Source organism: Streptomyces sp. NPDC039430 (assembly GCF_055639435.1).
Window position 1 is genome coordinate 1 of record NZ_JBVKAK010000029.1, and the last position, 44,149, is coordinate 44,149.

Sequence of the window (44,149 nt, forward strand, 5' to 3'; positions counted from 1 at the left end):
CCACCCCACCAACTGGCACCACCTCTTCCCCAGCCAGACCACCGCCCCCATACCCGGCCTCCCCACCTACCCCTTCCAACACCAGCACTACTGGCCGGACCCAGCCGACAACGCCGGCGACGTCACCACCGCGGGACTCACCGCCGCCGGGCATCCCCTGCTCAAGGCGGAGATCGAACTGCCCGAGTCGGGCGGGACGTTGCTCACCGGCCGGCTGTCGTACAGGAGTCAGCGCTGGCTCGGCGAGCACCGGGTGATGGGGGCCGTTCTGCTGCCCGGCACCGCGTTCGTCGAGCTGGCGGTCCAGGCGGGGGACCACGTGGGCTGCGGTCACCTGGCGGAACTCACGCTGCAGGCGCCGCTGCGCTTCCCCGAGCACGGCGGTGTCCAGCTCCAGGTCGTCGTGGGCGAGCCGGAGGCGCACGGGCAGCGCGGTGTGAAGATCTACTCCCGCTGGGAGGACGCCGGTCCGGCGGACGGCTGGTCGCTGCACGCCACCGGTACGCTCGGCACCGCCTCGCCCGCGCCCTCCTTCACCCTCGGCCAGTGGCCGCCGGCCGGCGCCGAGCCCGTATCGCTGGACGGTTTCTACGAGGGGGCCGCGGCGTCCGGTGTCGACTACGGGGCCTCCTTCCAGGGGCTGTCCGCCGTGTGGCGGGAGGGGAGCGATGTCTACGCCGAGGCCGCGCTGCCCGAGGCGCAGCACGGTGAGGCCGCGCGTTTCGGTCTCCATCCGGCGCTGCTCGACGCGGTCATGCAGGCCGCCGGTTTCGGTACGCTGCCGGCCGAGCCGGGCAGGACGTGGATGCCGTTCGCCTGGTCGGACGTCACGCTGCACGCGGTGGGGGCCACCGCGCTGCGGGCCCGGCTGTCCGCCGCGGACTCCGGTGCGGTGCGGGTCGAGCTGGCCGGTCCTGACGGGCAGCCGGTGGCCACGGTCGGTTCCCTGGTGTCGCGTCAGATCGACGCCCAGCAGCTGGGCAGCGTCCCGGCGGCCGGGGCGGGTGCTCTGTACGGTCTGAAGTGGTCTCCGGTGACCGGCGCGGACGCCGGTACCGCCGCGCCGTGCGCCGTGGTGGGCCGTGGCACCGACGCTTTCACCGCGGCGCTGCGTGCGGCGGGGTGGGCGGCCGAGCAGTACGAGGACCTCGCCGCTCTGGAGGCGCACGCGGGCGAGACGGGTACGGTGCCGCTGACGGTGTTCGCGCCCTTCGTGCCCGGGGCGTCCGCGTATGTGCCGGAGGTGTCCGAAGAGGCCGCCGGGCAGAGTGGGTCGGTGGCCGGTGAGGGGCATGACGCGGCGCTGGCCGCGCTCGGGCTGCTGCACGCCTGGGTGGGCTCCGGCCGGTTCGCCGCGTCGCGTCTGGTGCTCGTGACGCGCGGGGCGGTCGGCGCCGGTGGCGGGCCGGCCGATCTGGCGCGTTCGACGGTGTGGGGTCTGGTGCGGTCCGCGCAGTCCGAACACCCGGGCCGCTTCGGCCTGGTGGATCTGGAGGACACCGAGCGGTGGCCCGCGCTGCTGACCGGTGCGCCGATCGCCTCGGAGCCGCAGCTCGCGCTGCGCGGGGGCGCCTGGCTCGCCCCTGCCCTCGCGGTGCCCGGTGAGGGTGTCGAGGGCGGGGAGGCGCGTGCGTGGAACCCTGAGGGGACGGTCCTGGTCACCGGTGCGACCGGTGGGCTCGGGGCGATCGTCGCGCGGCATCTCGTCGAGGCGCGCGGTGTCACCCGGCTGCTGCTGGCCGGCCGGCGCGGTATGGCGGCGCCGGGTGCGCCGGAGCTGCGTGAGGAGCTGGCCGCGCTGGGCGCGGAGGTACGGATCGAGGCGTGTGATGTCTCCGACCGGGAGGCGCTCGCCGCGCTGCTGGACGGTGTGGATCCCGCGCATCCGCTGACCGCGGTCGTCCACTCCGCCGGTGTGATCGACGACTGTGTGCTGGACGCGCTGACGCCGCGGCGGCTGGCCGATGTGCTGCGTCCCAAGGTGGACGCCGGCTGGAATCTGCACGAGCTGACGAAGGATCTGGACCTGTCGGCGTTCGTGCTGTTCTCGTCGCTGGCGGGCACGCTGGGTGCCGCGGGGCAGGCGAACTATGCCGCCGCGAACGTCTTCCTGGACGCTCTCGCCCAGTACCGCAGGGCCCAGGGGCTGCCAGGTCATTCCCTGGCCTGGGGGCCGTGGGACCAGCGCAACGCGATGCTGGAGCGGGTCGGGGAGAACGACCTCGTCCGGATCGCGCAGACGGGCATCGTGCCGCTGGCGCCCGAGGACGGGCTCGCGCTGTTCGACGCGGCGCTGGCGGCGCCGGCGGCGGCGCTCGTTCCGGTCGCGTGGGACTTCCGCAGGCTGCGGGAGCGTGCCGCTTCCGGGGCTGTGCCGCCGGTGCTGCGTGCCCTGTCGGGCGGGGCGCCCCGGCGTGCCGCGGCGGCCGCCGTGGCCGGGGACTCGGGGCTGCGTACGCGGCTGGCCGGTCTTTCCGACGACGACGCCCGCCAGGCGCTGCTGGATCTGGTGCGGACGCAGGTCGCGTCCGTTCTGGGGTACGCGGGGGCGCAGGCGGTGGAGGCGGACGCCGCGTTCAAGGAGCTGGGCTTCGACTCGCTGACCTCGGTCGACCTGCGCAACCGGCTGAGCGCCGCCACCGGGCTGACGCTGCCGGCGACGCTCGTCTTCGATTTCCCGACCCCGCGGGGGCTCGCCGGGCGGCTGGCGGACGAGCTGCTGGATGTCACCCGGGAGGCGCGGGCCGTGGTGGCGAACACCGTCACGGGTGACGACCCGATCGTGGTGGTCGGCATGGCCTGCCGGTTCCCCGGTGATGTCACGGGTCCTGACGAGCTGTGGGACCTGGTCGCGCGGGGCCGTGACGGCATCTCCGGTTTCCCCACGGACCGTGGCTGGGACCCGGACGGGGCCGGGTACACCCGCGAGGGCGGGTTCGTGTACGAGTCGGGGGACTTCGACCCGGCGTTCTTCGGGATCAGTCCGCGTGAGGCGCTGGCCATGGACCCGCAGCAGCGGCTTCTCCTGGAGACCTCGTGGGAGGCTCTGGAGCGGGCCGGTGTCGAGCCGGCGTCGCTGCGCGGCGAGTCGGTCGGTGTCTTCGTCGGTGGCGCCTCCTCCGGCTACGGCCTGGACGCGGACACCGCGCGGGCCGGTGTCGAGGGCCACATGATGACCGGGGTCTCCGGCAGTGTCATGTCGGGCCGTGTGGCGTACACCTTCGGTTTCGAGGGGCCGGCGCTCACCGTCGACACGGCGTGCTCGTCGTCGCTGGTGACCTTGCATCTGGCGGTTCAGGCGCTGCGTTCGGGCGAGTGCTCGCTGGCGCTGGCCGGCGGTGTCACGGTGATGACCAACACCGCGGTCTTCGACGAGTTCAGCAAGCAGGACGGGCTGTCGCCGGACGCGCGGTGCAAGCCGTTCGCGGAGGCCGCGGACGGTACGGGTTTCTCCGAGGGCGTCGGCATGCTGGCCGTGGAGCGGCTGTCGGACGCGCGGCGCAACGGGCATGAGGTCCTGGCGGTGGTGCGCGGTACGGCCGTCAACTCCGACGGCGCGTCCAATGGTCTGACGGCGCCCAACGGTCCTTCCCAGCAGCGGGTCATCCGCCAGGCGCTGGCCAACGCGGGGCTGCGTCCCGGTGATGTGGACGTCGTCGAGGCGCACGGTACCGGGACCCGGCTGGGCGACCCGATCGAGGCGCAGGCGCTGCTCGCCACGTACGGGCAGGACCGGCCGGAGGACCGGCCGCTCTATCTGGGCTCCGTCAAGTCGAACATCGGGCACACGCAGACCGCCGCGGGCGTCGCGGGTGTGATCAAGATGATCCAGGCGATGCGGTACGGGGTCATGCCCCCGACGCTGCATGTGGATGAGCCGACCGGCCATGTCGACTGGTCGTCCGGTGCGATCCGGCTGCTGACCGAGTCCCGCCCCTGGGAGCCGGTGCCGGGGCCGCGCCGGGCGGCGGTGTCGTCGTTCGGTGTGAGCGGCACCAACGCCCATGTCGTCCTGGAGGAGGCGCCCGCGGTGCCGGCCCCGGTGGACGGCGCGGCCCCGGCGGAACGGGACGCGCAGGGGGTGGAGGCGGTGGGTGCGCTGCCCTGGGTCCTGTCGGGCCGTTCGTCCGGCGCTCTGCGGGCGCAGGCCGAACGGCTGCTGGCCCATGTGGACGCCCATGAGGAGCTGTCCGCGAGCGCGGTGGGGCGTTCCCTGGCTACGCGGCGCACGGTCTTCGAGCACCGCGCGGTGGTGGTCGGCGGTGACCGGGCGGAGTTGCGTGCCGGGCTGGCCGCGCTGGTGGCGGGCGAGGCCTCGGCCCAGGTGCTGACCGGTACGGCGGGTGTCAGTGGCCGTACCGTGTTCGTCTTTCCCGGCCAGGGCAGCCAGTGGCCGGGCATGGGGCGCGCGCTGCTGGAGCAGAGCGGGGCGTTCGCGCGCACGGCCGCCGCGTGCGACGCGGCGTTCGCGCCGCTGATCGGCTGGTCGGTTCTTGAGCTGCTGCGCGGCGGACTGCCGGAGTGTGACTATCCGCTGGAGCGTATCGACATCGCCCAGCCCGCCCTGTTCACCATGTATGTGTCGCTGGCGGCGGCCTGGCGGGAGCTGGGTGTGGTGCCGGACGCGGTCATCGGCCACAGCCAGGGCGAGGTGTCCGCGGCCGTGGTCGCGGGCGCCCTCACCCTGGAGGAGGGGGTGCGGGTCATCGCGCTGCGCTCCCGGGCGCTGCGCCGTGACGGCGGCGGGGGCGAGATGGCCTTCGTGGAGCTGGGCCGGGCGGAGGCCGAGGAGCGCATCGCCCCGTACGGGGACCGGATCGCGATCGCCGCGGTGAACACCTCGCGGTCGGTGTCGGTGTCCGGGGACACGGACGCGGTCCTGGATCTGCTGATGGACCTGGACGACGAGGACATCCCGTGCGGCCGGCTGCACGCGGCGTGCGCGTCGCACAGCAAGCACATGGACGCGCTGCTGCCGGAGCTCACCGCGCAGCTGGCGGATCTGCGGCCGCGGGATGTTCCGGTCGCCTTCTACTCGACGGTGACCGGTGCCCCGCTCGCGGGGCATGAGCTGGACGCCGGCTACTGGAGCCGTAACCTGCGCCGTACGGTGCGGTTCGAGGAGGCCACCCGGGCGCTGCTGGCCGATGGGCACGCGCTGTTCGTGGAGGTGTCCGCGCACCCTGTGCTGATGATGGGTGTCCAGGACACCGTGCAGGAGTCGGGCCTGGAGGCGGTCGCGGTGGGGACGCTGCGCCGGGGCGAGGGCGGTCTCGACCGCTGTGTCAAGGCGCTGGCGGAGGCTCAGGTGCGGGGCGCCGAGGTGGACTGGGCGCCGTTGTTCGGCGCGGGTCCGCGGGTGGAGCTGCCCACGTACGCCTTCCAGCGGCAGCATTACTGGCTGCCGGCGCGGGTGGTGGCGGGCGATGCCGGGTCTGTGGGCCAGGTCGCCCTGGATCATCCTCTGCTGGCCGCCGAGGTGCCGTCGCCGGACTCGGGGTCGCTGGTGCTCACCGGCCGGCTGTCGCCCCGGACCCAGCCGTGGCTGGGTGAGCACCGGGTGCACGGCGGTGCCGTGCTGCCGGGTGCCGCGTTCGTCGAGCTGGTGGCGCGGGCGGGCGACCAGGTCGGTCTCGGCCGCGTCGAGGAACTGGCCCTGCGGGCGCCGCTGGTGCTGCCCGAGGGCGCCGGGGCCGGGCGGCGCGACGGGGTCCAGGTGCAGCTGGTCGTCTCGGCTCCGGCCGAGGACGCTACCCGCGAGGTCGAGGTGTTCTCCCGCCCCGAGGGTGCCGCGCCGGAGGAGGGCTGGACGCGTCACGCGGCGGCGACGCTCGGCGCGGCCCGCGCCGAGCGGTCGTTCGACGCGGTGAGCTGGCCGCCCGCGCGCGCCGAGGCGCTGGACGTGGACGCGCTGTATGAGCGTCTGGCCGCCTCCGGTGTGGAGCACGGGGAGGCGTTCCGTGCCGTGCGGGCTGTGTGGCGGCGGGACGAGGAGGTCTTCGCGGAGGTGGCGCTGGGCCAGGAACTGCACGCGGAGGCCGAGCGGTTCACGCTGCATCCGGCGCTGCTCGACGCAGCGCTGCACACCGAGTGGCTCACCGGTGCGGGAACGGAACCGCTGGTGCACAGCATGGTGCGCGGGGCTCAGCTGTACGCCCGGGGTGCCACCGCTTTGCGTGTGCGGCTGACCCGTGGCGGGGGCGGCCCGGCGGCGGTGGAGCTGGCGGACGGCGCGGGCCGTCCGGTCGCCTCGTTCGACGCGGTGAGCGCGCGTGCGGTCGGCGTCGAGGAGGTGGTGCGCGCCCGGGCGCACGGGGAGGGTTCCCTGCACCGGGTCGCGTGGGTGCCGGTGGCCGCGGCCCCGGCCGGCGGCGGCTGGGCGGTCGTGGGCGGCGGGCTCGCCGGACCGGGCGGGCAGTCGTACGCCGATCTGGACGCGCTCGCCGGGGCCGCCGCGAGCGGCACGGTGCCGGGCACGGTGTTCCTGGAGGTGTCCCGCCGGGAGCAGGCGGACGCGCCGCGGGAGCTGCGCCGGGTCGGTGCGGCGGTGCTGGAGGCCGTGCGGGCCTGGCTCGCGCAGCCCCGGTTCGCGTCCGCGCGCCTGGTGTTCGTCACGCGGGGCGCGGTCGATGCCGGTGCGGTCGATGCCGGTGCGGGCGCGCCGGATGTCGTCGCCGCGGCGGTGTGGGGTCTGGTCCGCTCGGCGCAGTCGGAGCACCCGGGCCGGTTCGCTCTCGTGGACCTGGACGACGGCGCGGACACTCTGGCTCCGGTGGCGGCCGCGCCGCTGGACACCGAGCCTCAGATCGCCCTGCGGGGCGGCGAGTTGTTCGCGCCGCGGCTGGCCGTGATCGGCGCGGACGACGAGGCGGCCGGCGCGCCGCGGCCGCTGGATCCCGCGGGCACGGTGCTGGTCACGGGCGGTACGGGAACGCTGGGCGCTCTGGTGGCCCGGCATCTGGTCGCCGCGCACGGGGTGCGCCGTCTGGTCCTGACCAGCCGTCGCGGGCCGGACGCGCCGGAGGCGGCCGCGCTGCGCGAGGAGCTGGCGGCGGCGGGTGCCGAGGCGCGGATCGTCGCCTGCGACGTGTCGGACCGTGCGGCCTTGGCCGGGGTGCTGGCCGGGATCGGCGCGGACCGGCCGCTGACCGGGGTGGTGCATCTCGCGGGTGTTCTGGACGACGCGGTCGTGGAGTCCCTGACGCCGGAGCGGCTCGATACGGTGCTGCGGCCGAAGGCGGACGGTGCCTGGCATCTGCATGAGCTGACGCGTGAGCTGGATCTGTCGGTGTTCGTGCTGTTCTCGTCCATGGCGGGGCTGCTCGGCGCGGCCGGGCAGGGCAACTACGCGACCGCGAACGCGTTCCTGGACGCGCTGGCCCGGCACCGCCGTGGCCAGGGGCTGCCCGCGCACTCCCTGGCGTGGGGTTTCTGGGAGCAGACCAGTGAGCTGACCGCCGAGCTGGGGGTCACGGATCTGGCGCGGATGGCGCGGGCCGGTGTGGTCCCGCTGTCCTCCCGGCAGGGGCTCGCGCTGTTCGACGCGGCGCTGGCCCGGCCGGAGTCCGTGCTGCTGCCCGCCCGCTGGGAGAGCCACCAGCTGCGTGCGCACGCCGCCGCGGGGGTGTTGCCGCCGCTGCTGCGCGGCGTGGTCGGGACCGTGGCGCGGCGCGCCGCGGCGGGGGCCGCGCCGGGTGCGGCCGGCTCCGGGCTGTGGGAGCGGCTGGCCGGTCTGACGGAGGCCGGCGCGCTGGATGTCCTGGTCGAGCTGGTGCGGTCGCACGCCGTGGCCGTGCTCGGCGCGGCCGCCGCGGAGACGGTCGAGGAGAACCGGGCTTTCAAGGAGGTCGGCTTCGACTCGCTGACCGCGGTGGAGCTGCGCAACCGGCTGGGTACGGCGACCGGGCTGGCGCTGCCGTCCTCCCTGGTCTTCGACCATCCGACGCCGGTGGCGCTCGCGGAGCACCTGTACGCGGAGGTGTCGGGGGCCCGGCGGGAGGCCGCGCCGCAGACGGTCGCCGCGGCGGCCGACGACGACCCGGTCGTGATCGTCGGCATGGCCTGCCGCTACCCGGGCGGGATCACCGACCCCGAGGGCATGTGGGAGCTGCTGTCGGCGGGCACGGACGCGATCGGCGGGCTGCCCACGGACCGCGGCTGGGACGTGGAGGGGCTCTACGACCCGGATCCGGACCACCGGGGGACGTCGTACACGCGGGAGGGCGGATTCCTCTACGGCGCGGGCGCCTTCGATCCGGCGTTCTTCGGGATCAGTCCGCGTGAGGCGCTGGCCATGGACCCGCAGCAGCGGCTCCTGCTGGAGACCTCGTGGGAGCTTCTGGAGCGTTCGGGGATCGCGCCGGACTCGCTGCGCGGCTCGCGCACCGGGGTGTTCGTCGGCAGCATCAGCCAGGACTACGCGTCCGGGGGCGCCGGTGCGGGTGACGAGGTGCAGGGTCATCTGATGACCGGCAACACGAGCAGTGTGGTCTCGGGCCGGGTGTCCTACGCCCTGGGGCTGGAGGGTCCGGCGGTCACCGTCGACACGGCCTGTTCGTCGTCGCTGGTGGCGCTGCACTGGGCGGTTCAGGCGCTGCGTTCGGGTGAGTGCTCGCTGGCGCTGGCCGGTGGTGTCACGGTGATGGCGACGCCGGCCACGTTCGTCGGTTTCTCCCGGCAGCGCGGTCTGTCGCCCGATGCCCGGTGCAAGGCGTTCGCGGAGGCCGCGGACGGTACGGGCTTCGCCGAGGGTGTCGGCATGCTCCTGGTGGAGCGGTTGTCGGACGCGCGGCGCAACGGGCATGAGGTCCTGGCGGTGGTGCGGGGCTCGGCGGTCAACCAGGACGGCGCGTCGAACGGTCTGACGGCGCCCAACGGCCCCTCGCAGCAGCGGGTCATCCGCCAGGCGCTGGCCAGCGCGGGGCTGCGTCCCGGTGATGTGGACGCCGTCGAGGCGCACGGTACCGGGACCCGGCTGGGCGACCCGATCGAGGCCCAGGCGCTGCTCGCCACCTACGGGCAGGACCGGCCGGAGGACCAGCCGCTGCACCTGGGGTCCATCAAGTCGAACATCGGCCACACGCAGGCCGCCGCCGGTGTCGCCGGCGTCATCAAGATGGTGCAGGCGATGCGGCACGGCGTCCTGCCGCGCACCCTGCACGTGGACGAGCCGACCAGCCAGGTCGACTGGAGCGCGGGAGCGGTACGGCTGCTGACCGAAGCGCGGGAGTGGACGGACACCGGCCGGGCCCGGCGGGCCGCGGTGTCGTCGTTCGGTATCAGTGGCACCAACGCGCATGTGGTGCTGGAGCAGGCCCCGGCGCCCGAGCCGGTCCGGGAGGAGCCGGTACGGACGCTGCCGGTGGTGCCGTGGGTGCTGTCCGCGAAGACCGCCGACGCCCTCCACGACCAGGCCACCCGACTCGCCCACCACCTCGACACCCACCCCGACCTCGACCCCCACACCATCGCCCACACCCTCGCCACCACCCGCACCCACTTCGACCACCGCGCCGCCCTCACCGGCACCACCACCCCACAACTACGCACCACCCTCAACGCCCTCATCAACAACACCCCCCACCCCCACCTCACCACCGCACACACCACCAAAAACCGCCTCGCCATCGTCTTCTCCGGCCAAGGCTCCCAACGCCCCGGCATGGGACACGAACTCCACACCACCTACCCCGCCTTCGCCCACGCCTTCGACGAAATCTGCACCCACCTCGACCCCCACCTCGACCAACCCCTCACCACCACCCTCTTCACCAACGACAACACCACCCTCCACCACACCGCACACACCCAACCCGCCCTCTTCGCCTACCAAGTCGCCCTCTACCGCCTCATCGAATCCCTCGGCATCACCCCCGACCACCTCATCGGCCACTCCATCGGCGAAATCACCGCCGCCCACATCGCCGGCATCCTCACCCTCGAAGACGCCGCCACCCTCGTCACCACCCGCGCCCGCCTCATGCAAGCCCAACCCCCCGGCGGCCCCATGGTCGCCATCCAAGCCACCGAAGAAGAAATCACCCCCCACCTCACCCCCCACACCTCCATCGCCGCCATCAACGGCCCCACCAGCCTCGTCATCGCCGGCGACGACCACGACATCGAAACCATCACCACCCACTTCGAAGACCAGGGCCGCAAAACCAAATGGCTCAACGTCTCCCACGCCTTCCACTCACCCCACATGGACGGCATGCTCCACGAATTCCACCAAACCCTCCAAACCCTCACCTACCACCCACCCAAACTCAGCATCATCTCCAACCTCACCGGCCAAGAAGCCACCCCCGACATCCAAACCCCCCACTACTGGACCCGCCACGTCCGCGAAACCGTCCGCTTCCACCACGGCATCACCACCCTCCACACCCTCGGCACCACCCACTACCTCGACCTCGGCCCCGACGGCACCGCCGCCACCATGATCACCAACGCACTCCCCCACCACACCCCCACCACCATCACCACCACCCGCACCAACCACCCCGAACCCCACACCCTCACCCAAGCCCTCACCACCCTCCACACCCACGGCACCCCCATCAACTGGCACCACCTCCTCCCCCACACCCCCACCACACCCCTCCCCACCTACCCCTTCCAACACCAGCACTACTGGCTCCCCTCCACCCAGCACACCACCACCGACCTCACCACCACCGGACTCACCCCGGCCGGGCATCCGCTGCTCAGCGCGGCGGCCGAACTGCCGGACTCGGGCGGCTTCCTGCTCTCCGGCCGGCTCTCGCTGCGCACCCACCCCTGGCTCGCCGACCACGCGGTCATGGGCTCGGTCCTCTTCCCGGGCACGGCGTTCGTCGAACTCGCCATCCGCGCGGGTGACCTGACCGGCTGCGCGGGCGTCGAGGAACTCACCCTGCAGGCCCCGCTGGTGCTGCCCGAGGACGGCGGCGTGGACCTGCGGCTCACCGTCGGCGCGGCCGACGGTGACGGCAGGCGGAGCCTGACGGTGCACTCGCGGGGCGAGGACGACAGCTGGCTGCGGCATGCCACGGCCACCCTCACGGCCCGGGAGCCCGAGCGGCGCGCGGTGCCCGACTGGAGCGTCTGGCCGCCCGCGGGGGCGGAGCCGGTGGACATCGACGGGTTCTACGAGCACTCGGCCGAGGCCGGGTTCGACTACGGCCCCGTCTTCCGCGGACTGCGTGCGGTGTGGCGGGACGGCGACGACGTCCTGGCCGAGGTGGCGCTTCCCGAGGAACAGCGGGGCGAGGCCGAGCGGTTCGGGATCCACCCGGCGCTGCTGGACGCGGGCCTGCACTCGGTGGGGCTCACCGGGGCCATGGGCGAGCGGGCCGTGCTTCCGTTCGCGTGGAACGGGATCACCCTGCACGCCGTCGGCGCCTCGGCGCTGCGCCTGCGGCTCACGCCGACCGGCGCGCAGGGCACCGTCGCCGTGTACATCGCCGACCCCGCGGGCCGGCCCGTCGCCCACATCGACGAGCTGGTGCTGCGCCCGGTCAGCCAGGAGCAGATCGGCGAGCGCCGGGCGAAGAAGCGTACGGACTCGTTGTTCCGGGTGGAGTGGACACCCGCGCCGGAGGCGGCCGTTTCGACGCACGGCACCTCCTACGTCTTCCTCGGCGGCCTGGTGCCGGACACCGAGTCGCACGCGGATCTGGCCGCGCTGCGCGCGGCGGTCGACGCGGGTGCCGCGGTCCCGGACCTGGTGTTCGCGCCATGCCCGCCGGTGGCGGGCGATGTGCCGCCGGCCGTGCGCGAGAGCACCGGGCGGGCGCTGGCGCTGGCTCAGGAGTGGCTCGCGGACGAGCGGTTCGAGACGTCCCGGCTGGTGTTCGTCACCATGGGCGCCGTGGAGACGCGGCGCGGCACCGGTGCCGCCGATCTCGCCGGTGCGGCGCTCTGGGGGCTGATGCGTTCGGGGCAGTCGGAGAACCCCGAGCGGATCGCGCTGCTGGACCTGGACGGGCACAACCCTCCGCTGGACGCGGTCACCGCGGTGCTGCTGGACGGCGAGCCCCAGGTGGCGGTGCGGGGCGACGCGCTGCTCGTGCCGCGGGTGGTGTCCGCCGGCGCGGGCGGTGCGCCGCGGGAGTCCGCGGCCGCCGGGCCGCTGCCGGCCGGCGGGACGGTCCTGCTCACCGGCGGCACCGGAACGCTCGGCGGGGAGCTGGCCAAGCACCTGTTCCTGGAGCGGGGGGCGCGCCGGCTGGTGCTGGCCTCGCGTCGCGGTCCCGACGCCCCGGGGGCGCAGCGGCTCCTGGCGGAGCTGGTCGAACTCGGCGCGGACGCGCGGATCGTGGCCTGTGACGCGGCGGACCGCGAGGCGCTCGCGCGGCTCGTGGCCGGACTCGCGGAGGGGGAGCATCCGCTGTCGGCCGTCGTGCACGTCGCCGGGGTCATCGACGACGGCGTCCTCGCGTCGCTGACCCCGCAGCGGCTGGACACCGTGCTGTCCCCGAAGGTCGACGGGGCGTGGAACCTGCATGAACTCACCCGGGACCTGGACCTGGAGGAGTTCGTGATGTTCTCGTCCGCGGCCGGGGTGGTCGGCTCGCCCGGCCAGGGCAACTACGCGGCGGCGAACGCCTTCCTGGACGCGCTGGCGCAGCTGCGGCAGGCGGCCGGGCTGCCGGGCCAGTCGCTGGCGTGGGGTGCCTGGGCCCAGGCCAGCGGCATGACCGCCGCGCTGAGCGAGGCCGACCGCTCCCGCATGGCGCGCGGCGGCGTCCTGGCCCTGGAGACCGCCGAGGGCATGGCGCTGTTCGACACGGCGGGGCGGACCGGGGACGCGGTGCTGCTGCCGATGCGGCTCGACCTCGCGGCGGGCGGCGGGGGGCCGGTTCCGCCCCTGTTCCGTTCCCTGGTGCCCGCCGCACGGCGTACCGCGTCGTCGTCGTCGGTGGCGGCGGACGCGGGCGGCGGCTTCGGGCCGGCGCTGCTGGGGCGGCTGCTCAGCATGGAGCCGGACGAGCAGCGGCAGGCGCTGGTGGACATGGTGGGCGGTGAGGTCGCCGCCGTGCTCGGCCACGCCACGACGAGCGCGCTGGACCCGGACAAGGCGTTCTCCGAGCTGGGCTTCGACTCGCTGATCGCGGTGGAGCTGCGCAACCGGCTGGGCGGGCTGACCGGCCTGAAGCTGCCCACCACGCTCGTCTTCGACTATCCGAACACCGTGGTGCTCGCGCAGTACCTGGGTGAGCAGATCCTTCCCGAACCGGAGTCGACGGCGGACCGGCTGCTGAAGCAGATCGACGGCCTGGAGGCGCTGCTGCTGGAACTGGCCCCCGGCCAGGAGGACCTCGACCGGATGCGTACCAAGCTGCGGGCGGTGCTCACCGCGCACACCGGCGGCGCGGACGCGGCCGGCGCCGCGGGCATCGAGGACGCGCTGCTGTCCTCGTCCGACGACGAGATCTTCGACTACTTCGACAAGGACCTCGGCATCTGACGTCCGAGCCGCACCACCGGCCCCCCGAAGCACCGGCTTCGGGGGGCCGTTCCGTGTCCGGCGCCCGCCGGCCCCCTCATCCGTACCTCTTCTCCGAACGCACAGGAACCAGCGAGGACCAGATGTCTAACGAAGACAAGTTTCGTCAATACCTGGCGCGCGCCGCGGCCGAGTTGAAGCAGGTCCGCGCGAAGCTCCAGCAGACCGAGGACGCGTCGCACGAGCCCATCGCGATCGTCGGCATGTCCTGCCGCTACCCCGGCGGGGTGACCGACCCCGACGGCCTGTGGGAGCTGGTGGCGTCCGACGGCGACGGCATCGGGGAGTTCCCCGACGACCGCGGCTGGGACCTGGAGAGGCTCTACGACCCGGATCCGGACAAGCCGGGGACGGCGTACACGCGGGAGGGCGGATTCCTCTACGACGCGGGCGCCTTCGACCCGGCGTTCTTCGGGATCAGCCCGCGTGAGGCGCTGGCCATGGACCCGCAGCAGCGGCTGCTGCTCGAAGCGTCCTGGGAGGCGGTGGAGGCGGCGGGGATCGCGCCGGACTCGCTGCGCGGCTCGCGCACCGGGGTGTTCGCCGGGCTCATGTACCACGATCACATCGCCCGGCTGCGGGATGTCCCGGAGGACCTGGAGGGGTTCCTCGCGAACGGCAACTCGGGGGCGGTCACCTCCGGCCGGGTGGCGTACACGATGGGGCTGGAGGGTCCGGCGATCACCGTCGACACGGCCTGCTCGTCGTCGCTGGTGGCGCTGCACTGGGCGGTTCAGGCGCTGCGCCTGGGCGAGTGCGACTACGCGCTGGCCGGCGGTGTCACGGTGATGGCGACACCGGCCACGTTCATCGAGTTCTCCCGGCAGCGGGGCCTGTCGTCCAACGGCCGGTGCAAGGCGTTCGCGGAGGCCGCGGACGGCACCGGCTGGTCGGAGGGCGTCGGCATGCTCCTGGTGGAGCGGTTGTCGGACGCGCGGCGCAACGGGCACCGGGTCCTGGCGGTGGTGCGGGGCTCGGCCATCAACCAGGACGGCGCGTCCAACGGCATGACCGCGCCCAACGGACCCTCCCAGCAGCGGGTCATCCAGCAGGCCCTGGCCAACGCCCGGCTGAAGACACGGGACGTGGACGTCGTCGAGGCGCACGGCACCGGGACCCGGCTGGGCGACCCGATCGAGGCCCAGGCGCTGCTCGCCACCTACGGGCAGGACCGGCCCGAGGACCAGCCGCTGCATCTGGGGTCCATCAAGTCGAACATCGGCCACACGCAGGCCGCCGCCGGTGTCGCCGGCGTCATCAAGATGGTGCAGGCCATGCGGCACGGCGTCCTGCCGCGCACCCTGCACGTGGACGAGCCGACCAGTCACGTCGACTGGAGCGCGGGAGCGGTACGGCTGCTGACCGAACCGCGGGAGTGGGGCGGCCAGGGGCGGCCGCGCCGCGCCGGTGTCTCTTCCTACGGGGTGAGCGGCACCAACGCGCACGTGGTGCTGGAGGAGGCTCCCGCCGAGGCCCCGCACCACGACGGCGAGGAGCCCGGGGACACCGGGACCGGGACCGGAGCCGGGGCCGAGTCCGGAGCGGGGGCTGAGTCCGGGGCCGGGGCCGGGAGTTCGGCGGAGCGTCCGTGGAAGAAGCCGCCGGTGGTGCCGTGGGTGCTGTCCGCGAAGACCGCCGACGCCCTCCACGACCAGGCCACCCGACTCGCCCACCACCTCGACACCCACCCCGACCTCGACCCCCACACCATCGCCCACACCCTCGCCACCACCCGCACCCACTTCGACCACCGCGCCGCCCTCACCGGCACCACCACCCCACAACTACGCACCACCCTCAACGCCCTCATCAACAACACCCCCCACCCCCACCTCACCACCGCACACACCACCAAAAACCGCCTCGCCATCGTCTTCTCCGGCCAAGGCTCCCAACGCCCCGGCATGGGACACGAACTCCACACCACCTACCCCGCCTTCGCCCACGCCTTCGACGAAATCTGCACCCACCTCGACCCCCACCTCGACCAACCCCTCACCACCACCCTCTTCACCAACGACAACACCACCCTCCACCACACCGCACACACCCAACCCGCCCTCTTCGCCTACCAAGTCGCCCTCTACCGCCTCATCAAATCCCTCGGCATCACCCCCGACCACCTCATCGGCCACTCCATCGGCGAAATCACCACCGCCCACATCGCCGGCATCCTCACCCTCGAAGACGCCGCCACCCTCGTCACCACCCGCGCCCGCCTCATGCAAGCCCAACCCCCCGGCGGCCCCATGGTCGCCATCCAAGCCACCGAAGAAGAAATCACCCCCCACCTCACCCCCCACACCTCCATCGCCGCCATCAACGGCCCCACCAGCCTCGTCATCGCCGGCGACGACCACGACATCGAAACCATCACCACCCACTTCGAAGACCAGGGCCGCAAAACCAAATGGCTCAACGTCTCCCACGCCTTCCACTCACCCCACATGGACGGCATGCTCCACGAATTCCACCAAACCCTCCAAACCCTCACCCACCACCCACCCAAACTCAGCATCATCTCCAACCTCACCGGCCAAGAAGCCACCCCCGACATCCAAACCCCCCACTACTGGACCCGCCACGTCCGCGAAACCGTCCGCTTCCACCACGGCATCACCACCCTCCACACCCTCGGCACCACCCACTACCTCGACCTCGGCCCCGACGGCACCGCCGCCACCATGATCACCAACGCACTCCCCCACCACACCCCCACCACCATCACCACCACCCGCACCAACCACCCCGAACCCCACACCCTCACCCAAGCCCTCACCACCCTCCACACCCACGGCACCCCCATCAACTGGCACCACCTCCTCCCCCACACCCCCACCACACCCCTCCCCACCTACCCCTTCCAACACCAGCACTACTGGCTCCCCTCCACCCAGCACACCACCACCGACCTCACCACCACCGGACTCGCGACCACGGGGCACGGCTGGCTGCCGGCGGTGACCACGCTGCCCGACGGGGAAGGCCACCTGTTCTCCGGCCGCCTCTCGCCGCGCACCCACCCCTGGCTCGCCGACCACGCGGTGTTCGGGACGACACTGATCCCCGGCACCGGCTTCCTCGACCTGGCGCTGGCCGCCGCGCGCACCGTGGGTGCGGGCGGCGTCGGCCAGCTGGCCCTGGCCAGGCCCCTGGCGCTCGGCGCCGACACGGCCGTACGGCTGCAGCTGCGGGTGGAGGGGCCGGGAGAGGCCGGCCGGCGTCCGTTCGCCGTGTACAGCCAGCCGGAGGACACCACGGACCCCGGCGCGTGGACCCTGCACGCCACGGGCGAGCTGGTGGACACGGTGGAGGGGGAACCGTCCGTACCGGATCTGGCCCGCTGGCCCGTCCCGGACACCGAGCCGGTCGACCTGAGCGGCTTCTACGAGGCTCTCGACGCCCGGGGGTTCACCTACGGCCCCGGCTTCCGCGCCCTGCGGGAGCTGTCGACCCGGGGGCGTACCGGTTACGGCCGGATCGTCCTGCCCGAGCAGGGCGGCGCGGTGGACGGCTTCGGTGTGCACCCGGCGCTGCTCGACAGCGCGCTGCACGTGCTGGCGGGGGTGGTCACACCGGACGGTTCCGAGGACCCGGACACCCTCTTCCTGCCGTCGGCCTGGTCGGACGTGGAGCTGTACGCGACCGGCGGCACCGAACTGCGGGTGCGGGTCGAGCTGTCGGAGACCGCGGGCGAGGACGGGGCACCGGTGGCCCGTGTGCTGGTGACCGACGCACAGGGCTCGCCCGTGCTGCGCGCGGGCGGGCTGGAGATGCGGCGGGCCACGGCCGCGCAGCTGCGCGCCGCCCGGCAGCAGCCGGGCGCGGAGCACCTGTTCCGGCTGGACTTCCGGCAGGTCGCCGCAGGCCCGGCGGCGGAGCCGGACCGCGACGGCCTGGTGGTGCTCGGCCCTGACGGCCCGCTGGCGCGGGCCCTGGGCGTGGCCGCGGCCACGGCCCTGGAGGAACTGCCCGCCGGTGACGCGGTGCGCAGGATCGTGGTGGACCTCACGGAGCCCGCGGCGCAGGACAGGACCGGCGCCGCGGCCCGGGACGCACTGGAACTGCTGCGTCTGGTCGTGAGCGACGAGCGCTTCGCCGACGCCGAGGTCGTCTGGGTGACACGCGACGCGGTGCGGGCCCGTCCGTCGGACGCCGTCCCCGACCCCTGGGCCGGCGCGGTCTGGGGCCTGGTGCGGACGGCACGCGTGGAGCACGCGGAACGTTCCTTCCGCCTGGTCGACCTGGATACGGAGCCGATCGGAGCGCAGGCGCTGGGCGCCGTGCTCGGCACGGTGGCCGAACCGGAGCTGGCCCTGCGCGGCGGGGCCGCGCACGCGCCGCGGCTGGTCCGTGCCGGCGGCGAGGGCGGCGCGCTGACGCCGCCGGCCGACGACGCGCCCTGGCGGCTGACCGTGCGGGAGAAGGGCCGTCTGGACTCCCTCGGTTTCGAGGGCGCCGGGGAGGCGGAGACGGCGCGGCCGCTGGGTCCGCTGGAGGTGCGGGTACGGGTGCGGGCCAGTGGCCTGAACTTCCGTGACGTGCTCAACGCCCTGGACATGGTGCACGCGCCGAAGCTGGGCCTGGAGTGCGCCGGCGAGGTCGTCGAGACCGGCTCCGCTGTCACGCATCTGGCGGCGGGTGACCGGGTGATGGGGCTGGCCGTCGGCACGTTCGGCACCGAGGTCCGCGCCGATGCGCGGGTGATGACCCGCATCCCGCAAGCGCTGAGTTACGCCGAGGCCGCGACGGTGCCGCTGACCTTCCTCACCGCGTACTACGCCCTGGTGGACCTGGGCGGGCTGCGGGCCGGGGAGAAGGTGCTGGTGCACGCGGCCGCCGGCGGTGTCGGCATGGCCGCGGTCCAGCTCGCCCGGCACCTGGGCGCCGAGGTCTACGGCACCGCCAGCACCGGCAAGTGGGACACCCTGCGCCGGATGGGCCTCGACGACGACCACATCGCCTCATCCCGCGACACCGCTTTCGCCACCACCTGGGCCGGCCGGACCATCGATGTCGTCCTCAACTCGCTGGCCCACGAATACGTCGACGCCTCCCTGGGCCTCCTGGCCGGCGGCGGCCGCTTCCTCGAAATGGGCAAGACCGACATCCGTGACGCGGAGGAGGTCTCCGCCGCCCACGCGGGCGTGTCCTACCAGGCGTTCGACCTGATCGAGAGCGGCCCCGACCGGATCTTCGAGATGTTCGGTGAGCTGAAGCGCCTGCTGGAGACGGGCGTGCTCACGCCGTTGCCGTTCCACGCCTACGACGTGCGCCACGCTCCCGACGCCTTCCGCCACATGGCGCAGGGCCGTCACACCGGCAAGATCGTCCTCACCACCCCCCAGGCCCCCGATCCCGAGGGAACCGTCCTCATCACCGGCGGCACCGGAGGACTGGGCCGCCACCTCGCCCACCACCTCGTACGCCACCACGACGCACGCCACCTCGTCCTCACCTCACGCCAGGGACCCGACGCCCCCGGCGCGGACGACCTCGCCGACGAACTGCGGGAGTCGGGGGCCGTATCGGTCGACATCCGCGCCTGCGACATCGGCGACGAACAGCAGGCCACCGCCCTGATCGGCGGCCTGGACCGGCCGCTGACCGCCGTCTACCACCTCGCCGGCGTCCTCGACGACGGCCTCATCACCGGCCAGAACCCCGAACGCCTGGCCCGCGTCCTCGCCCCCAAAGCCGACGGCGCACTCCATCTCCACCGTCTCACCCAGGCCCATGACCTCGCCGCGTTCGTGCTGTTCTCCTCCGCCGCCGGCACCCTCGGCTCCCCCGGACAGAGCACCTACGCCGCCGCCAACGCCTGTCTCGACGCGCTCGCCGCGCACCGGCAGACCCAGGGCCTGCCCGCCACCAGCCTCGCCTGGGGCCTGTGGCAGCAGGACGGCACCGGCATGACCGCCCACCTCACCCGCACCGACCTCACCCGCATGCAGCGTCAGGGGGCCGGGGCGCTGACCATGGCGGAGGGCATGGATCTGCTCGACGCGGCCCTGAAGCGGCCCGAGAGCCAGCTGGTCCCGGTGCACTTCAACCTCGGGCTGATGCAGCGGGAGGCCGGGGCCGGGATCCCGCCGCTGTTCCAGGCCCTCATCCGGCCCAAGGTCCAGCTGCGGCAGGCGGCACGGTCGGCCACGGACGCGCTGTCGCTGCGCGACCGGCTGGCGGCCACCGCGGCCCAGGAACGCACAGCGGTGCTCACGCAGTTCGTCCGCCGGCAGGTGTCGGCCGTCGTGGGCCTCGCCGACGCCGACGGCGTCGGCGAGGAGCAGCAGCTCAAGGAGCTGGGCATCGACTCGCTGATGGCGGTGGAGCTGCGCAAGCGGCTGTCGGACGCCACCGGCCTGACCCTTCCCTCCGACCTGGCGTTCGCGTACCCGACAGCGGGTGACCTCGCCGGGTTCCTGCTGCCGCAGCTGCTCGACGGCACCGAGTCCGCGCCGTCCGCCCCGGCGGACGCCGCGGCGCCGGCGGTGGACGCCACCGGGCTCCCCCCGCTGGAGCGTGCCGCCGGCCGCACGGCGTACCCGGCGACGGAGGGCCAGCGGCGGCTGTGGTTCATGGAGCAGATGCGCCCCGGGTCGCCCCAGTACAACACCGTGTTCAAGCAGCGCACCGAGCGTGCGCTGGAGCCCGAGCCGCTGGCACGCGCCCTGGACTGGGTGGTGGAGCGGCACGAGTCGCTGCGCACCGTGCTGCGGGCCGAGGGCGCCGGTCTCGTCCAGGCCGTGCGGCCGCGGTTCGGCGTGCCGCTCGTGCACGAGGACCTGTCGGGGGCGGACCAGGCCGCGGTCGAGGAGCGTGTACGCCAGGAGGAGCTGCGGCCCTTCGACCTGACCGGCGGCCCGCTGGTGCGCGGTCTGACGCTGCTGCTGCCCGGCGGCGGCCAGCTGCTCTGCTTCGTGCTGCACCACTCGATCACCGACGGCTGGTCGTCGGGGCTCTTCCTGCACGACCTGTTCGAGGCGTACCACGCCCTGCGGGAGGGCCGGGAGCCGCAGCGGCCGCCCGTCGAGCACCAGCTCGGCGACTACGCGCTGTGGGAGGAGCGCTGCCTGCGCGAGGGCCGCTTCGCGCCCGCGCTCGACTTCTTCGCGCACGAGCTGGCGGGCGTGCCACGGCTGGAGTTCCCGCCCGGCCCCGCGGCGGACGCGGACGGCGGGGGCGACGCGGTGTACTTCACGCTGCCCGCGCGGCTGCGCGACCAGCTGGAGGAGCTGGCGGCGAGCACGTCCGTGACGCCGTACACCGTGCTGGTGACGGCCTTCTCCGTGCTGCTGGGGCGCTACTGCCGGCAGGAGGACTTCGCGGTCGGCACCGTGTGGGGCAACCGGCGCACGGAGGGCACCGCGACGCTCGCCGGCTTCCTCGCGAACACGCTGCCGCTGCGCTGCGACCTGTCCGGTGGGGTGACGTTCGGCGAGCTGCTGGCCCGGATGCGGCCGCGGGTGCTCGGCGTCCTGGACCATCAGAGCGTTCCGCTGACGGAGATCGTGCGGGTGGCGGCCGGGGCGCGCACCGGCGAGGAGAACCCGTTCTTCCGGGCGGTGTTCAACTACATCACCGCGTCCGCCGCCTCCCTCGGCGAGGGCGCGGACGCCTGGACCCGCCCGGAGTCCGGCAGCACGCTCGGCAACGTGCGGGGAGCGGCGAAGTTCGAGCTGGGACTGACCCTGGTCTCCGACGAGTCCGGGCTCCGCGGTGAGCTGGAGTTCCAGTCGCACGTGCTGGAACGCCCGGCGGCCCTGCGGATGGCCCGCAACCTTCAGACGCTGCTCGCGGCGGTCGTGCGCGCGCCGGAGACCAAGGTCGCCGAACTGCCGGTGATCTGCGAGCCGGAGCTGGCCTGGCTGGCGGAGCGCGGCGGGCTGCCCGACCCGGCCGGCCCGGTGTCCGCCACCGCCCTGGAGCTGGTCCTCGGCCAGGTGCGGCGCACTCCGGACGCGGTCGCCGTGGTCTGCGGCGGGCAGGAGCTGACGTACGGCGAACTGGCCGCGCGGGCGGGTGAGCTGGCGCGGACACTGACGCGCCTCGATGTCGGCGCGGATGTCCTGGTGGGCATTCATCTGCCGCGCTCGGCGGAGCTGATCGTGTCGGTCCTCGCCGTCTGGATGGCGGGCGGTGCCTATGTGCCCATCGACCCCGGATATCCCAAGGCGCGTATCGACCATGTGATCGAGGACAGTGGGCTGCGGGTGCTGATCACCTCGGAGCCGGGCCGTGCGGCCCTCGGCGGCACGGCGGCGTCCGTCGTCGTCTTCGACGAGGTGCCCGTGCCGGCGTCCGCCGCGATACCCGTGTCCGACGGTCCGGCCCCTGGCGATCTGTCGCATGTCATCTACACCTCGGGCTCGACCGGCAAGCCCAAGGGCGTGGCGATCGAGCACGCCCAGCTGGCGAACTTCTTCGCCGCGGTCGACGACCGGATCGGCGGCGGGCCGGGCCATACCTGGCTTGCCGTGACCAGCCCGTCGTTCGACATCTCCATGGTCGAGCTGCTGTGGACGCTGACCCGCGGCTACCGGGTCGTCGTGGCCCGGGGAAGTGTCGGAGAGTGGCCCGAGTACCGCTCGTGGCGGCCCACCCATCTGCAGTGCACGCCCTCGCTCGCCCGGATGCTCCTGGCGGACGGGGCGGGCCGGGAACTGCTCGCCGGCCTGGACCGCATGATCGTCGGCGGGGAGGCCCTCGACCGCGGTCTGGCCGCGCGGCTGCTCGCGCACTGCGGCGGCGGCGTCACCAACATCTACGGGCCGACCGAGACCACGGTGTGGTCGTCGACCTGGCACGTCGAGCCGGGCGAGGTGTCGCTGGGCGACGCCGTGCGCAGCACCCATCTGTATCTCCTCGACGAGGCCGGCCAGCGGGTGCCGCGGGGCTGCCGCGGTGAGCTGTGGATCGGCGGTCTCGGTGTCAGCCGCGGCTATCTGCACCGGCCGGAGCTGACGCGGTCGCGTTACCGGCCCGACCCGTTCTCCGCGGTGCCGGGCGCCCGCATGTACCGCACCGGCGATGTGGTGCGCTACCGCGAGGACGGCAGCCTGGAGTTCTGCGGGCGGGCCGACGCCCAGGTCAAGCTGCGCGGGCACCGGATCGAACTGGGGGAGATCGAGGCGCTGGGCGGCGAGCACCCGGGAGTCGCCGAGTGCGCGGCCGTGGTGCGCGAGGACGTGCCCGGCGACCCGGCGCTGTGCCTGTACTGGACGCCGTCCGCGCGGGGCACGGGGCAGGAGGCGCTCGCCGAGTACTTCGCGGGACGGGTGCCGCCGTTCATGGTGCCCTCGCGTTTCGTGCGGATGGCGGAGCTGCCGCACACCCCGAACGCCAAGGTGGACCGGGAGGCCGTCAAGCGGCTGCCCGCGCCCGCGCCGCAGCCCGCCGGCGCCGGCGCCGCGCAGGACGCGCCGGCGGCGGAGCCGGTCGAGGAACTCGTGGCCCGGGTCTGGGAGTCGGTGCTGTCGGTGAGCCGCGTCGACCGGGACAAGGGCTTCTTCGAACTCGGCGCCAGCTCCATGTCGGCGCTCAGCGCCCACCAGATGCTCTGTGAGGGGCTGGGCCGGGAGTTCCCGCTGTCGTCGGTGTTCCGGCACCCGACGGTGCGCCGGCTGGCCGCGTTCCTGAAGGGCGAGAGCCCCCGGGAGGTGCGGGCCGAAGGGGCCGGGCGCGGCGCCGGGGACGAGCCGCTCGCCATCGTCGGCATGGCCTGCCGGCTGCCGGGCGCCGGGGACATCGAGACGTTCTGGCACAACCTGAGCAGCGGCAAGGACACCATCCGCCGGTTCACCGAGGAGGAGCTGCGGCAGGCGGGCGTGCCCGAGCACCTGCTGTCCGACCCGGCCTACGTACGGGCCAAGGGGCATGTCGCGGAGGCGGACCGGTTCGACGCGGGCTTCTTCGGCTACTCGCGGGCCGAGGCCGAGGTGCTCGATCCGCAGCACCGGCTGTTCCTCGAATGCGCCTGGGAGGGTCTTGAGGACGCCGGGATCGTGCCGGGGACCTTCGAGGGCAGGATCGCGGTGTACGGCGGTTCCGGCTTCGGCGGCTATCCGCAGGAGGAGGCCACCGACCTGTCGGGCTTCTACCGCAACATGGTCGGTACCAAGGGCGACTTCCTCGCGCCGCGCGTCTCGCACAAGCTGAACCTGCGCGGTCCCGCGCTGAACGTGCAGACGGCCTGCTCGACCGGTCTGGTCGCCACCCACCTGGCGCGCGAGAGCCTGCTGCGCGGCGAGTCGGATGTCGCGCTGGTCGGCGCGGCCTCGCTGTCCTTCCCGCTGGAGCAGGGCTACCCCTACCAGGAAGGCATGATCGTCTCCCCGGACGGGGTGTGCCGCGCCTTCGACGAGAACGCGGGCGGCACGGTCTTCAGCGACGGTGTCGGCGTGGTCGTGCTGCGCCGGCTGTCCGACGCGGTCGCCGCCGGGGACACCGTCTACGCGCTGGTCCGCGGCAGCGCCGTCAACAACGACGGCTCGGACAAGGTCGGTTTCACCGCGCCCAGCGTCACCGGCCAGGCCCGGGTGATCGCCGCCGCCCAGGCGGCCGCCGGCACGGAACCGGGCTCCATCGGCTACATCGAGGCCCATGGCACCGGCACCGCCCTCGGCGACCCCATCGAGGTGCAGGCCCTGCAGGAGGTGTTCGCGTCCGGCGAGCGCGGCGCGCCGTGCGCCCTGGGCTCGGTGAAGACCAACATCGGGCACACCGACGCCACGGCCGGTGTCGCCGGTCTGATCAAGGCCGCCCTGTCCGTGTACCACGGCAAGCTGGTGCCCAGTCTCCACTTCGAGCGGGCCAACCCGGAACTGGGCCTGGACCCGGAGCTGTTCTACGTCAACACCGAGCTGCGGGACTGGCCGCGGGGCGGCCCGCGCCGGGCGGGCGTGTCCTCGTTCGGTATCGGCGGCACCAACGCGCATGTGGTGCTGGAGGAGGCGCCGCGGTCCGAGCGGACGGAGCGGGGCACGGCCGGGGCGCCGGTGCCGCTGGTGCTCTCCGGCCGGGACGAGGCGGCGCTGCGCGCCCAGGCGGACCGCTGGGCCGGCTGGCTTCAGGGCCGTGGCGATGCCGGTCCGGCGGAGCTGGCGCTGGTCTCGGCGGTGCGCCGCAGCCACTTCGAGGTGCGGGCGGCCGTTCTCGGCGGCTCCGTCGCGGAGCTGCGCGACGGGCTGCGGGCGCTGGCCGCGGGCCGGGAGGCCGACGGGCTGGTGCGGGGCAGTGTGACGGACGGCGGCCTGGCCGCGCTGTTCACCGGGCAGGGCAGCCAGCGTGCCGGGATGGGCCGCGAGCTGTACGCCGCGCATCCCGTGTTCGCGGCGGCGCTGGAGGAGGTGTGTGCCGCGCTCGGCGTCCATCTCGAACGCCCGCTCCTGGAGGCGATGTTCGACGACGGCGGGGCGCTGGAGCGCACGGATGTGGCGCAGCCCGCGCTGTTCGCCCTGGAGGTCGCGCTGTTCCGGCTCCTTGAGTCGTGGGGGGTGCGGCCGGACGTCCTGGCCGGGCATTCCGTCGGCGAGCTGTCCGCCGCGTATGTGGCGGGGCTGTGGTCCCTGCCGGACGCGGCCGCGCTCGTGTGCGCCCGCGGCCGGCTGATGCAGGCGCTGCCCGCGGGCGGCGCGATGGCCGCGGTGCGGGCCACGGAGAGCGAAGTGCGGGCCGTCCTGACCGGGGAGGTCGCTGTCGCCGCGCTCAACGGGCCGTCGTCGGCGGTCGTCTCGGGCACCGAGCGGGCCGTGGAGGAGGTGGTGGCGCACTTCGCGGCGGCGGGCCGCAAGACCCGGCGCCTGCCGGTCGGCCACGCCTTCCACTCGCCGCTGATGGAACCGGTCCTCGCCGAGTTCGGCCGCGTCGCGGCACACCTCACCTACCACGAGCCGTCCCTGCCGATCGTGTCGACACTGACCGGCGCCGCCGTGTCGTACGCGCAGCTGTCCGACCCCGGCTACTGGGTGCGGCATCTGCGCGAGACGGTGCGCTTCGCGGACGCCGTCACCGCCCTGCAGGCGCAGGGCGTGAGCCGGTTCCTGGAGATCGGCCCGGACGCCGTCCTGTCGGTGATGGCCGACGAGTCCCTGACCGGCTCCGCCACGGCCGTGGCGGCGCTGCGCCGGGACCGCCCGGAGACCCTGGCGCTCGCGCGGGCGGTGGCCCGGCTGCACACGCTGGGCACCCCGGTCGACTGGCAGGAGCTGGCGGGCCGCCCGGCGGCCGCGGTCCAGGGGCTGCCCACCTACGCCTTCCGGCGCCGGCGGTACTGGAAGGAGGCGCCCGCGGCACCTCCCGCCACCGCACCGGCGGACCAGGCGTTCTGGGACGTGGTGCGCGGCGGCGAGGCGGCGGGGCTGGCCGAGCTCCTCGGCCTGCCCGAGGAACTGCGCTCCGGCGTCGCGGCACTGTTGCCGCATCTGGCCGGATGGCGGGAGCGCCGGGACCTGCCCGGCACGGTCGCCGGCTGGCTGTACGAGGAGACGTGGCAGCCGGCCGCGCCGGCCGGGCCCGCGTCCCTCGACGGAGTGTGGGCACTGCTGGCCCCGCAGGGCGCGGCCGGCACGGCCGGGGAGGTCGCCGACGTCCTCGCGGGGCACGGCGCGCGGGTGCGCTCCCTCGTCCTGCCGCACGGCGACGAGGCTGTCGAGGCGGCGCTCGCCGCGCTGCCGCGGGAGCTGCGCGGCGTGCTCACACTGAGCCCGCTGGACGAGTCGGCGGGCACGAAGGGCCTTCCGGCCGGGTTCTTCCAGACCCTGGCCGTCGTGCGGGCACTCGGCAAGAGCCACCCGCAGGTGCCGGTGTGGGCCGTCACCAGGGGCGCGGTCGCCGTGGACGGCGGCGAGCCGCCGCAGCACCGCCAGAGCCTGGTGCGCGGCGCGGGCCGGGTGATCGCGCTGGAGGAGCCGCACCGCTGGGGCGGCCTGATCGATCTGCCCCAGGCGCTGCCCGACACATGGGCGGAGCAGTTCGTGCGCACCCTGACCGCGGGCGACCACGAGGACGAGGTGGCCCTGCGGCCGCAGGGCCGGCTGGTCCGGCGGCTGCGCCGGGCCCGGCCCGGACAGGGCGGCGCGGCCTGGTCGATGAGCGGCACCGCCCTGATCACCGGCGGCACCGGCGCGCTGGGGCTGCGGCTGGCCCGCTGGCTGGCCGCGCACGGCGCCGAACGGATCGTGCTGGCCGCCCGCCGCGCCGAACAGACCGAGGAGATCGGCGCGTTGAGCGCCGAGCTGGCGGCCGCCGGGGTGACGGTTCAGCTGCGCGCCTGTGACGTCACGGACGCCGCGCAGGTCGCCTCCCTGGTGGCGTACGCCGACACGGCACAGCGGCCGCTGACGGTGGTGGCCCACCTGGCGGGCGTCGCCCGCGTCACCCCGGTGGCCGCACTGCGTGCCGGGGACGCGGCCGAGGAGATGGCGGCGAAGGTGCTCGGCGCGTGGAACCTCCACGACGCCCTGTCCCGCAGCCCGCTGGCCGCGTTCGTGCTGTACGGCAGCGGCGCGAGCCTGTGGGGCGCGGGCGGGCAGGCCGCCTACGGCGCGGCCAACACCGCGCTGGACGGCCTGGCCCGCTACCGCCGTGCCAAGGGACTGCCCGCCACGGTGGTGCACTGGGGCGGCTGGTCGGGCGGCGGCATGCTGAGCGAGGCGGCCGACGAGCAGCTGCGGGCACGCGGTCTGCGGGCGATCTCCCCGCAGGGCGCGCTGCACGGCCTCGAACGCGCCCTGACCGCCGGTTCGGTGGCGCTGGGCGTCGCCGACATCGACTGGCCCCGGTTCGCCCCCGCGTTCTCGGTGGCCCGGCCGCGTCCGCTGCTGCTGGGCGTCGAGGAGGCACGGGCCGCGGGCGAGGACAGCACACCCGGCGCGCCCGGCACCGCGGACCGGGCGGCGGGCGAGGCACTGCGCGCCCGCCTGACGGCCTGCCCCGCCGCGGAACGCACCGGTCTCGCCGCGGCCCTGGTACGGGCCGAGGCGGCATCGGTACTGGGCCTGGAACCGGCGGAACTGCCCGACGGGCAGCCGCTGCACCAGCTCGGCCTGGACTCGCTCGCGGCCGTCGGCCTGCGCGAGCGGCTGGGCCGGGTTACCGGGCTGCCGCTGGCGAAGGACGTGGTGTTCCGGCACCCGACGGTCGAGGCGCTCGCCGGGCACGTCGTGGAACTCCTCGCGCCGGGCACCGGCCCCGCCACGGACCGCGCGCCGCGGTCCGGCAGCCCCTGGCTGCGGGTGCTCAAGCCGGCGGCGGAGCCCCGCGCGCGGATCGTGGCCGTCTCCGGCATGGGCGGCGCCGTCTCCGGGCACGTACCGCTGATCCCGCACGTCCCGGACGGCATCGAGCTGCTCGCCGTGGCCCCTCCCGGCCGTGAGGGACGCGGCGAGGAACCGCACGCCGACGACATGGGCGTGTTCGTGGACGAGGTCCTCTCGGCCCTGTCGGGCCGGCTCGACCTGCCGACGGTCCTGTACGGGCACAGCCAGGGCTCGTGGGTGGCCTGGGAGCTGGCGCACCGGCTGCGGGGCCGGGCCGGCGCCCCCGGCCTGGCCCTGGTGACCGCGTGCGGCCTGCCGCCGCTGGAGCCGAGTCCGCTCACCGAGAAGATGACGGCCGTCTCCTCCCTGTGGGACAGCGCGAGCACCACCGAACTGGCCGGGCTGTTCCGGGACCTGCTGCCCGGCCGGGTGGTCGACAACGAGGAGATCTTCGCCGAGTACGTCGCCGCGCTGCGCGCCGATGTGACGCTCGCGCAGAACTACCGCCGGACCCTGCCCGAGGTCGTCCGGGGCCCGCTGGACATCCCGCTCCTCGCCCTCTGGGCGACCGGCGACCCGCTGATGCCGGGCGAGTCGATGGAGGCGTGGCGGCCGCTGACCGAGGGCGCCTTCGAGCGCCGCGCCATCGAGGGCACCCACGCCGCGCCGATCGAGAACCCCGCGGCACTGGCCGCGGAACTGCTCAAGGCCGTACCGGGCCACGCCATGGAACTGGTCCAGAGGCGGTAGCGAACTGATGGAGGAGAACATGTCCACGATCGAACGCGCCGGTGCGCGTCTGTCCTGCACCGTCGACGGCGACGGCGAGGCGGTGCTGCTGCTCGCCGCGGGCCCGACGGGCCTGCCCGAGCCGGACCCGGCCGCGGCCGCCGCGCACCTGAGGGCCGCCTTCCGGGTGATCGCCCCGCGCCCCCGGCACACCGGGGGCGGCGGCGTGGCCCCGCTCGAACCGTTCTCGTACGCGCAGGCGGCGGCGGACCAGCTGGCGGTCCTGGACGCCCTGGGCGTGGGCCGGGTGCACGTGGTGGCGCTCGGTTCGGCCTGTGCCCAGGCGTGGCGGCTGGTACGGGAGGCGCCCGAGCGGGTGCGCCGCGTGGTCTGCGTGGAGCCGGCCGGTCTGGAGGGGCCCGCCATGCCGGGCGCCTTGCACGCGCCGTTCGACGAGGCGATGCGCACGGTGCGGGCCCGGGGGGCCGCCGGGGTGCTGGACCTCGCCGAGCGCGAGGGCGACTTCGCGCGGGCGGCGGGCGCGGGCCCGTTCGCGGGGACGCTGCGGGCGTCGGTCGAGTCCCGCGCAGAGCTGAGTCGACTCAGTGTCGAGCGTCACGTGGTGCTGTTGGGCCGGTACCGGGACGGGCTGTGGCCCGCCGGATCGCCGTACTTCAGCGTCACGGAGGAATGGATGAGGCGGATCCCCACCCCCCTGTCGGTGGTGCCCGGCAGCGGCCCGTCGCGGCCCGAGGGGTTCGCCGGGCGGCTGGTGCGCAACGCGCCCGACGCCCGGCTGTCCGGCGCGGAGCCCGGCGGGGCAGCCGCGTTCCTGACCGAGCACAGCGCACGCTGAAGAGAGGGATCCGATGCTCAGCCTCGACACGATCGACATCACCGACGAACAGAAGTACGCCGAGCAGGGCTACCCGTGGCGCGAGTGGGACCTGCTGCGCCGCGAGGCCCCGGTGTTCTGGTACCGGCGGCCCGGCTTCGAGCCGTTCTGGGCCCTGACCCGGCACAAGGACATGGCGTGGGTCTCCCGCCACCCCGAGCTGTTCTCCAGCTCCCAGCGTGTGTCCCTCAACTCCTTCGACGTCGCCGACATGTTCGCCCGGGACCGCGAGCAGCGCGCCGCGCTGCTGGGCCACGACCCGGCCGAGGCGCAGTCGCTGACGTGGATGGACCCGCCGGTGCACCACCAGGTCCGGCAGTTGATGAGCCCGGCGTTCATGCCCAAGGCGATGGCGGCCCTGGAGGAACGGTTCAACGCCGAGGCGGCCGTGCTCGTGACGGAGTTCCTGGGCCTCGTCGATGAACGCGGCTCGGCCGACGTCGCCAACCAGCTGGCGGCGAAGATGCCGGTCACCGCGATCTGCGAGCTGCTCGGCGTGCCCGTCGAGGACCGGGAGAAGCTCTACCTGTGGACCGTCGGCACGATGAGCCGCTCCGACGGGACCAGCGCGCAGGACACCTTCATGCGCAACGTCGGCGAGATCATGGGCTATCTCACCGCCCTGGTGCAGCAGCGCATGGCGGACGGCGGCAGCGGCGGCACCGACGTGGTGAGCCGGCTGGCGGCCGCCACGGTCCGGGACCGCAAGCTGCCGTTGTCCACACTCCTCAACCAGACGTCGGAACTGCTGTTCGCGGGCAACGGCTCCACACGCAACGTCATCGCGGGCGGGATCCGCGCCCTGCTCGAACACCCCGGTGAGCTGCGGAAGCTGGCCGAGGACCCGGGGCTGCTGGACGGCGCCGTCGAGGAGATCCTGCGCTGGACGTCGGTGGCGATCCACATGGCCCGCACCTGCGTGCAGGACACCGAGATCGGCGGCCGGCTCATCCGGGCCGGCGAGACCGTGGCCATGTTCTTCCCCTCCGCCAACCGCGACGAGGACGTGTTCGAGGACCCGTACCGCTTCGACATCACCCGGCCGCGCAGGACGCACTTCGCCTTCGGTGCCCACGGCGCGCACTTCTGCCTCGGGTCGAACCTGGCGAAGGTGCAGCTGCGCGCCCTGCTCCGGGCGGTGGTGCCCGTACTGCCGTCGCTCGAACTCGACGGCGAACCGACCGTGGTCGCGCCGTACTTCGCGCTGGCCGAATACCAGCGGCTGCGCGTCCGGCGCAGCGGCCGCTGACGGACCGCACCCGAATTCCGGCCGAGACGAGCGAGGGATCTCAGATGGGTATGAAGACAACGGGCGCGGCCCCCGCCCCGGGCACCGCGGATCTCGTGGAGTTCCTGCGCGACGCGGTCGGTGAACTCCTGGGGACCGGGCCCGAGTCGGTCCCCGCCACGGTGGCGCTGCGTGACCTCGGCGTCGACTCGCCCGGCACGACCCGGCTGGCGGCGGCCCTCGCACAGCGCCTGGGCCGCCCGGTGCCCGCGTGGCGGCTGTGGCAGCACCCCACCATCGCGGAACTCGCCGCACACCTCACCGGGGAGCGCCCGGCGGGTCCGGACGCGGCGTCGGGCGGGCGCCGCGCCGCGGGCGGCGACGAACCGGTCGCCGTGGTCGGCCTCGGCTGCCGGCTGCCGGGCGGCATCGCCACGCCCGAGGAGCTGTGGCGGGCCCTGCTGGCCGGGAAGGACGCCGTCGGCGAGGTCCCGGCCGACCGCTGGGACGCCGACCGGTGGGTGGACCAGGACCCGCGGGCGCCGGGCCGTACGACCACCCGCAAGGGCGGCTTCCTGGACGACGTGGCCGGTTTCGACGCCGCCTTCTTCCGTATCTCGCCCGCCGAGGCCACCCGCATGGACCCCCAGCAGCGGATCTCGCTGGAGGTCGCCTGGTCGGCGCTCGAAGACGCCCGGGTCGTGCCGGGCGAGCTGGCGGGCACCCGTACCGGCGTGTTCTTCGGCACGATGTGGCAGGAGTACCACCTGGCCACCGGGGCCGACCCGGACTCCATCGGCTCGCACTCCGCGGTCGGCTGGGACACCTCGATCGTGCCCGCCCGGATCGCGTACGCGCTGGGGCTCCAGGGTCCGGTCATGTCGGTGGGGACGGCGTGCAGTTCGTCGCTGGCCGCCGTGCACCTGGCGGCCCAGAGCCTGCGGCGCGGCGAGTCGGACCGGGCGCTCGCGGGCGGGGTCAGCCTGATGCTGCACCCGCACACCACCGTCGCCATGACGAAGTTCGGCGGGATGAACCCGGACGGGCAGTGCCGGGCCTTCGACGCCGGCGCGGCCGGCTACGTCCGGGGCGAGGGCTGCGGCGTGGTGGTGCTGCGCCGGCTCTCCGACGCGCTGCGCGACGGCGACCGGGTGTACGCGGTGCTGCGGGGCAGCGCCGTCAACAACGACGGTGCCTCGAACGGCCTGACGGCGCCCAGCCCGGCCGCGCAGGCCGACGTGCTGCGGGCGGCCTGGGCCGACGCGCGGATCGCCCCCCGCCAGGTGGCGTACGTGGAGGCGCACGGCACCGGAACGCCGCTGGGTGATCCGATCGAGGCGGCCGCGCTGGGCGAGGTGTTCGCGCCCGGCCGCGACGAGCCGCTGCTGCTCGGCTCCGCCAAGACGAACTTCGGGCACCTGGAGCCCGCCGCCGGGGTCCTGGGTCTCCTCAAGACGGTGCTGTCCCTGCACCACGGGGAGATCCCGGCGAGCCTCCACTTCGAACAGCCCAACCCGGGCATCGACTTCACCGGCCGGCGCCTGGACGTGGTGGCCGCCCGCCGCGGCTGGCCCCAGGGCCCGCGCCACGCGGGCGTCAGCGGCTTCGGGTTCGGCGGGACCAATGTGCACCTGGCGCTCTCCGAGGCCCCGCACCGGCCCCGGCGGCTGGTGGCGCTCGCCGGCGCCGACGCGCCCGGCCTCGCCGCGGCCGTGGCGGAGTTCACCTCCCAGGGCGCGGCGGGCCGGCCGGTGACGGTAGGGGGCACGGGCCCCTGGCGGGCGTTCGCCGCGGCGGACACCCCCCAGGAGCTGGCCGCGTCCCTGCGTGCCCGCCTCACGTCCGCCGCCGGCCCGCCCGCCGGCCCGCCCACCGTGGCGTTCTGCTTCTCCGGGCACGGCTCGCAGTGGCTGGGCATGGGCCGCGGCCTGCTCGCCGAGCCGGTGTTCCGCACCGCGCTGGAGGACGCCGACCGGGCGGTGGCCGCGGCGGCCGGCTGGTCGGTGGTGGACCGGCTCATCGGCGGGCAGGACCTGCTGGAGCGCACCGATGTGCTCCAGCCGGTGCTGTTCGCCCTGCAGGTCGCGCTGGCCCGCACACTGCGCGCCTGGGGCGTCGAACCGGACGTGGTGTTCGGCCAGAGCGTCGGCGAGGTCGCCGCGGCCGTCGTGTCCGGGGCACTGACCCTGGAACAGGGCGCCCGGGTGATCACCGTGTGGTCGCGTCTGGTGGCCGGGCGGGCGGCCGGCCTCGGCACGATGTTCGTCTGCGACCTGACGGCCGAGGAGGCCGCCGCACACGCCGGGGACCGGCTCACGGTGGCCGGACTCCTCGCCCCGGGGCAGGTCTGCCTGTCCGGGGCGACGGCCGCCGTCACCGACGTGGAGCGTGAACTGTCCGCGGCGGGCGTGCGCACCCACCGCGTCGCCATCGACTACCCCTCGCACAGCAGCGAACTCCAGCACCTGCAAGAAGAACTGACGGACCTGCTGGGCGATGTCCGGCCCACCGCCGGCACCGTCGCGTTCCTGTCGAGCGTGACCGGCGGCCCCCTGGAGGGCACCGGCCTGGACGCCCGCTACTGGGCGGCGAACATGGTGCGCCCCATGCGCGTGCACGAGGCCGCCTCCCGCCTCGATACCGGCCGGGCCCTGCGGATCGTCGAGATCGCCCCGCACCCCGTCCTCACCCGCTCCCTCGAACGGTCCTTCGCCCAGGCCGTGCCCGGCGACGTCCGCGTGTCGGCGGCCCTGCGCCGCGACCGGCCGGCCCGCGGGACACTGGAGGAACTCCTCGGCTCCCTGTGGGCCGACGGCGTCCCCGTCGACTGGGAAGCGGTCACCGGCACCGCCACGGCCCCCGCGTGGCCCCTGCCGCTGTCCGGCAGGACCGAGGCGGCACTACGGGCCCAGGCCGCCGCGCTGCACCGGCACCTCACCGCACACCCCGGACTGCACCCGGCCGATGTCGGGCACTCCCTGGCCACCACCCGTACGTCCTTCGAGCACCGCGCCGTCGTCGTGGCACGGGGCCGGGACGACCTGCTCACGGGCCTGTCCGCGCTCGCCGCCGGCACCGGGGCGCCCGGCGTGGCCGGCCCCCATGCCGGCCCGCCCGAACCGCCGGAGGCCGGGCCCGTCCTCGTCTTCCCCGGCCAGGGCTCCCAGTGGGCCGGCATGGCCCGCGAACTCCTCGGCACCTCACCGGTGTTCGCCCAGGCCTTCGACCAGTGCGCGCAGGCCCTCGCCGAGTTCGTCGACTGGTCACCGCACGAGGCGATCGACGATCCGGCCGCGCTGGAACGCGTCGACGTCGTCCAGCCCGTGCTGTGGGCGGTGATGGTGTCCCTGGCCGGACTGTGGCACGCCCACGGCGTACGGCCCGCCGTCGTGGTGGGCCACTCCCAGGGAGAGATCGCGGCGGCCTGCGTCAGCGGCGCGCTCACCCTGCGGGACGGCGCCCGCGTGGTCGCGCTGCGCAGCCAGGCCATCGCCCGCTCGCTCGCCGGGCACGGCGGCATGGTGTCGGTGGCGCTGCCCCGCGAGGAGGCGGAGCGGCTCACCGGACGCTGGCAGGGCCGGGTCTCGGTGGCCGTGGTCAACGGCCCCGGCCTCACCGTGGTCTCGGGCGCGCCCGGCGCACTGGACGAACTGGTGACGCACTGCCAGGAACGGGACGTACGCGTGCGGCGCGTCCCCGTCGACTACGCCTCCCACTCCGCGCAGGTCGACACGATCCGCGAGGAACTGCTCACCGCGCTCGCCCCCGTCCGTCCGCGCACCGGGCACACCGCGTTCTTCTCCACCGTCACCGGCGGGCTCCTGGACACCGCGGAACTGGACGCCGAGTACTGGTTCCGCAACCTGCGCTCCACCGTGGAGTTCCGCACCGCCGTGGACTGCCTGGTGGACCAGGGGCACCGGATGTTCATCGAGGCCAGCCCGCACCCCGTGCTCACCCTGGGCATCGAGGAGAGCGTGGGCGGCCGGGGCGTCGGCGCGATCGGCAGCCTGCGGCGCGGGGACGGCGGAACACAGCGGTTCCTGGCCTCGCTGGCCGAGGCCCATGTGCGCGGCGCCCGCGTCGACTGGAGCCCGGCGCTGCGCGGCGCCCGCACGGTCGACCTGCCGCCCTACGCGTTCCAGCACCGCCGCTACTGGCTGGAGCCGGCCGCCGGCGGCCCGGCCGGCACCGGGCCGGCCACGGACGACGGCGCGTTCTGGACCGCCGTCGAGAACGGCGACCTGGAAGCACTCACCGCCACACTCGCGGTCGGCGCGGCAACCCCCCTGGAGGAACTGCTGCCGGCGCTGGCCGGCTGGCACCGCGCCAGGCGCGGTGAAGCCGAGGTCCGCGACTGGCGCTATGAGATCACCTGGCGCACCGTGCCCGCCCCGGACGCGGCAGCGCCGGGCCGGCCGTGGCTGGTGCTGCTGCCCGCGGGCCGGCAGCCGTTCGCGGCCGCCGCCGTCACCGCCCTGGCCGACGCCGGAATGCGCACGGTCCCCGTCGAATGCGCACCGGACGACGACCGTGCCACGCTCGCCGCGAAGTTCGCACAGGCGGCCGCCGGCGGCGTCGGCGGCGTGCTGTCCCTGCTGGCACCGGACGGTACGGCCGCCCCCGACGGCCCGGCCGTACCCCTCGGCTACGCCGCGACACTGCGCGCCGTGCAGGCCCTGGGCGACGCCGGGTGCGCCGCTCCCCTGTGGTGCGTGACCAGGGCGGCCGTACGGGCCGCCGCCGCGGACCGCACGGTCGACCCGGCCCAGCGCATGGTGTGGGGGCTGGGCCGGGTCGTGGCCCTGGAGCACTCCGAGCGCTGGGGCGGACTGATCGACCTGCCCGCCGCGGACGACCCCCGGCTGTGGCGGCAGGTGGCCGGGCTGCTCGGCGCGGCCGGCGGCGAGGACCAGATCGCGCTGCGCGGCGACGGCATGCGGGTGCGGCGCCTGGTGCGTTCCGGTACGGCGCCCGCCGCGTCGTGGCGGCCGCACGGCACCGTCCTGGTGACCGGCGGCACCGGGGCGCTGGGGACACGGCTGGCCCGCTGGCTGGCCGCGCGCGGCGCCGAACACCTCGTCCTGGTCGGCCGGCGCGGCGCCGAGGCCCCCGGGGCCGCGCGACTCGCCGCCGATATCCGCGCGTCGGGCGCCACGGTCGTGTTCGAGGCGTGCGACGTCGCGGACCGCGAGCAGCTGCGCGGGGTCCTGGAGCGCGTCCCGGCGGCCGTACCGCTGTCGGCGGTGGTGCACACGGCGGCCGTCCTGGACGACGCGGTGGTGGACGCGCTCACCCCCGAGCAGGTGGAACACGTACTGCGGGTCAAGGCGCGGGGCGCGGTCAACCTGCACGAACTGACCCGCGACCAGGACCTGTCCGCGTTTGTGCTGTTCTCCTCGTTCGGGGCGACCGTGGGCATCCCGGGGCAGGGCAACTACGCCCCGGCCAACGCCTTCCTGGACGCGCTCGCCGAGCAGCGGCGGCTGGAGGGCCTGCCGGCGACGGCGGTGTCCTGGGGGGCGTGGGGCGGCGGCGGCATGGCCCGGACCGCCGTCAAGGGAGTCCTGAAACGGCACGGGGTACCGGAGATGGACCCGCGGTGCGCGCTCGTCGCGCTCCAGCAGGCCATCGACTCCGGGCGGCCCTGCCAGACCGTCGCCGACGTGCGCTGGCAGCGTTTCGCGACCGCGTTCGCCGCGGCACGCCCCGCCCCGCTGCTGGCCGACCTGCCGGACGTACGCGAGCTCGCCGGCCCGGCCGGGCCCGCCGCGTCCGCGCCGGGCGGCCCCGCGGCGCTGCTCGGACGGCTGGCGGCGCTGGCGCCCGCGCGGCGTGAGCAGGCCGTGCTGGAGGTGGTGTGCGCGCACACCGCGACGGTCCTCGGGTTCGGCCCGCAGGAGCCGCTGGAGCCGCAGCGGGCGTTCAAGGAGCTGGGGTTCGACTCGGTGACCGGGGTGGAGCTGCGCAACCGGCTCGACGCCGAGACCGGTCTCGGGCTGCCGGCCACCCTCGTCTTCGAGTATCCGACACCCGCCGCGCTCGCCCGTCATCTGCTCGGCGGACTCGCCCCCGGCGGCGGCGCCCCGGGCCTCGACAGTCTGGAGGGCGCCGTGGCCGCCCTCGGCACGGCCACGCTGAGCGGCGAGGACAGCGGCCGGCTCGCCCTGGTGGTGAAGGCGCTGGAGGAACTGCTGGCCGCCGCCCCGCACGAGGCCGCGGCACCCGCGGCGGACACCCTCGACGACGCGTCCGACGACGAGTTGTTCCAGTTCATCGACGAGAAGCTCGGACTCTCCCATGGCGAATGAAGAGAAGCTGCGCGAGTACCTCAAGCGCGTGACCGGCGAGCTGAAAGCGGCGCAGGAGCGCCTGCGGCAGGCGGCCGACAAGGAACGTGAGCCGATCGCCGTGGTGGCGATGAGCTGCCGGCTGCCGGGCGGCGTCGCCTCCCCGGAGGAGTTCTGGCAGCTGCTGGACGAGGGGCGCGAGACCCTGGGGCCCTTCCCTGGGAGCCGGGGCTGGGACGTGTCCGGGCTCTACGACCCGGACCCCGAGCACCCCGGGACGGTCTACGCCGACGCGGGCGGTTTCATCGAGGGCGCCGAGGACTTCGACGCGGGCTTCTTCGGGATCTCACCGCGCGAGGCGCTCGCCATGGACCCGCAGCAGCGGCTGCTGCTCGAAGGAGCCTGGGAGGTCTTCGAACGCGCCGGTTTCACCCCCGAGTCCGTGCGCGAGCGGACCACGGGCGTCTATGCCGGCACCAACGGCCAGGACTACACGACGCTGATCACCGGCCACGGCAGCGAGGGGCACGCCCTGACCGGCGGCGCGGCCAGTGTGCTGTCCGGCCGCATCGCCTACGCGCTCGGTCTGCGGGGGCCCGCCGTCACCGTCGACACGGCGTGTTCGTCGTCCCTGGTCACCCTGCACCTGGCCGTCCAGGCGCTGCGGCGCGGCGAGTGCGATCTCGCCCTGGCGGGCGGGGCGACCGTGATGGCCACCCCGCAGCTGCTGATCGAGTTCAGCCGGCAGCGCGGACTGTCACCGGACGGCCGCTGCCGGGCCTTCTCCGACGACGCGGACGGCACCGGCTTCGCCGAGGGGTGCGGCGTCCTGCTCCTTGAGCGTCTCTCGGACGCCCGCCGCAACCAGCACCCCGTACTCGCCGTGGTCCGTGGCAGCGCGGTCAACCAGGACGGCGCCAGCAACGGGCTGACCGCCCCCAGCGGACTCGCCCAGCAACGGGTGATCCGGGCCGCGCTGGCCGATGCCGCGCTCGGCGCCGCGGACATCGACGCCGTCGAGGCGCACGGCACCGGCACCCGGCTCGGCGACCCCATCGAGGCCCGCGCGCTGCTGGCCGCCTACGGCACGGCGCACCACCCCGGACAGCCCCTGTGGGTCGGCGGCGTCAAGTCGAACATCGGGCACACCCAGGCCGCGGCCGGGGTCGCGGGCGTCATCAAGATGGTGCTGGCGCTGCGTCACCAGCGGCTGCCGCGCACCCTGCACGCGGCCACACCCACCACCCACGTCGACTGGTCCCCGGGTGCGGTCCGGCTGCTGTCCGAGCCGGTCCGGTGGCCCGCGGGCGAGCGGGTACGCCGCGCGGGCGTCTCCTCGTTCGGGATCAGCGGCACCAACGCCCACGTGATCCTGGAGGAGGCCGCCGAACCCGCACCCGCCGAAACGGCGCCCGCCGAGGCGCCCGGGGCTTCCGCGGCTTCCGCGGCCGTGCTGCCCTGGCTGCTGTCCGCGCGGGACGAGAACGCGCTGCGGGCACAGGCGGCACGGCTGCACGACGCACTGGCCGGCCGCCCGGCGGACGCCGCGGCCGGCATCGCCCGGTCGCTGGCCACCACCCGTACGCTCTTCGAGCACCGCGCGGCCGTGTGCGGCACCGGCCGGGACGAACTCCTGGCCGGGCTGCGGGCACTGGCCGACGGCACGCCCCGCGCGGGCACCGTCTCGGGCACCGCGCTCACGGGCCGTACCGCACTGGTCTTCCCCGGCCAGGGCGCCCAGCGGCCCGGCATGGGCCACGCGCTCCACCAACACCACCCGGTGTTCGCGGCGGCCTTCGACGAGGTGTGCGCCCTGCTCGACCCGCACCTGCGGCGCCCGCTGCGCGACGTGGTGTTCGCCGAGGCCGGCACACCCGAGGCGGCCCTGCTCGACCGGACCGAGTTCACCCAGCCCGCCCTGTTCGCGGTGGGCGTCGCCCTGTTCCGCCTCGTCACGTCCTGGGGCGTACGGCCCGACTACGTGATGGGGCACTCGGTGGGCGAGCTGACCGCCGCGCACGCCGCCGGCGTGCTGTCGCTGCCGGACGCCTGTGCCCTGGTCGCCGCGCGGGGACGGCTGATGGGGGCACTGCCGGGGGGCGGGGCGATGCTCGCGGTGAAGGCACCGGAGTCCCAGCTGCGCCCGCTGCTGGCGGGCCGGGACCACGAAGTGGGCATCGCCGCGGTCAACGGCCCCGAAGCGGTGGTGCTCTCGGGCACCGCCCCGGCCCTGGACGCGCTCGGCGCGCACCTGGCCGGACAGGGCGTCAAGACCCGCCGCCTGACCGTCTCGCACGCCTTCCACTCGCCGCTGATGGACCCGATGCTCGACGCGTTCGCGACGGTGGCCGCCCAGGCGTCCTACAGCGCGCCGCAGCTCGGCCTGATCGGCAACGTCACCGGAGCCGCCGTCACCGACGAGGTAAGCGAACCCGGCTACTGGGTACGGCACGTGCGCGAACCCGTGCGCTTCGCGGACGGGGTACGCGCGCTGCGCGAAGCGGGAGTCAGCCGCTTCCTCGACCTGGGCCCCGACGGTGTGGCCGCGGCGATGGTCGAGGACTGCCTGGAAGAACCGGGCGAGGCGGGCGCCACCGGTGTCGTGGCGGCCCTGCGCAAGGGCAGGCCCGAGCCGCTGTCCCTGGCCGACGCGCTCGGCCGGGCCCACTGCCTGGGCGTCGCCGTCGACTGGGCCGCGTACTTCGCCCACACCGAGGCCCGCCACGTCGAACTGCCGACGTACGCCTTCCAGCGGCGCCGCTACTGGCCCGAGCCCCGGCGGGCGGGCCACGACACCGACGCCCTGGGCATCCGCGACGCCGCGCACCCGTGGCTGGCCGCGCACACCGTCCTCGCGGACGGCGGCGACGTGTTCACCGGACGCCTCTCGCTCGGCGAACAGCCCTGGCTGGCCGACCACACCGTCTTCGGCGAGACCGTGCTGCCCGGCACCGGCCTCCTCGAACTGGCGTCGGCGGCCGCCCACCGCACCGGCGCCCCCGGCGTCGAGGACCTCACCCTGGTCGCCCCGCTGATCCTGCCCCCGGACGGGGCCGTGCACCTCCAGGTGCATGTCGCCGCCGGCGGCGGACGGCGCCCGGTGACCGTGCACAGCCGGCCCGCCGGCCAGCAGGGCGAATGGACCCTGCACGCCACGGGCGAACTGGCCGACCTGCCCGGCCCCGCCCCCCGCCACGACGGCCCGGCCCCGTGGCCGCCGGCGCAGGCCCGCCCGGCCGGCCCGGACGGCCTGGACGGCCTGGACGGCCTGGACGGCCTCTACGAACGTTTCGCCGACCGCGGCATCACCTACGGACCGGTGTTCCGCGGCACCACACACCTGTGGCGGCACGGCGACACCGCCTACGGCCTGGTCCGGCTGCCCGAGGGCGGCACCGCCGACGGATTCGGCATCCACCCCGCCCTCCTGGACGCCGCGCTCAACGTGATGGAGGCCGTCACCGCCGACGAACCCGCGGCCGGCGGCACACTCCTGCCGTTCTCCTGGTCCGGGGTCGAGCTGTACGCCACGGGCAGCACCGAACTCAGAGTGCGCGTCGAGGTGACACCCACCGGCGAGGGCAGACGCCTGACGGTGGCCCTCACCGACCCCGCGGGCGCCCCCGTGGCACGGGTGCACGCGCTGGAGATGCGCCGCACCACCGCCGAGAGCATCAGGACGGCGGCCGGCACCGGCATGCGCGACCTGTACCGCCTGCGGCCCCAGCCCGTACCGGCACCCGGCGGACGCGGACCCGCACCCGACACCGTCGTCCTGTCCCCCACCGCCGCCCTCGCCCGGATACTGGACGCCCGCACCGCCACCGGCCCCGACGCCCTCCTGGACGCCCTCGCCGGCGGTGCGCCCGTACCGCGGCGGATCGTCGTCGACCGCACCGGCCCGGCACCGGGTACCGGGTGCGGCCCGCAGCACGTCCTGCGGCAGGCCCTCGCGGTGCTGCACCCCCTGCTGGCCGAACCACGGCTGCGGGAGACCGAGTTGGTGTGGGTCACCGCCACCACACCCGACACCCTCGACACCGCACCCCTGCGCGGGCTGCTGCGCACCGCACGCGGCGAACACCCCGACCGTATGCTGCGCCTGGTCGAACTCGACGGCCCCGCCGACACCCGGCTCACCGACGCCCTCGCCGCCGTGGAGGAACCCGAACTGACGGTGCGCGGCACCGAACTGCTCGCGCCGCGCCTGGTACGCGCGGAAGCCGGCACCGGGGAACAGGGCACACCGCTCGACCCGCGGGGCACCGCCCTGATCACCGGCGGCACCGGCGGGCTGGGCCGCGCGGTCGCCCGCCACCTGATCGGCCGGCACGGTGTGCGCCGCCTGGTACTCGCCTCCCGGCGCGGCCCCGGCACCCCCGGCGCCGACGACCTGGTCGCCGAACTGACCGCCGCGGGCGCCGTCGACGTACGGCTCGTCGCCTGCGACCTCGCGGCGGACGAGCAGACCTCCGCCCTCCTCGCCTCGGTGGACCCGGCCCATCCGCTGACGGCGGTACTGCACCTGGCCGGTGTGCTGGACGACGGCCTGCTGGAAACACAGACCGCGGAGCGTGCCGCCCGCGTCCTCGCCCCGAAGGCCCTGGGCGCGCTGCGCCTGGACGCGCTGACCCGGGACCTGGACCTGGCCGCGTTCGTCCTGTTCTCCTCGGCGGCCGGGATCCTCGGCACCGCGGGCCAGAGCACCTACGCCGCCGCCAACACGGTGCTGGACGCCGTCGCGGAACGCCGCCGGGCCGCGGGCCTGCCCGCCACCAGCCTGTCCTGGGGCCTGTGGGAGCCGACCGGCACGGGCATGACGGCCCATCTCGGCCGGGCCGACCTCTCCCGCATGCGCCGCCAGGGCATCGCGGCCATGCCGCTCGAACAGGGCCTCACCCTCCTCGACGCCGCACTGCGCCGCCCCGAAGCCCACCTGGTGCCGCTGCGCCTGGACCTCGCGGCGCTCGGCAGGAGTGCGGCCGAGACCGGTCACATCCCGGCCGTGCTGCGCTCCCTGGTCCGGCCCGGCCCCCGCAAGGCCGCCGCCGGCGGCGGCGAGAGCCCGGACACGCTCCGGGACCGCCTCGCGACACTGCCGCCCGAGCAGCGCACCGAGACGGTCACCGCGCTGGTCCTGCGGGAGACCGCCGTGGTCCTCGGCCTGGACGAGACCGCACGCGTCACACGGGACCAGGTCCTCAAGGAACTGGGCCTGGACTCGCTGATGGCCGTGGAACTGCGCCGCCGGATCGCCGCGGCCACCGGCGTCCCGCTGCCCTCCACGCTGGCCTTCGACTATCCGACACCGGGCGCCGTCGCCGGCCTCGTGCTCTCCCGCATGGAACTGACCACGGCGGCCGACGACACCGCGGCGCCGGACGACACCGCGTCCGCGCTCGCATGGGCCCTGGACCGGCTCTCCCCTGACGCACTGCACCGCAGCGGTCTCCTCGACCGCATGATCACGCTGGCCCGGCAGGCCGGTGACACCCCGCGCGCGGACGCCGCCGCACCCGCCCCGGAGCCGCCCGGCCTGGGAGGGCGGTCCGTCGACGACATCAACGCGGAACTCGACGCGTTCCTCGCGACGGTCGGCGACGACCTGCCCTGACCACCCTTCCGACGGGCCCGCCCACCCGTCGCGCCACCGGCCCCGCACACCGCCCCTGCCCGGCATCCCGCCCAGAAAGGCTTGACCATGAGCACTACGCCCCCTGACCGGATGGAAGCCGCTCTGCCCGCGATCCGCCAGCTGCAGAGGCGGGCGGCCGATCTGGAGGCCCAGCGCACCGAACCGATCGCGGTCGTGTCGATGGCGTGCCGGCTGCCGGGCGGGATCGACACGCCGGAGGCCTTCTGGGACCTGCTGGCCGCGGGGGGCGACGCCATCGGGGGCCTGCCCAAGCGCTGGGACGGCCTGGACCTGTACGACCCGGACCCCGAGGCGGCCGGCAAGACCTACGCGCGTGAGGGCGGTTTCCTCGCGGACGTGGAGGGCTTCGACTCCGAGTTCTTCGGTATCTCGCCGCGCGAGGCGCAGTCGATGGACCCGCAGCAGCGCCTGGTCCTGGAAACCTCGTGGGAGGCACTGGAACGCGCCGGGATCCGCCCCGCCACCCTCACCGAGAGCCGCACCGGCGTCTACCTCGGCAGCATGGGCTCCGACTACGACGGACTGCACCACAACGACCTGGACGCCCTCGACGGCTACGTGAGCTCGGGCAACGCGAACAGCGTGGTCTCGGGCCGCGTCTCGTACGCGCTCGGCCTGCAGGGCCCCGCCGTCACGGTGGACACCGCCTGCTCCTCGTCACTGGTCGCCATGCACCTGGCCGTCACCTCGCTGCGGACCCGGGAGTGCGACCTGGCACTGGCCGGCGGCATCACGGTCATGTCCACCCCCACCACGTTCGTGGAGTTCTCGCGGCTCAAGGGCCTCTCCCCCGACGGGCGTTGCAAGAGCTTCTCCGACGAGGCCAACGGCGTCGGGTGGGCGGAGGGCGCGGGCATCCTCGTCCTCAAACGCCTGTCGGCAGCCCAGCGCGACGGGGACGAGGTCCTCGCCGTCATCAAGGGATCCGCCGTCAACCAGGACGGCCGCAGCCAGGGCCTGACCGCCCCCAACGGGCCTTCCCAGCAGCGGGTTGTCCAGGACGCGCTGGCCGCCGCGCGGCTGGCATCCACCGACATCGACGCCATCGAGGCGCACGGCACCGGCACGACGCTGGGCGACCCGATCGAGGCGGGCGCGCTGGCGGAGGTCTTCGGCCCCGGCCGCGAAAGCGCACGGCCGTTGTATCTGGGCTCGTCGAAGTCGAACATCGGCCACGCGCAGGCCGCCGCGGGCGCGATCGGCGTCATGAAGATGGTCCTCGCGCTGCAGCACGGGACTCTTCCGAAGACGCTGCACGCCGACAATCCGAGCAGTCATATCGAATGGGATGGCAGCGGTCTGGAGTTGCTGCGGGACGCGCGCTCGTGGGAGCGGGGTGAGCGGGTGCGCCGGGCCGGGATCTCGTCGTTCGGGCTGAGCGGCACCAACGCCCACCTCATCCTCGAAGAAGCACCCCTGGCCGCCGCGGATACCTCCACCGTCGAGCCGGACGGGGCACCCGCCCCTCTCCGGGGTGTGCTTCCGCTGGTGGTGTCGGGGCGTGACGAGAGTGCGTTGCGGGAGCAGGCCGGGCGGTGGGCGGACTGGCTGCAGGCCCAGGACAACCCCGATCTGGCAGCCGTCGCGGCCACCTCCGCACT

6 protein-coding genes and 1 pseudogene are annotated in these 44,149 nt (G+C 74.7%); all 7 read left to right on the top strand.

Features of this window, described 5'->3' with window-relative positions; genetic code table 11:
- Nucleotides 1–13,453 (top strand): SDR family NAD(P)-dependent oxidoreductase (locus tag ACZ7LS_RS36325; RefSeq protein WP_471066434.1); only part of this gene is annotated, 13,453 nt, incomplete at its 5' end.
- Between the two features lie 221 nt (nt 13,454–13,674).
- Nucleotides 13,675–28,434 (top strand): annotated as a pseudogene (locus tag ACZ7LS_RS36330) (amino acid adenylation domain-containing protein); the annotation flags it as partial.
- Between the two features lie 85 nt (nt 28,435–28,519).
- Entirely contained in the window at nt 28,520–29,335 is an 816-nt protein-coding gene (locus ACZ7LS_RS36335) for an alpha/beta fold hydrolase (protein WP_382871759.1), read from the top strand.
- A 13-nt stretch (nt 29,336–29,348) separates the two neighbouring features.
- Nucleotides 29,349–30,623, top strand: a complete 1,275-nt coding sequence (locus ACZ7LS_RS36340) for a cytochrome P450 (protein ID WP_382528696.1) — start codon at nt 29,349–29,351, stop codon at nt 30,621–30,623.
- Nucleotides 30,624–30,667: 44 nt separating this feature from the next.
- Nucleotides 30,668–36,913: a type I polyketide synthase gene (locus ACZ7LS_RS36345; RefSeq protein WP_385136765.1), complete on the top strand. Its 6,246-nt coding sequence runs from the start codon at nt 30,668–30,670 to the stop codon at nt 36,911–36,913.
- Nucleotides 36,903–42,506: a type I polyketide synthase gene (locus tag ACZ7LS_RS36350; protein ID WP_385136767.1), complete on the top strand. Its 5,604-nt coding sequence runs from the start codon at nt 36,903–36,905 to the stop codon at nt 42,504–42,506. The genes ACZ7LS_RS36345 and ACZ7LS_RS36350 overlap by 11 nt, the downstream gene beginning before the upstream one ends.
- A gap of 81 nt (nt 42,507–42,587) precedes the next feature.
- A partial coding sequence (locus tag ACZ7LS_RS36355; RefSeq protein ID WP_471066438.1) for a type I polyketide synthase occupies nt 42,588–44,149 on the top strand: 1,562 nt, incomplete at its 3' end.

Coding starts and splice junctions, on each gene's coding strand:
- ACZ7LS_RS36345 (WP_385136765.1), top strand. CDS start 30,668: ATGGGTATGAAGACAACGGGCGCGGCCCCCGCCCCGGGCACCGCGGAT.
- ACZ7LS_RS36335 (WP_382871759.1), top strand. CDS start 28,520: ATGTCCACGATCGAACGCGCCGGTGCGCGTCTGTCCTGCACCGTCGAC.
- ACZ7LS_RS36340 (WP_382528696.1), top strand. CDS start 29,349: ATGCTCAGCCTCGACACGATCGACATCACCGACGAACAGAAGTACGCC.
- ACZ7LS_RS36350 (WP_385136767.1), top strand. CDS start 36,903: ATGGCGAATGAAGAGAAGCTGCGCGAGTACCTCAAGCGCGTGACCGGC.